This window comes from Hyphococcus sp., assembly GCF_041986965.1.
In the GTDB taxonomy this organism is placed as follows: domain Bacteria; phylum Pseudomonadota; class Alphaproteobacteria; order Caulobacterales; family Parvularculaceae; genus Hyphococcus.
The window spans coordinates 1454340-1508325 of sequence record NZ_JBHIXB010000001.1 but is presented as its reverse complement, the minus strand read 5'-3'; the positions used below and the strand labels follow the sequence as shown (position 1 = coordinate 1508325).

The following is a 53986-nucleotide window of genomic DNA, read 5'->3' as shown; positions in this document are numbered from 1 at the left end:
CGCGTTTCTGTTATTTGCGCCGCCGCCGACACGACGCAAGCTGGCGGAAGGCGCAGCCTGATGCCGCCCATTACGCTTTTTCGTTATATCCTCCGGCGCACGATCATGGCGGTTGGCGGCCTTTTCGCTGTGCTCTCGGCGCTCGTCATCCTCGTCGATCTTATCGAAAACATGCGCTTCAGCGGCAAGGTCGCCGGCGGCGATTTTGGCGTGGCGCTCAGCATGACTCTCCTGCGCGCGCCGTCAAACGTGCAGACGCTCATCCCGTTCGTATTCCTGTTTGGATCGATCTGGATGTTTCATCAGTTGAACAAACGATCAGAGATTTCCGTCATGCGGTCCGCCGGCCTTTCCGTCTGGCGCCTGCTCGGCCCCTCAGCGCTCATTGCCGCAATTTCCGGTTTCTTCATAATCACCGCCGTCGATCCCCTGTCTGCGCATTTTCTGTCGCAAGCCGATAATCTCAAATCCCGGATGGAGGGCAATGACCGCAATCTTGTCCGGATTTTTGGCGATGGAATTTGGCTGCGCCAGCGCGATGAAAGCGGCCAGCTCATCATCAACGCCGCCAATTATGATGACGCGCGGGCGGCGCTTGAGAAAGTCACAATCTGGCGTTTCGATCCCGAAAACACATTTCTGGAGCGGCTTGATGCGTCGGAAGCGTTCCTTTCAGGCCGAACCCTGGAGCTTCACGATGCACGCCTTCGTGCGCCCGGCGTCGAAAACGAACAGTTCACGCCAATCTACGCCGTACGCACATCCCTTACCTCCGGCAATTTACGCGAACGTGTCGCGCCGCCGGAGACGCTTTCCCTGTGGCGTCTGCCGCGCTTTATCCTGCTCGCCGAAGCGGCCGGCGTCCCCACGGTGCGCTACAACATCCGCTTTCACGATCTGTGCTCAACACCCTTGAAACTGCTCGCCATGGTGCTGATCGCCGCCGCATTCTCCATGAGGCCAAGCCGGGCGGGCGGCGCCCTCAAGCTGGCGGTGGGCTCGATCGTCGCCGGATTTGCGCTGTTCATTGTCTCCGAAATTTCCACAGCCCTCGGTGAATCGGGCCTCGCACCCGCCGCGCTGGCCGCATGGATCCCGGCGGTGGTGGCAAGCCTTGCGGCTTTGACTGTCCTGTTGCATCTGGAGGACGGATAGGAACGGCCGAAGCCCCCGGAAAAGGGCTATCGGCTGGACCTCGCCAACCGCCTCATATAACTCTAACCCAACGATAATTTCAGTGATTCGCGCGGCGAAGGGCCTTCATTCCGTGTCAACCAGTAACCGCCTTACAGCGCGCCTGTTGATGACGACAGTGCTTGCGGGCGCCGCAGCCGGTCTGTTCGCGACGCCGGCCGCCATGGCCCAGGGCGCCGCTGCCAGCGTCGCGGAGACGAACGAAGACGATCAGGTCCTGTTTGAAGCCGACAGCGTCATGCGCGAATATGACGACGGGCCGATCGTGGCCGAGGGCGATGTTCGGGCCTATTTCGGCGAACGATATCTTCGCGCCGATCGCCTGATCTACAACCCCCTCACCGACATCGTCGTTGCTGAAGGCAATGTCTCCATCACCGACGCCAAGATGGAGACAGCCTTCGCAGGACGCGTTGAGCTCTCCGGCGACCTGCGCGACGGCATCGCCGAGAATTTCAGCGCGCTTCTGGAAGACAATGCGCGCCTCGCCGCCGACAGCGCGGTGCGCGAGCAAGGCGCACGCACACGCCTTAATCGCGCCGTCTATACATCGTGCAATGTCTGCAACAAGGACGGCGAGCCGCAAACGCCCACCTGGCGCATCAAGGCGCTGCGCGTCACGCGGGACGAAGAACGCAAGGTTCTCCGTTTTCATCACGCCTTTCTCGAGATCGCGGGCGTTCCCATTATCTATGCGCCCTATCTCCAAACACCGGATCCTTCCGTCGAGCGTCAATCCGGTTTTCTGCCGCCCGACATCGGGGCGTCGAGCCGCCTCGGCTTCAATATCGAGCTACCCTACTATCTGGCGATTTCGAATTCACAGGACGCGACATTCTTTCCGAAATATACGGCGAAAGACGGCGTCCTCTGGCAGGCGGAATGGCGCCGCCGCGGTGAGAACGGATATCACGTCATTTCCGGCGGCGTCATCGACGCGCCCAACGATACGACGACGCCGACGCCTTTTACAGAAACCACGCCTGGCGTTCGCTGGCACCTGTTCGGACGCGGGCACCGGGACTTCGGCGACGATTGGCGCGTGAGCTATGACTTCGAACGCGTCTCTGACAAGGAATACCTGCGGCAATACGATGTCGAACGGCGCGGCGACCTGCGTCAGGAGCTCGACCGCAGCCGCACCAACCAGCTTCGCAGCAATGTGCGCGTCGCCTGGAATCACGGCGGGTCGCATTTAACCTTCGACACCTATCTCTTCCAGGGCCTCCGGACACAGCAAAACGCCTTGGCCATGATGGAACAAGGCATCGGGCGGATTGATGATTCCAGGACGACGCCCTATGTCCTGCCGCTGATCGACTTCCGGCATGACTTCAATTCGAAAGTGGCCGGCGGCGCGGTGACGGCAAGGGCCAACATCGCCTCGCTTTACCGTACGCAAGGCATCGACTCCCAGCGCTTCACAACTTCGCTTGAATGGGATCGGGATATCATTACCCGCGGCGGCCACCGTTTTAATCTCTTCGCAAAGGCTCGCGCCGACATCTTTTCTTATCAGGACCTCAATGAGGGAACCGAGGTTTGCTTCAGTGGCGACGCTCCTTGCGCCATCGATTTCCCCGGCTTTACGGATGGCGACACAACCGACATTACAGCGCGTTTCGCACCCACTGTGGGCCTTGAATGGTCATACCCCCTGGCGCGCGATTTTCATGGCGCACAGATCATCATCGAACCGCGCGTGCAGCTGATCGCAAGCCCAACGGGCCTTAATGATGACGACATCATTAACGAAGACTCACAAAGCATCGAATTCGATTACGCTGGCCTGTTCGATTTCAATAAAGCGACAGGCTATGACGCCTTCGAAGACGGTCAGCGCATGAATGTGGGCGTAACGGCGTCCGCTGAAATGCTGAACGGGTTTCGTGTCGAAGGATCTATAGGCCAGCAAATCCGGTTGCAGGAAACCGACGCTTTCAACGATTCCTCGGGACTTGGCGAAAAGAGCTCCGACATCGTTGGCTCCTTTGACATCGCGTATAAAAGTCGGGTTGGCCTCGAGAACCGGTTTCGTATCGATAACAATTCCGGCGACGTTCAGCGCGCCGAATCCCGGGCCTATTATCGGGGCAAGCGCGTAAGAGCCGGCGTCAGCTATGTGCGGCTGAACGAAGAAAACATCGCCAACAATCTTGTTAAGCGCGAAGAGCTGACGGCGAACGCCCGATTCAAACTCACACGCCACTGGTCGGTTGGCGCTGGGTGGCGTCTTGACCTCGACAGCGACCAAACCATCCAGCAGAATTTCTCTGTCGGCTATGAAGATGAATGCTCCATGTTCGGCCTCACCTACCGCCGCGACCGCACCCGCACCCGCAATGTTGAGCCCGATAACGCCATTTTGCTTACCTTCACCCTGAAATCATTGGTCAATTGAGCGCTTGCACGCGCGGCAATTACCACTATTTTCCCCATTGGGCGGGCATGACCAGGAATCACAGGACAACCTACAGAATGCGATTTTCCGTAATTAGTTCAGTTGCTTATATGATCGCGGCGAGTCTGGCCCCGACTCTCTTCACGCCGGCGGCCGCGCAAAATCAGACCAATTCCGAGGGTTTGACCAGCGATCAGGTGATTGAACGTTCCGGCGTGCCGCCGAGCCGGGTCGCAGCAGTAGTCAATGACGCGGTCGTCACCACCTTCGATGTGCGCCAGCGCATGAAGCTGATGCTGATCTCCGCGGGCGGCCGCATTCCGCCCGAGGCTATGCCGCAAATTCAGGCCCAGGCCCTGCGCGACCTCATCGAGGAAAGGCTGAAAATACAGGAAACCCAGAAATGGGAGCTTGAAGTCTCTGAAGACGAGATTCAAGGCGACCTTTCCCTGATGGCCGCTCAGTCGAACATTACCGTCGAGCAGATGACCGACGAGCTCAATACCGCCGGTATTTCGATCAACACCCTGAAAGAACAGATCCGCAGCCAGATTGCATGGCCGCAACTCGTACAAGGCCGCTACCGCGACCGTGTACGCGTCAGCGAAGATGAGGTTGAAACGACATTGGAGCGCATGCGCGACGATGTCAGCAAGGAACAATTCCTTGTCTCGGAAATCTGTATTCCCGTCGACAATCCGTCCCAGGCCCAACAATATTATCAGGGCTCTTTGCAGCTTATTGAACAGATGCGCCGCGGCGTTCCCTTCTCTGTTGTCGCACAGCAATTCTCCGCCTGCACGACGGCCGCCGTGGGCGGCGATTTGGGCTGGGTCCGCGCGGGCGAACTCGATGAAGAACTTGATAATGCAATCCGCACCTTGCCGCCAGGATCGGTGACCAATCCCATTCCATCCGACGGGGCGTTCATCATTCTCGCCGTCCGCGACAAACGCCCGGCCGCGATTGCAGGCGAACCCACCTTCACGCTCGCTTATGCAAGCGCTGACGAATCTCTCGGCAACGCCGCCGCACATGCAGCGCTTGAAAATATAGAAACTGCAGAAGTCTGTTTCAGCCGTGGCCTCCGGATCGACATGGGCAAAGGGGTCGGCTTCAGCCTGTTAGAGAATGTGACGCTCGACAAGATTGACGAACGGTTCCGGCCTTTCATCGAAGACTTGGAGCGCGGCGAGCAGTCAACCGTCATTGAAGCAGACGGCGCCTATCACGCCGCCTATGTTTGCGACAAGGATGAAGGCCTCGGCCTCCCCTCGCGCGCCGCCATTGAAAACCGCATCTATTCGCGCCAGCTCGAACGGATTGGACAGCAATATCTGCGCGATGTTGAGCGCGAATCCATGGTCGATATTCGTTCTCAAAACCTGCCGCAGCCGAACGGCTAATCTCATGTCAAAGTCGCCAGCCTCAGCTCCCTTGGCCTTGACCATGGGCGAGCCCGGCGGGTGCGGTCCGGAAATCACCCTTGCGGCCTGGGAAACACTGCGCAAGACCGGCGTGTTTTTCGTGATCGCGGATCCATCTCTCTTTCCGGCCGATAAGATTGCAAAGATTTCCAGCCCTGGTGAAGCGTCGTCGGCTTTCGCCGAAAAGCTCCCTATTCTGCCGCTGGAAAAACCTGTCTCCGCTGCACCAGGCACAGCTTCGCCGGCAAATGCTGGCGCCGTCACGGAAAGCATTGAACGCGCCATCGCCTTTGCTCTTGCTGGGGAGGCGTCTGGAGTCGTGACCAATCCGATCCAAAAGTCAGCGCTGATCGCGGCTGGATTCAAATTTCCCGGACATACAGAGTTTCTCGCCGACCTTACAAAGAACGCCCCGATGGCGGCAGGACGTCTGCGCGGTCCGGTGATGATGCTCGCCGGCCCCGATCTCAAAACCGTTCCTGTCACCATTCATCAATCCGTCATTGATGCAGTGCGCACGCTTAGCACGGACATGATCGTCCAAACCGCCATGATTACGGCGCAAGCTCTCTCCGAAGATTTCGGCGTCGCTTCCCCCCGCCTTGCCATATCGGGCCTCAATCCGCATGCCGGCGAAGCCGGCGCGCTGGGGAGCGAAGATGAGGAAATCATCGCGCCCGCAGTCGCTGCGCTTATAGCAGCCGGCATCGACGCGCGCGGCCCCCTTCCCGCCGACACGATGTTCCACGCTGAAGCGCGCGAAACTTACGACGCCGCGCTTTGCATGCTTCACGACCAGGCGCTGATCCCTGCGAAGACACTGGCCTTTCATGATGCGGTGAATGTGACCCTCGGACTGCCCGTTACCCGCACCTCCCCCGATCATGGCACGGCCCTCGACATTGCCGGCAAAGGGGGCGCCCGCGCCGACAGCCTTGTCGCCGCCATCAGGATGGCCGCCGAAATGGCTGCTCGCCGCACCTTATGAGCGCATCGCTCCCTCCCCTGCGCGAAATTATCGATCGCTATGAGCTCGGCGCCAAGAAGTCGCTCGGCCAGCATTTCCTGCTCGACCTCAATATGACGCGAAAGATCGCGCGCGCAGCCTCGGTAACCGATAGCGATCATGTGCTCGAAATTGGACCAGGGCCGGGCGGGCTTACCCGGGCGCTGCTTGAAACTGGCGCCCAGGTCACCGCAATTGAGCGCGATCACCGCTGTATCGAAGCCCTCAGCGAAACCGCCGCCGCTTTCGATAACCGGCTTTGCGTGATTGAGGCCGACGCGCTGACGGCGAATGAACTCGATCTTCTGGCCGGGTCGGCGCCAGTCAAGATTATCGCAAACCTGCCCTACAACATATCGACGGAACTTCTGATCAAATGGCTGAAAGCGGGGCCCGCTTTATGGTCCGTGATGGCGCTCATGTTTCAAAAAGAGGTCGCTGACCGCATCCTCGCAGCGCCCGGCTCAAAAGCCTATGGTCGCCTTTCAGTGATCTCGCAGGCGACGTCTCTTCCCTCGCGCGCTTTCAACCTGCCGGCGCGCGCTTTCACGCCCCCGCCCAAAGTTGATTCCACGGTGGTCCTGTTCGAACAGCCCCGGGACATTTTTCCGGCGCTTGCCGCCCTCGAAAAGGTCACGCAGGCAGCCTTCTCCCAGCGCCGCAAGATGTTGCGGTCTTCGCTAAAGCCAATTTTTGGCGATAATCTTTCCGAAACGCTCTTGTCCGCCGGAATTGAGGAAACCAGACGCGCAGAAGAGCTTAGCGTCGATCAGTTCAAAAATCTGGCAAGCATTTTGGTGCAGTAGCCGGTTCAGCTTTCTTTCGGCGCACGAACCAATTGGGTCTGCGTCACCACGGCGGCAAGCTTTCCATCTTCACGAAAAATATCCGTCTTCCAGACCTGAAGCGTTCGCCCGAGGTTAACCGGCGTTGTCACCGCTTTCGCCATCTGCCCGACGGGAATAGCGCGCAGAAAATTGGTCTTGCTTTCAATCGTCGTCGTCATGAAGCCCTGCGGCATATTCATGAAAGCGCCGATACCGCCCATATTGTCGGCGAACGCCATGATGGCGCCGCCATGAAGGGTCGCCGGGATGGTGCAATGCTCCGGCGTCACCGATAGTTCGCCTTCAATTCGGTCCTTCGTAACCAGCGTCATCTTAACGCCCATCATCTTTGCGAAGGGCGCATTGTTCTCATTGAATGCTTCAGCAAGATTTTCTTCGGTCATCCGGCCCTCAAATCCATCGGCGCACGCGCCGCGCATAAGCGTCATATTGCGCGCCAAACCGTCCGCGCAAATAACGCTCCTCCTGACGGATGATGATAGTGAGCCCCATGAAACTGACAATCACCGCAACTGCAGTCAGCGGCCCCGGCGCTGCTAAAAATCCGCCAGCCAGAAAGGTCATGATCCCGAGATAGACCGGATTGCGGGAAAATCGGTTGAGACCGTCCGTCACCAGCGCATCGACATGATTTTCCTCCGCCGGAACACCGACCCGCCAGGATCGGCCCATGCCCGCCTGGCTGGCGAGAATAATAACTGCACCGAGAATAAGAATCCCAAGCGCGACCCAGGGCGCAGGCGCCGGCCGCGCGGCGACAAGATCATCAAGCACCGGAAAGGGCGCACGAAAAACAAGGTAAAGGTCAAGAAGGCCAGCGCCGGCAATTAAAAACCGCTGCATCCAGTTGCTGTTGCGTTCAGCGACGGCATTCGGATTGACGCCGCGCAAACGCAAGACAACGCCAAACGCAATCATCCAGCCCATAAGAATAATGACGATTAAAGCGACTCGCCACGCCAAGGCTTCCTGAGACATAGGCACTCCTCTTTGCAAGGCGCAGAAAGTAGGGGATCAGGCATGCGGAACACAAGATTTATCCGCATAAGGAGTAATGTTATCGCGCGTATATGTTATAAGAGAACAGCTCAACCCGCGTGGATTAGTACAGCGACAAGGAGCGCCGTCTCGTCCCCGCGATTGAGCCAGCCGTGATTTGTGGCGCGTTGGATCACCACATCGCCGGGCTTCAACCCCACAGCCTCGTCATCATCGAGCAACAAATCCACCGACCCCTTCACTAGCACGATGACATCCAGCGATTGAGTTTTATGCATGGAAGGATGACGCGTCGTGTCCACACGGCAATGGGCCGCGCCAACAGCGCCGAAACCGAGTGCGGCAGCGGCTTCAAGCTCCTCGGCGGTTTTTGCTTTATCTTCCGGCGCAATCGTGAACCAGCGCACTTTAACCGAGCGGGGATCTGGCTCTAACCGCAGATCAGTGTCCGCGAGCCGGTCCGTAGCATCGAGCAGCTTGTCTGCATCAAGGTCAGCCGACCAGATTTCCGCCAGCCCCGCCTCTTCCAGTGCAATCAGCTTCGCCGCTGCGCCATCGATCAATATGCGTGAACGGCTTTCTTTGTCATTATCTGTAATGACCCGGCGGAGCGACTGCCAATCCATGTTTATTCGGCGCCCGGCGGCGCGATGCGCGTAACGACATCGCCGGCGTCGTAGTAATAATCGCCATCTTCCGGCGGCTCCCCCTCGCCCATCAACACTTCAAGGCGCGTGGTGAAATAATCACGGCCGCCAATCGTGCCGAGATCGCCGCTGACGCCAACGCCGACGCCGGTGCTGCGTCCATAAGAACCGCCGCCGACACCTGCGCCGATGCCAACGCCGCCGCGCTGTTCACCTGTGGTGTTTTTTGCGATGATGCGGAACCAGTCATAGCCATTATCGAGCGCCAGTTCGCCCGCGCGCTTCAACGCATAATCTTCAACAGTTTCAGGCGGCATGCCGCCGGAGCCACGATAAGTGATCCGATAACGGTTGGCTTCGATCCGGGTTTCTTCATACCCAAAACCTTTTGTATCCGCCGGACCATAACTTGCAGGCCCCACCGCAGCGCAGCCGCCAAGTGAGATGGCGGCCAGCGAAAAAGCGGTGGCGAGATTGATAAACTTGTTCATGGAAGCCTCCCGTATCTTTCATCAGGGTAGCACCGCGCCGCCTTTGGCGCAAAAGACGTCTCTCTAAAAAACACCCAGATCCCGCCCGCAGGGCGCCGCAATCCACCCCTACGCCTTTCGCAATCGCGGGAGATCTTCATGCCTCAACCATCCAGACAATCATTACAGCCTGATTTTGATCTCGTTATCGTGGGCGCTAGCTTCGCAGGGCTGGTGGCCGCCCGAACCGCCGCGCATCGCGGCCTTTCCGTCGCGGTCATCGACGCAAAACCGGAGCCCGGCGCTCGCGTCCGCTCCACCGGCATCCTCGTTAAAGAAGCCATCGGCGAATGCGAGGTGCCGGCGACGCTGACGCGAAAAATTCCGGGTGTTCGCATGTATGCGCCAAACGGCGCACATGTCGATCTGACCGCGCCCGGCTATTTCTTTCTGGCGACCGACACTGCCGGTCTGATGCGATGGCTCGCGCGGGAGGCTGCTCGCGCCGGCGCCAATTTGATGTTTGGCGCACGCTTTACTGACGCAACGATACTCGCCGACCGCGTGCACCTTCATGGTCTTGATATTTCGGCGCGCTATCTTCTGGGTTCAGACGGCGCCCGCTCACGCGTGGCGAAAACGTTTGGGCTTGGACGCAACAGGGAATTTCTGATCGGTATGGAAACCGAGTATGAAGAAACACCAAGCGTCGATCCGGATTTCCTGCACTGTTTCATCGATTCCGCACTCGCTCCCGGCTATCTCGGCTGGGTCGTTCCCGGCGCCGGCATGACGCAAGTCGGACTTGCGGTGTCGGAAGGTCCTTTTGGCGCACCGCGCAAGCCTGACTACGAGGCGTTTTTAAAAAGCATCGACCACCGTTTCGCTTTCTGGAATTGTGAAGTGTTGCGCAAACGATCGGGGCCGATCCCCTGCGGCGGTCTTGTTTCGCCCTTGTCCACACATCGTGTGCTTCTGACGGGCGATGCTGCGGGCCTTGTATCTCCCCTCACCGCCGGCGGCATCCGCCTCGCCTTTCAATATGGGAGGCGCGCATCGTCAGCAATCGCTGACTACCTCCTTGACGGCGGCCCGGACCCGGGCGCAATCATGGCTCGTGAATATCCCCGCTTCGCTGGTAAAACCTGGATGCGGCGTCTGTGGTCCTTAGCGCCATCCAATTTTCTTCTCAACACCATGCTTTTCACACCGCCCATGCGCGCGCTGGCGCAGCGCATCTATTTCGAGCGCAAAGGAGCGAAAAGCGCAGACGGCCCCGTGTTGAGCGGCCGCCGCGATGACGCCCTTCAGACCATCGGTTTTTGAAGCGACGCGGAATTAGCAAAATGTCGCTTGCATGACTCTAACGAATCACACAGCGTATTCTGTTGGGGAGAGCGTATGTGTGAAAGGGCCAGAATGGACCTTGTGGCGGATAGCGCCAGTCTTCCTCAGTTGAGACGACTGGACGCCATTCCTGACTATGATGTGACGCGGCGAAGGCCCTTAAAACTCGCAAGCCCTGCAAATGATGACTGTGCGAGATTTGAAGGCGTCCGTTTTTCCTATTCTGCACACCGCCTGAGGGGCAACCAGCCCTCTATATTATTGGCCTTGTTCGACATATCGGCTAAGGCGGACACAACTACTACAACCGGATTAATAATAGCGCCGGGCCGGCGCTATGACTCTATTTGAGGAAGGGATAATGAAAAATCCATCAAAGGCGCAAATAGCGGAATTTAAAACTCACCCCGAAGACAAGCGTTTTGAATCGCTTGTCGAGCATTATATCAGCACCCTTTCTCGCTTAAGGGAAATCGGCCGCGAAACGCCAGGCGATGCAACGCGGCAGGCGCATCTTGATCACGAAGAAAGGGCGCTTCTCGGAAGAAATGAACAGTTAGTGACTGAGGCCTCCACCGCGCGGGCGGAAAGCCTCAGCGGCATTCGTAACAAGCTCGAACTCTGGCGGATGGATGTTCTTGGCGCGACCCCTGCAGAGAATCCCTCCGACCATCTCATTCTCTCCGTCATCGATGATCTGGAGCGATTGATTCGCCGCCAAGCCGGTTGAAGCCCTGTCCGCCGACGCTCTAGGCTCGATCGGGACCGACGCGCACTACAGCCTTGCCGAAATTCTCACCCTTAAAGAGACCGATGAACGCTTCCGGCGCCTTGTCGATCCCGTCATAGACCGACTCCTGAAACTTGATCTTGCCCTGCGCGAGCAAGGGCGCGACTTCCATGGCGAACTCCATCGCCTTGTCCATATATTCGGAAACGATGAAGCCCCGGATCATGACGCCGCGCCCGACAACATTGATGAGGTTTGGCGGGCCCGGTTCGGCTTCCTTGTTATTATATTGCGCAATCATTCCGCACCACGCCATGCGCCCGCCTAGCGCAATGCAATTGAGGGCGGCTTCAAGGTGCATGCCGCCAACATTTTCAAAATAGCAATCGACCCCTTTGGGCGCCGCTTCGGCGAGCGCTTTTGTTAATTCGGCGGCGTTCTTATAGTCCTTGTAATTCAGCGCGACATCGACGCCTGCTTCCTGTTCGAGCCAGTCGCATTTGGCTTTTGAGCCCGCAGAGGCGATCACGCGACACCCCTTGGCTTTTCCAAGCTGGCAGACAACCGATCCCACAGCCCCGGCGGCGCCGGAGACAAACATGGTCTCGCCTTCCTTGGGTTTCAGAATTTGCGTGACGCCCGACCAGGCCGTCAGCCCGGGCATGCCGAGAACGCCGAGATAAGCCGAGAGCGGCGCCAGATTTGGGTCGACTTTCTGCGTGCGCTCGCCTTTCGAGATATAAAATTCTTTCCAGCCGCCGAGGAAATCGACCAAATAATCGCCTGGCGCATAGCCGTCGATATTCGATTCGATGACTTCGGAGACAGCGCCGCCCTCGAGCGGTCCATCTAGAGAAAATGGCGGAATATAGCTTTTCACATCCGGCCGCATGCGCCCGCGCATATAGGGGTCGACAGACATCCAGACAGTGCGGCAGAGCATTTCGCCCGGCCCGGGCGCTGGCACTTCGATTTCTTTTTCCACAAAATCGCCATCGGCAGGCATACCCGCCGGATATTGCTTCAGGAAAATCGCTTTCGATTTGCGAGCGCTCATTGTCGTCTCCCTTGATTCCACCCGGAAATTCTAAGCGGGCGATTTCCCCGCACCCTATGGCATTCCGGCCGCCTCGCAAGAGCGTGATGCAGCGTTACCTTTTTGGCCCAAATCCGCCCCCTCTCCGCCTCATTCTCGCCTTGCCCGGACGGTTAATTAATTTTCGACAAGGCGGCAGGGGCCGCATGTGGTTGAGTAAAAAGAGCGAATTTCACGCATACCCCCATGCGAAGGAGCAAATTCATGAAACATCTTATTGTGGCTTCCGGCGCGCTGATGCTCGCCGCAACGGGCTGCCAATCCACCGGCGAAGGCGCGTTTACCGGCGCAGTCCTTGGCGCGGCTGGCGGCGCGATCGCCGGTGAAGTGTTCGCCGGCAGCCCCGGCAAAGGCGCAGCCTATGGCGCGCTCGTCGGCGCAGCGCTGGGCGCTTATGAAGGCTGCTCGCGCGCCGGCACATGCTGGGGCCGCGCCCGCGATCACGGCTATCGCCGTTATGACCGCTATTCCGGCCGTTACTATTACGAAGACCCGGAATATGGCGACACTTATTGGGAAGACGGCTCATTCCGCGAGTATGGCGGGCGCCCGCCGCGCCGCCGCGGATATTGATCCGCCTTTGCTGATCCCGCGAGTTAGTTGCGTAAGCGAACGGCCCGTCTCATCCGAGGCGGGCTGTTTGCTATTCACAAGATTGCATTCCGGCAATCTCTGGAACGAAGTTAACGCCGCCTGTGTTGCCGTTCATATGCGCTCTGTATATGGAGCGACGAATAGGGAGCACCCCATGAAACTTTTTCTGACCTCAGCCATTAGCGGGCTCATGCTCGTTTCTGCCTGCACCCAATCCGGCACCGCGGAAAGAAATGCAGTTTACGGCGCCGCCGCAGGCGCGGCCGCCGGCGCTGTCGCCGGTGAAGTGATTGCTGGCAAACCAGGGCGCGGCGCCGCTTATGGCGCTGCGATCGGCGCCGTTGGCGGCGCGATCGTCGGTTGCGAGCGATCTAATGAATGCTGGAACCGCGCCAAAAATGGCGACCGCCGTTATTATGATGACCGCGCCGGCCGGTATTACTACGTCGACCCACAATATGGCGACACTTGGTGGGAGAATGGCGAGTTCCGCGCCTACGGTCCCGGCAGACCGTAACAATTCGCATCGCACAGCGCCCGCAGCGTTTAATCAGCCTGCGGGCGTTTTCTTTTACCCTTGCCCATCTGGCTCAACGCAATCAGCGTCAGCGTTGGAACGAACGCATCCGCCTGCCCTGTGGGATCGGCAATCTCCCAGAAGGCAATAAGACCGGGCCAACCCCATAGAGCGACAGCAGCAACGCCAAGCACCGCATCGAATCCAAGCTCAAAGCCAGGGATGATGATTCCCAAGCGTCCGATCGTGAAGTCTGCAAGGTCGAGAACGACAGCAATAATGAGCTTGGCCATATCCGCCCTCATTTAGGCGCCTCTGCTTTCGTCCTTTCGGTGATAAACGCCGCCGCCTCGTGGACCGACTTCATCGCCTCGGGAAACCGGCCCGGAAATATCGGCCAGACATGGATGAGGCCTTTTTCCGTCACAAGCTTTGACTGCACGCCGGCGGCCACCAGCTTTTCCTGAAGCCTTGTTGAATCATCGCGCAGGACTTCACTGTTGCTGACGAAAATAAGCGTGGGCGGCAGCCCGGCAAGATCACCATAGAGCGGAGAAGCCAGCGGCGCTTTCGGGTCGGCGGCGGCGAGGTAGCGTTTTGCGCCTTCGACAATATAGACTTTCTTGAACATGGCGTCGGACTTTTCGTTTTCGTCGAGCGACGCGCCGGTGGTTGCGAGATCTGTCCAGGGAGAAAGCAGCAACGCCCCCCCAGGCATAGGAAGTCCGCGCGCCTTGATAGACAAAAGCAGCGCCAAGGTCAGTCCGCCGCCAGCAGAATCCCCGCCAATGACAAGCTTTGCGGGATCGCGCCCTTCTCCCAAAAGCCATTCGTAGGCAGCCACCGCATCATCCACCGCCGCGGGAAACGGATGTTCCGGCGCCATACGATAATCGAGAGAAAAAATTTCCGCGCACGCCTCTTTCGCCAGAGCGTATGTGAAGGCGCTATGAGATTTCGGCGAGCCGAAAACATACCCTCCCCCATGGAGGTAAAGAACGGTGCGCCCCAGCTCAGCTTTTTCGGCGCGATGCCATTCGCCTTGGACCGCGCCGTCAACGACTTCGCGAGCAACGCCCGCAGGCGGCTGTTTCGGCGCCAGCGCATCCGCACCATCGCGCAAGGCCTTGGCTTCCATTAAGTGGATCGGCTTCGACTTGAATGTCGCTTTCATGATCCAGTTGAAAAGAAACGCCTGAACGCTTGGCATGTCGCCTCCCTTTTTGTGAAGGGTAGACTTTTCCCCCAGGCGGGAAAAGCCTCAAAGACAGCCGCTAGTTTCGATAGCGCAGGCCGAAACCGAAAGTCCGCGTTTCGCCGGGAAAATAACGATCATTGCCAAAGGCGAAGTCGGCCCGTTCCGCGTAGAGTTCATTGGTGACATTCCGCACGGTAATGAATGCGGCGAGCGTATCGGTAAGTCCCGCCTCTGCGCGCAAATTGAGGAGATTGTGGCCCTCATATTCATGGTCATTTGCCGCGTCAGTGAAGTAGGCCCCCATGGAAACCCATTCCACCTCAGCCTTGAAGCGCTCAACGGGCCGCCATTGAAGCCGCGTATTCGCCATGACCCGCGGCGCCGTGTCCACATCGTCGCCGAAACTAATCGCCTCTGTCGCATTCCCCACAGGCCGGTCAAAACGATAAGTGTGTCTCGCGTAAGTGACAGCGCTTTGCAGCGTCAGCGTTTCAAAAAGCGCGACCCTGACATCGGCCTCAACACCCACATGGCGCGTCTTGCCATCAGCGACATTGAATCCGTCGGCGTCCCGAAAGAAAAAATTCGTCTTGTCCATGAAGAACCCGGCGAGTTCGAGATTAACTCTTTCACCAACAGCGCCGCGAAAACCCAGCTCCACCGCATCAATCTTTTCGGGACGCGCCTGATCACCAGTTTGGTTGATTTGAAGTCGATAAAGGTCAGTTGTCTGAGGCGGTCGCGCGCCGCGCGCATAGCTGACATAAACCGCCGCATCCTCGTTCAATTCATGGCGCAGCGAAAACTTGGGGCTTGCTGTAACGAATTTGTCCGTCTGGTCCGGCAAACGCAGGAACCGCCCGACAACGCCGCTATCCGTCATATTGTCATATTGATAGATCGTGCCGTCGACGCGAACGGCCGCACTCGCCGTTGTGCGCGCGCCCAAGGCATAATCGCCCTGGAGAAAACCGGAAGCATTCACCGCCTTGACATCATAATCATAGTGAAGCCCCGGGGTGTAAGAAAAAATCTGCGGCATGGACTGGAATTCAGACAAATACCCGTCCGTATATTCCGCATCGATCCCGGCGATGAGCGAGAGCGCACCGACGTCATGATAGACCGCGCTCTGAACGCCAATACTTTTATGGCCATTTTTTTCGAGCGCGTTTGACGGCAGGAAATGCTGCGGGAACTCCATCTCGTTCCAGCGGGCGTAAGGCGTTATCTGAATACGCGTACTCCCGCCCGCGTCGAATGCAATCGTCGACTGCAGCCGCGCCGCCTTCGCGTCGCGATAAGCCTGCGGGAAGTCGTTGGTTTTTCGCAAGTCCCGGTCTTTCAGCGTCGCTTCGCCAAAAATGAATCCCGCTGTCTCCTGCTCCAGATTGTCGAAGGAAAAAATCGTGTCGATGCTGACACCGCCGTCATCATAGATATGACGAAGAGTGAGTTTCTGCTGATCAAGCCCCGCATCGAGGCGATAACCTTCTTCCGTCGCGACCGAGGCGCCGGCAAAAAATCCATGGGCGCCATTGGCGCCAGAAATGCTGCCCTTTAATTTGTAACGCTCCTGCGTGTCGCCATAGGCTTCCGCGAAAACAGAAAAATCTTCCGTCGGCAATGGCGTCAGAACATTTACGACGCCATGGATGGCGTTGGCGCCGTAAAGCGCCCCGGAAGGTCCGCGCACGACTTCAATGCGATCTGCAATTTCGTAATGGGAATCGAACAGCCCGTTGATGTTGGCGAACCCGGCAGAGCGGATGGCGACGCTGTTTTCAAGAAACAGGAACGAACCGGCGCCCGCGCCCGATGTCAGCACAGGCGAGCGGATCGCCGTTAATTGCTCCGCGCCGGAACCGCGATGGAGAGTGACGCCCGGCGCACGCGACAAGAGTTCGGAAATATGGTCGGCGTCTACCAGCTCGATTGCTTCGGCGGAAATCGCCGTAATGCTCTGCGGCACATCGGACAGGGCTGTGGCCCGCCGCTCCGCCGTAACGACAATAGCGTCCTCAGCCAGTGTCGGCGTCAAAAAGCTGGCCGCTAACAGAAAAACAGGGAATCCGGCAAGACTTTTCACAGGAGGGAACTCGCTTCAACTCGCGGCCCTAGCCTTACTATTTCCGTTTGTATTTCGCCACCTTTTGCGAAATGGAACCAAAGATTGAGTGGCCGTCCTTGTCCTTCATCTTGATTTCGACTGTATCGCCGAATTTCATGAAAGGCGTTTTCGGCTTGCCGTCATAGATGGTTTCAATCATGCGGATTTCGGCGATGCAGGAATAGCCGTCGCCCCCTTCCGCAACGGATTTGCCGGGCCCGCCGTCGAGCTTGTTGGAAACGGTGCCAGAGCCGATGATCGTTCCCGCGCCCAGAGGCCGCGATTTCGCCGCATGGGCGATCAGTTGCGGAAAGTTGAAGGTGAGATCCTTCCCCGCATTCGCCTGTCCGAACGGTTCGCCATTATAGCGCACGAGCAAGGGCAGATGCACCGCGCCGCCGTCCCAGGCATCGCCCAGCGCATCGGGCGTCACCGCAACGGGGCTGAAGGCGGAGGAGGGTTTCGACTGAAAGAAGCCGAAGCCTTTGGCGAGCTCGCCTGGAATGAGGCCGCGCAGGGAAACGTCATTCACCAGCATGACGAGGCGAATGCAGTCCTTCGCCTCCTCCGGCGTCACACCCATAGGGACATCGCCGGTGATGACGGCGATCTCCGCTTCCATATCGATGCCCCAGCCTTCATCGGTCGGCATAACGATGTCGTCGCGGGGGCCGAGGAATGAATCCGACCCACCCTGATACATCAAGGGGTCTTCATAAAAACTCGCCGGCACTTCGGCGCCGCGTGCTTTGCGCACAAGTTCGACGTGATTGATATAGGCGGAACCATCCGCCCACTGAAAGCTGCGCGGCAAGGGCGACGAACATTCGCGTTCATGAAAGCGTTCTATGGGAACCGAACCCGTTTCGATTCCCTGCGCCAATTCGCGTAAACCGGGCTCGCATTGCTCCCAGTCATCCAGCGCCGCTTGAAGCGTTGGGGCAATGCGAGCGGCGTCCGTATAGCGCGTCAGATCGTTGGAAACGACAACCAGCCGCCCATCGCGGCCGCTTTTCAAAGATGCCAGTTTCATGATCGCTCCTGCTTAACTTTTGCAGGCAGGATGTAAGCGATGACGCATCAAAAGCAAAGCCCGCTGAGGGATTATCTCAGCGGGCTTTCAAGAAACCGCATTTAGCGAATGCGGACGACAGCACGCGTGCGCTGCACTTCATATTTGCGGCCGCGATCATCAAAGCACCAATAGGCGTCGTAACGGGCGCGATGACCATCATGCCACGTATATTGAAACGCCTTGTAGCAGTCATAACCGCCATAATTGTCATAATAGCGGCCGGCGCGGCGCGGTTCGTCGTAAGCGTACCAGCGGCCGGAATTATAACCGCGATAGGTATACGGATCGCCAACCCGGACATCGACACCGAGATCTACATCGGCGCCGACGCCAAGACTTACCTGCGCATTAGCAGGCGCGCTCGCCAACATCGCCCCCGCCAGAACGGCAAATGATATTTGTTTCAACATATCCTCGTCTCTGTCTCTGCTGATGGATAGGAAACGGGCTGGAATCGCAAATGTTCCGTGGCGAAATTATGGCGACGCCTAAAGGCGCGATATTGCCTGAAAATACTCCTCTTTAAAGCGGATTAGGACAGGGTACGGACCGGTTTACCGCCTTTATTCCTCTTCGTCGGAAACCGCGCCCAACGCAGCGCCGCACCATGGACAATAACGAATCAGAATGACGTCACGGCCGCCATCGTGAATGATCAGAGCATACTGGTTGAGACCTTCATTATAGGCGATGAGACTGTCGGGGCAGTCGAAAGGATCGTCATGCTCCGAGCAGTTCAATTCCAGCGCCGCCTGCATGGATTCACAACACAGGCTGTCAGGGTCCGGATGCTGTGTGCGAGTGGTCTCAGTCATTGCCGCACCAACTGTTCACATAGTCCAGATTCTCAACTGCGCCGGCGCTTTCGCCGATATTCAATGGATCACGCGTATCCACCATCACCGCATATTCGTCTGTAGCCGGTTTTTTCTGCTCCAGCATGTTTTTCAGCGCCTTCGGATGCGGCCCATGCGTAAAGCCGGAGGGATGAAACGTCATCATCCCCGCATCGATATTGTCGCGGCTGAAAAAATCGCCGGCATGATAGAACAGCACTTCATCGTAATCATCATTGTTGTGAAAGAACGGCACTTTCAATGCGCCGGGATCGGTCTCGAAAGGCCGCGGGGCGAAGGTGCAGACCACGAAACGGTCGGAAAGAAAGGTCGTATGAGCCGAAGGCGGCACATGATAACGGTGCGACATGATCGGGCGGATATCACGCACATTTAAGCGCACCGGTGATAACTCGCCATGCCAGCCGACAACATCCAGCGGGTTATAGGGGTATGTCGCGACTGAAATCTCACCACGTTTTTTGATTTCAACGCGTGTTTCACCATCGTCCGCCTGATGCGCCTTGAACACGTCGTTGATCTTCGGCGCATCCATAATCGCCGGGTCAAAAATCGCGTGAGGGCCGAGGAGACCCTTATCCGGCAGCGTATAGTGACTGTTGCTCGCCTCGATCATCAGGATCGACGCAGGAGATGAAGGCGCCAGACGCCACATGGTCCCGCGCGGCAACATGATATAATCGCCCGCTTCAAAATCGAGATGGCCGTAATCGCAATAGAGATCGCCCTCGCCCTCATGCACAAACAACAATTGATCGCCATCGCCATTGCGCGCCAGTGACGGCATGGCGCTGTCGAGTTTCCAGTATCTGAGCTCGGTCGCGCTGTTGTGCAGAATGCGCGGCGCCGCCCATGGCGAAGGGTTGGCGCCTTTCATAGCGGCAAGATCGAATGCGCGCGGGCGTAAAGGTCCCTCGAAATTCACCCAGCCTGTGGGCGGGCGGCGATGATGCATGAAGGCGGCGGGCCCGAAGAAGCCCTCCTTGGAGATTTCCCGCTCATAGGTGCCCGCCGGCATGTCGGCATGAGCCTGCCGCGAGGCTTCGCCTTCAACCCGGCTGGGGGTAATCCATCTGCGCGCCATAGGAATTTCCTTCCAGCGATTTAGGGACGTCATATTAGTAACATTTGTTACCATTTTGACGCCCGGCAGGCAAGCCGCCTGACATTCCGGTGAATCTAGCCGGTCCATCTGACCGTGGAAAAGCCGCCCTTTCCCTTTAAGCGCGCCTTTGGTAACGCCTCTGCGAGCCGGACTTGCAACGGCGCATTCTGGCCGCCATCTCCCGCATCTGAGAAAAGTTGAGGAAAGCCCTGTGAAAAAAACCCGCTTGCTGATTCTGGGCTCCGGGCCCGCTGGCCTCACAGCCGCCATCTATTCCGCTCGCGCCGGCCTGAACCCCGTGCTCGTCCACGGTCTCCAGCCGGGCGGTCAGATGACCATCACCACAGATGTCGAGAACTATCCCGGCTTTGCGGATGTGATTCAGGGCCCGTGGCTTATGGAGCAGATGCAAAAGCAAGCAGAACATGTGGGAACCGAATTCATCAGCGACCTCATCACTGATGTGGATCTTTCGAAACGCCCCTTCACGCTCACTGGCGACGGCGGCGAGACCTATGTCGCCGACGCGCTCGTTATTGCGACCGGCGCCCAGGCGAAATGGCTCGGCCTTCCTTCCGAAGAAAAGTTTCAGGGCTTTGGCGTATCGGCCTGCGCGACCTGTGATGGATTTTTCTATCGTAACAAAGACGTTCTGGTCGTTGGCGGCGGCAATACGGCCGTCGAAGAAGCGCTCTATCTTTCTGGGCTCGCGAAGAAAGTAACGCTGGTTCACCGCCGCGATGAGTTGCGCGCGGAAAAGATTTTACAGACGCGCCTTTTCAACAAGGAAAATGTCGAAATCATCTGGGACTGCCAGCTCGACGAAATACTCGGCGACGAAAACCCGCTCGGCGTTACGGGCGCACGCCTCAAAAACGTCAAAACTGGCGACATGCAAGAAGTCAATGTGGACGGCGTTTTCATCGCGATCGGGCATAAACCTTCGACAGAGCTGTTCGAAGGCAAGCTCGCGATGAAAGATCACGGCTACCTTGTGACCCAACCTGATTCGACAGCGACACAGATCCCCGGCGTTTACGCCGCCGGAGATGTCACCGACGACATCTACCGTCAGGCCGTCACCGCCGCCGGCATGGGGTGCATGGCTGCGCTTGAGGCGGAAAAGTTTCTCGCTGCGGAAGAAGCCATGCTTGAGGCCGCCGAATAGTCACGCCGACTGCGGCTGACCGCAATTGATCATCCACTGCACGCCGTACTTGTCCGTCACCATGCCGAAATAGGAGCCCCAAAATGTTTCCTGCATCTGCATGGCGACAGAACCATCGACGCTGAGCTTTTGAAACGCATCATCCGCTTCTGTGCGTGACGCTGGCGTGAAGGAAATCAAAAAATTATTGCCCCTCACGTAAGAGCTCGCATGGCCTTGCGCTGTGTCGGACCCCTGCAAGAGGGCGTCTCCGACACGCAACGTCACATGCATGATGCGGTTTTCTTCGCCTTTGGCGACTGCGGCCATTTCCGGCGGCCCGTCGGAGAAGCGCTGCTTGACGACAAACTCACCGCCGAAAACTGATCTGTAAAAGTCAAACGCTTCTTCGCAATCGCCGTCGAAGGTGAGGTAAACTGTAAAGCTCATACCGCCTCCCCTTTTTTGAAAGCTCACGACAGCTTCAGCATAGCACGGGTTTGTTCGGGTGTGGCGACCTCTCGGCCTGCATCGCGAGCATATGCTGCGAGCGCTTCAATCATCGGACCGTTCGATGACGCCTTCTCACCGTCTGGCAGGTAGAAGCAATCTTCTAGTCCCGTGCGTAAATTGCCGCCAAGCTCCGCCGCACGCTGATGAACAGCCCAGACGTCTTCGCGACCAATCACGGTCGCCTGCCACGGCATGCCGTCTTTTTTATATTTGATGAGGAACGGCAGAAGGTCCGGATCGGCGGGCATGCCCGAGGCGACGCCCATCACAAAATTATAGTCGGCGTGATCGGTCATCCCATTTTCAATATAAAGTCCGACGGAGCGAACAATGCCAATATCGAAACATTCAAATTCCGGGATAATGCCGACCTCCTTCATCACCTCGATGAAGTCTTTCACTTTCGACGCCGGATTATCGAAGACCATCGGCGGCCATGCCCAGGACCCGTCCCTGCGGGTTTTGAGATAGTTGAGCGTCCCGGCGTTGCATGCCGCCATCTCGGGTCTGCAGGCGCGCAAATAGTCGAGCACATATTGATATTCCGAACCGACGACCCCCGTTGTCATATTGATGACAACGCCCGGGCACGCCGCACGGATCGCTTCATTGATCTCGTTGCAGATCGCCGGGTCCCAGGTCGGAAGATGTCCCTTTCCGGCTTCCTGTTGGCGGTAATGCACATGCATAATAGTGGCGCCGGCGTCAAACGCGCGTTTTGCTTCCGCCGCCATCTGTTCCGGGGTCACGGGAACGGGATGCTGTTCCGGATTGGTGAGAACGCCGGTCAGCGCGCAAGTGATAATCGCCGTATCAGCAGGCATCTATGCCTCCGCTTTAAGTGCAACCAGTTTGGAACGGATCGCGACCTGGTCGCCTTCTTTCGCCAGCACTTCTGAGACGACGCCATCGCGCGGGCTTTTCAACTGATGTTCCATTTTCATGGCTTCCACGGTGGCGACGATCGTGCCCTTTGAGATTGGATCCCCCGGCCCGACGCGAACAGAGGTAACAAGCCCCGCCATGGGCGCCTTCACAACATCATGGCCGCCGGCGCTTTCGCTCGCCGGCGCAAGGGTGAAATCCGTATAACGCTCCCAGGCGCCATCGGTCTCAATTTCCAGATGATAATGATTGCGGACATAGCGCGCGACGCCAATGCGGCCCTCATGGCGATAACGGATTGTGGTTTCATCTTTTGACAGAATCTCAATCGATGCTTCTCCGACGCCATGTGTCGCCATGACCTTCGTGCCGTCCAGCCTGACAGCGGCTTTGAGTATCTCGCCGCCGGTCTTCACCAGATGGAGGGGAAAGCCCGCGCCGCCCCGCGAATGCCAGCCTGTCAGCAGATCCCCGAATGGCGCATCCACCAGCGCGGCGCCGGCCAACGCTATCGCCGCGCCGCCACCCGGCGGCTTGCGCAGCGCCAGATGATCAACGTTGCGTTCAATATAGCCCGTGTCCGCCTCGCCTTTCGCAAAAGCCTCATCCTCCAGCAGAGAAACGAGGAAGTCGCGGTTATGGGCGAAACCGAGAAGCACTGTCTTCTTCAACGCCGCTGCGAGTTTCAGGCGCGCTTCATCGCGGGATGCGCCATAGGCAATGACTTTTGCAATCATGGGGTCGTAAAAGGTCGTGACTGTATCGCCTTCCTCAACGCCACTGTCGATTCGAAACCCCGGCCGCTCCGGAAAATCCAGAACGGCAATCTTGCCGGAATGGGGCATAAAGCCCTGCGCCGGATCTTCGGCGTAAAGCCGCGCCTCCATCGCCCATCCCTCAATATGCACATCATCTTGTGAAACGGGCAACGGCTTGCCCTCCGCGATTTCCAGTTGCCATGCGACGAGGTCGAAGCCGGTGATCATTTCCGTCACCGGATGTTCAACCTGAAGCCGCGTGTTCATTTCCAGGAAATAAAACTCGTCACGCGCTGGATCAAAAAGAAACTCCACGGTCCCGGCGCCGACATAGCCAACCGCCTGCGCCGCCTTGACCGCGGCGGCGCCCATTTCTTCACGCTTTTCCGGCGTGATCACCGCCGACGGCGCTTCTTCTATGACTTTCTGATTGCGCCTCTGCAGAGAGCAATCTCGTTCGCCAAGATGGATGCAGCTTCCGTGGCTGTCAGCGAATACCTGGATCTCTACATGACGCGCGCCGGAAACCGCGCGCTCAAGCAAAAGCCGTCCATCGCCGAACGCATTTTCAGCCTCCTTGCGCGCAGACACAATCGCATTTGCAAGTTCAGTTTTGCCCTGAACAATGCGCATGCCGCGCCCGCCGCCGCCTGCCGACGCTTTCACCATCACCGGAAAGCCGATTTTTTCCGCTTCCTTCAACAGCGTTTCATCGGACTGGTCCTCGCCCTGATAACCCGGCACGCAATGAACGCCCGCTTCGATCATGCGCCGTTTCGCTTCAGCCTTATCGCCCATGGCGGCGATCGCATCTGAGGGCGGGCCGACAAAGATCAGCCCCGCATCAGCGCAGGCCTTTGCAAAGTCTGCGCGCTCGGACAAAAACCCGTAGCCGGGATGCACCGCCTCAGCGCCTGTATTTTTGGCGGCGGCGATGACGGCGCCGGTATTGAGATAGCTTTGCGCCGGCTCCGGCCCGCCGATATGGACCGCCTCATCCGCCATGCGGACATGGAGCGCGTTCATATCTGCGTCGGAATAGACCGCGACCGTTGCAACGCCCCTCGCCCGCGCCGTTCGGATGATGCGGCACGCGATTTCGCCGCGATTGGCGATAAGCAATTTTCGGATGATGGTCATGTTTCTTTGACCGCTGCAAACGACTCGAGCCAGGGTGGTGTTTCTTTTTGCGCGAACGCCATCGCGCCTTTCCGCCCTTCACCCCGCAGGCATTCAGCAAATTCCTCAGCCGCCTGATCAAGCTGCGCGGCATCAATCGGCGGCGCTGCGCGATTGAAGATCGCCTTTGTCACAGCGTTCGCCTTTGGCTCGCACCGCCCGATCTGTGACAGGATTTCAGCAAGGGCGCCCTCAAGCCCGGCGTCGCCGTTCACAACCCTGTCCACCAAACCGATGCGGCAAGCCTCCTGCGCGCCAAAATGCGCCCCGGTAAGCGCAAGCCGGCGCGCATTGTACAAACCCATTCTTCGCACCAGAAACGGCCCGATCTGCGCAGGCGGCACGCCTAAAGTCGTTTCAGAAAGCGAAAACCTTGCGTGGCCTTCAGCAATGCTCACATCCGATACACTGATAAAGCCATTGGCCCCGCCAAATGCTGACCCTTCAATGAGAGTGACCAGCACCTGCGGAATAGCGTCCATTTTTAGCAAGACATCCCCGAAGATGCGGTTGTTCCTGGCGACTGGATCGGCTTCTCCGGCGGCAGGCTCCTCCGCCATCACCATCTGACCGAATTCCTTGATGTCGCCGCCAGCGCAAAAGGAACTGCCGGCGCCGCGCAAAACAACCATGCGCATGTCATCGTTTTCGGCAAGCCAGTCACATAAGGTCAGCAGACTGCTGATCATGGCGCCGTTAAGCGCGTTCCTCACCTGCGGACGGTTCAGCATCACGATGAGCGCCGACTGACGCCGCGACAAAAGAATGTCTTCAAGCTCCGGCAGCTCTGTCATCATTCAGGCCTTGTTCGATTTCCCCGGCAATGTGCCCAGATTTTTGCAGATGATCGAGAGCATCACCTCGTCGGCGCCGCCGCCGATGGAGGCGAGCCGTCCGTCGCGATAGGCGCGAGAAACCGGCGTTTCCTCCATAAAGCCCATGCCGCCCCAATATTGAAGGCAGGAATCATTCACCTCCCGCGCAAGCCGCCCGGTTTTGAGCTTCGCCATGGAGGCGAGCATGGTTGCGTCTTCTCCTTGCATCATTTTATCAACCGCATCCCAGGTGAGGGATCGCAACGCCTGCACTTCCGTTTTCAGCTCCGCAAGGCGGAAATGGACGACCTGATTATCGAGAATCGATTTACCGAACGCCTTGCGTTGGCGCGCATATTCAGCGGTTTCATCAATCGTGTTGTCGAGACTGATGAGACTGGAGAGCGCGCACCAGAGCCGCTCCTCCTGAAACTGCAGCATCTGATACATGAAGCCCGCGCCTTCCTCACCGATGCGGTAACGCTGCGGCACGCGCACATCCTCGAAAAAGAATTCCGCCGTATCGGAAGAACGCATGCCAAGTTTTTTGAGCTTGCGCGCGACGGTGACGCCCTTCCTGTGTTGCCCGTTTTCCTCTTTCAGAGGCAGACAAATGAGAGTCTTGTTCTGATGGACGGGCCCATCGCCGGTATTGGCGAGCAGGCACATCCAGTCAGCTTGGGTGCCGCTGGTTGTCCACATCTTGCCGCCATTGATGATGTAATCATCGCCGTCTTTTTTCGCTGTGGTCTTGATAGAGGCGACGTCGGACCCGGACCCCACTTCGGAAACGCCGAGACATGAGACATAGTCGCCTGAGATGGAGGGACGCAGGAAATCCTCTTTCGCCGCGTCCGTGCCGAAGCGCGCCAGCGCCGGCGTCGCCATGTCGGTCTGAACGCCGATGGCCATGGGGACGCCGCCGCAATGGATATGACCCAGCGTTTCGGCGATGACCGCGCCGTAAGACCAGTCGAGCCCCATGCCGCCATATTCCTCCGGCTTGGTGACGCCAAGAAGGCCGAGGTCGCCTAACCCCTTGAACACCTGATGGGCTGGAAAGATACCCTCTTCCTCCCATTCTTCGACATAGGGATTGATTTCCGCCTCGATGAAACTCTTCAGCGTCTTGCGGATCTGTTCATGTTCGGTGGTGAGTTTCATTTTCCTCTCCTACATCCTCGCAACGCCGAAAACATTCGGCCTTAATTTGCGGCGGTCCGCTTCGGCGACCGTGTCGAGACAAAAGGCCAATACTTTTCGTGAATCACGCGGATCGATAAGTCCGTCGTCCCACAGCCGCGCCGTCGCGAAGAGCGCTGTCGACTCGGCGTCATATTGCTCGGTGATGTGCTTCGCCATGCCGTCGAGAAACTCGCTATTGGGCTCCTCGCCTTTTTTGCGCGCGCCCTCCTCCGCGACAATACGCATGGTTTTCGCCGCCTGCTCGCCGCCCATCACGGCGATGCGGTTGTTGGGCCAGGCGAAGATGAAGCGCGGATCGAAGGCGCGCCCGCACATGCCGTAATTCCCGGCCCCGAACGATGCGCCGATATGCAAGGTCAGTTTCGGCACGCGCATATTCGTCACCGCCTGAATCATCTTCGAGCCGTGCTTGACGATGCCGCGCTGTTCGGCGTCCGTCCCCACAAGATAGCCGGTGGTATTCTGGAGGAAGACGACCGGATTGCCCGCCTGCTCCATCAGCTGAATGAACTGCGCAACCTTCGCGGCGCCGTCGGCGTCAATGGGACCGTTATTGGAAATGATCCCGACCTGATGGCCGGCGATAGCGGCCTGCGTGCACACCGTCGCAGGCCCATAGCCGTCCTTGAAACCGAGCATGTCGGAGCCGTCGACAAGCCGGGCAATCACTTCGCGACTGTCATAAGGCTGACGATAATCCACCGGCACAATGCCGAGAAGGTCCTCGGCGCCGTAAAGCGGCTCGTCATAGGCGCGCGCTTCGCCCGGCTTGCGCCAACCGAGTTTCGAGACAATTTCCCGCGCGATCCGCACACCATCGCCGTCATCTTCGGCCATATATTCCGCCGTGCCGGAAACATGATAATGCATCTCTGCGCCGCCGAGGTCTTCGTCCGTCGCGATTTCGCCGGTCGCCGCTTTCAACAGCGGCGGCCCCGCCAGAAACACTTTAGACTTGCCGCGCACCGCGACGACATAATCGGAGAGCCCGGTCTGATAGGCGCCGCCTGCTGTCGACGATCCATGCACCACGGAGATTACCGGACAACCGGCGGCGGAAAGACGCGCCAGATTCGCGAAAGTCCGCCCGCCCGGTACGAACATCTCCGCCTGGCGCATCAAATTGGCGCCGGCGCTTTCAATCAGTTGCACATAAGGAAGCTTGTTCTCAAGGGCCAGGGCCTGACCGCGCAACGCCTTGTGAACGCCCATGGGCGTCGCAGCGCCGCCCTTGATGCCGCTGTCCGAGGCGGAGATGACGCACCGGACGCCGGAGATGAATCCAACACCGCAAATTCCCCCGCCGCCGGAAATATTCCGGTCGCCGTCGTCGTCATGCATTTTGTAGCCGCAGAGCGTCGACAATTCCACGAATGGCGCGCCGCGATCCAGAATGAGCGCGAGACGCTCGCGCGGCAGCAATTGCCCCCGTTTTTCAAATTTCGGCTTGGCCCGCGCGGACGTCTCGATGATCTTGGCTTCAAGCGCACGGAAGCCCTCAATCAAGTTCAAATGATCGGTGCGGTTTTTCGCGTAGCTCTCACTACGTGGGTCGATCTCGCTCTCAAAAACGGGCATCGCTTCCTGGAGTTTCCCTGAAGATATTGTTTTACCGTGATTGTCACCCGCCGCGGGGGATCAGGTCAAATCCCAAAAGCGGTGCGCAGCCCGACTTTTTGCAGTTAACGCTGCGCATGGCGATTGCATGTCTGGCCAATGGTCACAAGTTTTGGCTACCTGAAATCTAATCGAGGCCGCCATGACTGATGATTCCACCGTCTTCAATAACGCAGGCGCAGAATACCTGCCGGGCCTGTTAGGCCTTGAGTTCACCGGCTTTGGCGATGGCTGGGTCGAAGCGGAGGTTGCCGTCAGGAAGGCGCTGATGGCGCCTAACGGCTTTCTCCATGCCGCCTCAGTCGTCGGTCTCGCCGATTCGGCCTGCGGCTATGGCTGCGTCCGCGCCCTGCCCAACGGGGCGGCAGGCTTCACAACCATCGAACTCAAATCCAACTTTCTCGGCACGGCGCGTGACGGCGTCATTGAGTGCCGTGCAGAAGCCAAACATCTCGGCAAAACCACGCAGCTTTGGGACGCAACGGTGAAACACCGTGACACCGGCAAAGTCATCGCCATGTTCCGCTGCACGCAGATGGTGTTGTGGCCGAAGAAATGACGACGATCCGATATTTCGCCTATGGCTCGAATATGCTGTCGGCGCGCCTTCGCGCCCGCTGCCCAAGCGCACGCCTTATCGGCCCTGCGCAGATCACAGGCCATCAGCTCAGTTTTTCAAAGCGCAGCCAGGACGGCTCCGGCAAGGCAACGCTGGCGCCGGCTGCAGGAAGCGAAATTTCAACCCTTGGCGTCATGTTCGAAATCAATAGAGGCGACATGACCGCGCTTGATGCGGCTGAAGAACGCGGAACCGGTTACAATCGTCTGGATCAATTTGCTGTGCACTGCCTGACGCGCAAAGAAAACCTTCATCACACGACCTACATCGCCTGCAATCCCGTGGCTGGCCTTAAGCCCTATGATTGGTATCTGGCCCTTGTCATCGCAGGCGCGCAGGAAAACAAGCTTAGTGAAGCGTACATTAAAGATTTATTGGAAACGCCGCGTGCGCCCGATCCACAGCCTGACCGCCCTGGCCGCCGCGCAGCGTTGAAAGCGCTGAACGAGGCTGGATATGCGGACGAGATGGATGTGCTGACCGGCGAGAAAGCTCAGCGCTAGAAGTCTTCTTCCTCGAGACCCGGTATACGCTCACCGCGCTGGAGATAATCCGTCCAGTCATCGCTGCGCCAATGCGGCACATCAAGGAACCAGTCACGCATCTCCGCCGGCACAGACTCAAGAGTCAGCAGTTTTTGCTCTTCAGGGCTGGCGGCGAAGGCGGCAAGATCCGCGATATCCTGCGCATCGAGCTCGATAACATAACCAAGCTCGACCGCCTGCAAGGCCGTCATCGCCGGTGCGCCGCGCCACATGCGCGAGGAAAAATCGAGCGCGTTGACCGTCTCAGGCGCGGTCATTGCGGAAAGATCCGGCGCGGCCTTGCCGCCGACGCCATTGACCTGATGGCAAATGACGCAGCCGCGGGTGATGAACTGAAGGCGGCCCCGGCGCGCGTTGGCTTCCGGCGTTTCAACCGTAATAGACGCGGGCGGCCGGGCCAGCCCTTCCCGCACCTCACCGGGCGCATAAGCTTCCTGAGCCGCGTCGGCGCTCGATGCTGCATTTTCGCCGCAGGCCGCGGTCCCCGCCAGCAGGAAAAGAGGGACAATTTTGAAAAAGAGCGGCAGTTTCATGGATCGCCTCCAAAGGCTAAATGGCCACGCTTCGTTATAGGTGATTTGCCAACTGGCGCCATGATGAAAATTTTGTCATCGCATCAAAGCGCGATTGCACGCTGATAGGCTTCCCGAGCCGTCAACCGCCCCCACCACTTTTCCACATTCGGGGTCATGGCTTCAGAAATCCTGAGCGTGTTGGCGAAATAGAGCGCATAGGCGACACAAATATCAGCCATCGTGAATCGGTCCGCACAAAGATAATTGCGCCCTTCCAGCCCCGCTTCCACCGACCGCCAGCGGCCAAGGAACCAGGCGCGGTAATCCTCCACCACCTGTGGCTGGCGGCGTTCTTCGGGCTCCAGCGCCGAATACCGAAAGACCAGCGTTTGCGGAAAGGTCAGCGTCGCATCAGAGCGGTGCAGCCAGTTGAGATAGAGAGCGTAGTCTTGTTCGTCCGGTGTAACCGCGAGTGGCGTCGGTCCATATTTGACGGCGAGATATTCGCAGATCCCGGCGCTTTCGGTCATCGTCACGTCGCCATCGATCAGACACGGGACCGTGCCCAAAGGATTGATCTCCTTATAGGACTTATCGAAAACACGCGGCGGAAACTGAAGCGTCACAAGCTCGTAATCGAGCCTCATTTCCTCAAGCGCCCAGACACAGCGCAGCGATCGCGCGCCCTGACAGTGATAAAGCTTCATGACCTGCACCCTTTTCCCGTCAGCCTTGTGTAACGCCGCGTTGACGCCTGCTCAATTGAGGAAGACAGTTTCTCCATGACAGAACCGCTTTCCTTTGACGCCACACGCCTGCCCTCGCCGCATTTGAACGACACCCATGAAGCCTGGCGGCAATCGGTCCGCACCTTTGTCGCGCAGGAGATCGCCCCTCATGTGAATGACTGGGACGAGGCCGGAGCGTTTCCCCGCGAGCTTCACCAAAAGGCGGCTGCCGCCGGACTGATCGGGCTTGGCTTTCCTGAACGCTATGGCGGGGTCAGCGAAGGCGTCGATGTCTTTCATTCCCTGATCGCATCAGAAGAGCTCGCACGCGCCGGATCAGGCGGGCTTATCGCCGGGCTCATGACCCACGGCATTGGTTTGCCGCCAATCCTGGTGCTCGGTTCAGAAGAGCTGAAACAGCGCATCGCCCCAGCTGTCCTTTCCGGCGAAAAACTGATCGCGCTCTGCGTTACGGAGCCTTCCGGCGGCTCCGACGTCGCCAACATCAAAACCAAAGCCACAAAGACCAGAGACGGCTACATCCTTAATGGCGAAAAGACATTCATCACAACCGGATGCCGCGCAGACTATTTCACCGTCGCCGCGCGCACTGGCGGCGACGGCGCTGCGGGCCTCTCCTTTCTTCTCGTCAAAGCGGACCAGCCCGGTATCACGCGCACCCCGTTGAAAAAGATGGGCTGGTGGATGTCGGATACGGCGAGCATCCATTTTAACGACGTCACGGTTCCGGCAGAGAATCTCATTGGCGTAGAGAATGGAGGCTTCGCCGGCATTGTCGCCAATTTCAACATGGAGCGGCTTTCCATGGCGGCTCAGGCGATCGCCTTCGCCCGGGTCAGCATCGAAGACGCCGCCCTATGGGCGCGCGAGCGTGAAACCTTCGGCAAACCCCTGTCAAAGCATCAGGTGATCCGCCACAAATTTGCGGAAATGGTGCGCCGGACCAATGCGTCACAGGCCTATCTTGATCATTGCGCCTGGCGGGTGCGCAACGGCGACGCGCCGGTCGCCGACCTCTCGCTGCTCAAAGTTCAGGCGACGCGGACCATGGAGTTCTGCGCGCGGGAAGCCATGCAAATTCTCGGCGGCGCCGGTTTTATGCGCGGCGCACGGGTTGAACGCATTTATCGTGAAGTGCGTGTGATGGCGATCGGCGGCGGCTCGGAAGAGATTATGAACGATCTCGCCGCCCGCCAGCTGGGCTTATAAAAAACCCCGCCGTGGGGGACCAGGGCGGGGTTTTATCGGTGAAGCGAAGTGCTTTCAGTTAAACGGCGCGCTTACGCTTGCCAGCAAAACCAAAGCCCGCAACACCAGCCATGAATAACCAGGCGGCGGCAGGAAGCGGAATTTCCGGCGTGTCGCCGAAATTCATGCCGATGACTGCGCCGATATCAGGCGTACCCTGATCCCGGCCAACAAAAAGCGGATTTGATGCGCTTTCACCGGTGGCCAGTCCCAAAAGGGCGAGGTCAAAACCCCAGATCGTGAGCTCATCTTCATCGCCATCACCGTCAATATCGATATCGTCGATGAACGCCAGCAGAACGCCAAGAATTGAGCTCGGCGGGCTCGGCTGGTCTTCAAGTTGGGCGCCCTCAAGCGTGAGGGCCGTCGTCGGACTGTCGGACTGGTTGAAGACTTCGAAAATCAACAAATCACACCCGGCATAATCAGCAAGGCTTGCAGGACCGGTGTCTTCATCAGCTGATTCAATGCAGTCGCCCGCGCCGTTGACGATCGGGCTGGCGAAAAGGAGCGACAGCACGTCGTCGTCTCCGGTGCCGTTATTCCGCAATTCAAAGTTCGAACTGAGGTCGAATCCTTCGACTTCGTCCACGTCCTGGCCAACAGTAGTGCCGCGTGCGATGGAACCGCCAGCGGCAAGTTTAGCTTCGACAACACCATTGCTGTCATCGAAGTCGACCCCGCCGATAGTCATCGGCGCGGCATAGGCGCTGGCGGCAAAGGCGGTTGCCAGCCCCAACGCTGAAGCGAGAATGGATTTCATATTTTCCCCCAAAAGTTTCTCTCCCGGATCACAATATCAATTTCGGCGCCGAACCGGAAGCGCCACAGGCTCAAAATGAGACAATTCTGCACAATCTTGGCTTTTTAGGGGCGTTTCTCGCCACCAAGGGGCGAAATCGGCTGATTAAAACAGCCACAGGTAATTGTTTGCCCCTCAAGCGGCCGCAAAATAGATCCCTTGGGGCGACCTCAGTCGGCCTTCGGCGGCGTTGATTCGGTATTTCTGAGCGCCGTTTTGAGAATCTTGCCGGACGGATTGCGGGGCAACCTGTCCAAGAATGCGACATGTTTGGGAAGTTTAAAATCGGCGATTTTCCCCTTCAGGAAATCGCTGACGCCCGCTTCGTCGATTTCCGCGCCCGGCCGCCTCACCGCGACGACTTTAACCGCCTCGCCCCATTTCTCATCAGGAACACCAATCACCGCAACTTCCAAAAGCGCCGGACACTTCGCCAGCACCGTTTCAATTTCTGCAGGGTAAATATTTTCACCGCCGGAAATGATCATGTCTTTGATACGGTCAACGACATAGATAAATCCTTCATCATCCGCATAGCCCGCGTCCCCCGACCAGTACCAGCCGTCACGCACCGCTTCCGATGTGGCGTCCGGCTTCATCCAGTATCCGTCCATCACAAAACCTGACCGCGCGACAATCTCACCGGTTTCTCCTGCCTGTTTTTCCGCTCCGGTGACAGGGTCACATATCTTCACCTCGCAAGAGGGAAGCGGTTTGCCGGCGGAAACGCGTTGTTTCTTCCCTTTTGCGTGATCGCCATGAGCGAGCACAGTGACGCCGCCGGTTGTCTCGGTCATGCCGTAGAATTGCGTGAACACCGCATTGGGCATCGCCGCCATGGCGGCGTCGAGCAGCGGCTCCGGCATAGGCGCGGCGCCGTAACTGACGCCTGCAAATTTTTCCAGTGAGGCGCCGGCGCTCTTCGCCGCTTCAAGGATCATCATGATCATGGCCGGGACAAGAAACGAGTTAAGCGGCGCATCGCCTTGCGCCTCTTTGACGATCGCGGCTGGGTCGAACTGGCGATGCTGGATAATGGGCATGGTGCGCGCAACAGCCATAAAGCCGAAATTGACGCCGGCCACATGAAAGTGCGGCAAAGCGTGCAAGATGGATTCATCATCCGTTTGCGGAATAATAACGCCTGCGGCTTCCCCGGAAGCGCCGACCTCGAAATAACAGCGGTTCGGCAGCACGACGCCTTTGGGCAGCCCCGTCGTGCCGCTGGTGTAAAGCTGAACAGCGATGTCTTCCGGCGTCGGCTTATAGTCTGGCGCCGCATCATCCTGCCGGTCCACAAATGCGTCGAAACAGTCCTCGCCGCCGGTCTCAAGCATCATCGTTTTGACCGCCGCCGCGTCGCCCTCGGCGCGGAGGGCCTCGAGAAACGTCGCCTCACCAACCAAGAGCACGGGCCGGGCGTCATTGAGGATTTGCGCCACTTCCGCCGGAGCGAGGCGCCAGTTGATCGGGGTCATCACCGCACCGATTTTCGCGGCCCCGAACAGCGCATCCCAGAACGTCGAAACATTGCGGGCAAGCCACGCGATGCGGTCGCCGCGCTTGACGCCTAGCGATATAAGCGCCTGCGCCGCGCGATTAGCCCGCGCATTCATTTCCGCATAGGTAAAACTTCGGCCTTCGAAGACAAGCCCAATGCGGTCGGGTCGTTCCCGGGCCTGAATTTCGATGAGATCGGCAATAACGGGCGGGTTCAGAATTTCGCGCTGGCTCATGCATCTCCCTGTCTTTTTACCGGTATTATGCCTCTTTCCCGGCATCTGCGCAAAACATGGCTGCCTTTGCCGGTTGCTAGACTGCGCGGCTTCGCCTTAGCTATGGCGAAAACAGGAGATACTCATGCCGTCCGTTTCCGAGCTCAAAGCAAAAATGCGTTTGCCCGTCATCGGCGCGCCTATGTTCATCGTCTCGACGCCAAAGCTGGTCATCGCCCAGTGCCAGGCCGGCGTCATCGGCTCTTTTCCGGCGTTGAACGCCAGGCCGGCTGAAATGCTCGATAAATGGCTCATTGAAGTCAAGGACGCCCTCGCATGGCATGAGGAAGAGCAACCTAACCTTCCAACGGCGCCATTCGCCGTAAACCAGATCGTGCACCGCACCAATGAGCGGCTAATGCATGATGTAGAGGCCTGTGTGAAGCATCAGGTCCCAATCGTCATCACCTCGCTCGGCGCCCGTGAAGAGGTCTACGAAGCGATCCATTCCTATGGCGGCATCGTCTTGCACGATGTCATCAACAACACCTTCGCCAGGAAGGCGATCGAGAAAGGCGCCGACGGTCTTATTTGCGTCGCCGCCGGCGCCGGAGGTCATGCTGGCGTCCAATCCCCGTTTGCTTTGGTTCAGGAAATTCGGGAATGGTTCGATGGCCCCCTCGCCCTTTCCGGATCAATAGCGCGCGGCCAGTCGGTGCTGGCGGCCGAGGCCATGGGCGCCGATTTCGGTTATATCGGCTCTGCGTTTATTGCGACCGAGGAAGCCAATGCCGATGATGCTTATAAGCAAGGCATTGTCGACGCCTATGCAGACGATATTGTTTACACGAATTATTTTTCCGGCGTGCATGGCAACTATCTAAAACCGTCCATCCGCAATTCGGGAATGGACCCGGACAATCTTCCCGAAAGCGATCCCTCCAAGATGGATTTCAAGTCCGGCGGGGATAATGCAAAAAAAGTCTGGAAAGACATCTGGGGCTGCGGCCAGGGGATCGGCGCAGTCAAGGAAGTGACCTCGACAGCCGCCTTTGTCGACAAGATGGCGCGCGACTACGAAGCGGCGAAAGCCGCGCTTTGCGACCGCTAGCCGGGGGAACTATTCCAGCAGAAAGGTGTTTGGTCCAGACACAGATTCTGGAGAACCGTTATGTCCGCTTTTACCGCTTATCTTCTGGGAGCCATTGTGCTCGCCGCCGGGCTTGCCTTCGGCGCTTTTCAACTGGGAGCCCCGCCGATCTGGATCGGTATCGGCGCTTTGGTCGTCATCGGTATGGGGATCATGAGCGCTGCAGCGAAAACCAAACGCAAAGACATGCCCGAAGGTTGAACCAAAATTGAAAGCCTTCCCAAAAAGCCGCTTTTCGAAGTGGCTTTTTTGTTTCAGCAAGCGCAAAGTGAAATCATGAGAAATGCTTTTTTACTTTCCTGCATCGCCGCGTTGGCCCTCGCCGCCTGCGGTCGCAGCGACACCGAAGTCGGTGAATTCAAAAACGACTGGGTCGGCAATGAGATCAAGATCGAAGCTTTGTCAGATCCCAAAGTCGAAGGCGTCACCTGCCATTTATCCCATTTCGACCGCGGCTTCTGGGACCGGGTCTCCAAAGGAAACTGGTTCGAAGACCCTTCCAACGCATCAATCGCCTGCCGCCAGACAGGCCCTATTCGGATCGGCGATATCGACGATGGAAAAGATGGCGAAGAAGTTTTTTCCCAGCGCATCAGCCTCGTGTTCAAATCCATGGCTGTGCGGCGTATTTATGACGCGGAGAATCATACGCTGATCTATGTAGCCTATAGTCGTCGACCCGTAGAAGGTTCGGCGAAAATGGCGATATCAACGATCTCGTTATACGGTCAGAATGTGGAGACCGCAGAAAGCGATTAGGGTCCCCTCAGCCAAAATATTAGGTGTTCTCAGACCGCGCGAAACCGCGTAGCGTCGGCTTTATGCGAAAACGACTTTGCAAAATTGTTGCAACCATCGGCCCCGCCAGCGCGTCGCCTTCCATGCTGCGCCTTTTGTTCAATGCAGGCGTTGATGTGTTCCGGCTTAATATGAGCCATGGCGATCATGACAAGCTCGCCGGCGTCGCCAAATCGATCCGCGATATTGAGCGCGACACCGGCGTGCCCCTCGCCATGTTCGCCGACCTTCAGGGGCCGAAAATCCGCACCGGGTCCTTTGAGGGCGGCTCAATCAAATTGCGCTACGGGGCCGAATACAAGCTTTCGCTGTCGCCTGAGTCCAATGACGATCATGTCATCCCCATCCCCCATAAGGAATTGCTCGACGTTCTTCAGCCGGGCGACATTTTGAAACTCGATGACGGCCGTTTGCAGCTCACCATCTCTGAGCGCAATGATCGCTCCATCATCGCCAAGGCTGACACGCCGGGCGAACTGAAAAATAAAAAAGGGATTAATGTCCCGGGGCGGCGGCTGCCGATATCGGCGCTAACGGAAAAGGACCGCGCTGATCTTGATTTCGCCCTCAGTATCGACGTCGACTACATCGCCCTGTCCTTCGTCCAGCAGCCCGATGATGTGCGCGAAGCGCGTGAGCTCATCGCAGGCCGCGCAGGGATAATCTCCAAAATAGAAAAGCCCTCCGCGATCGACCATATCGAAGAGATCATCGACCTTTCCGACGCGATCATGGTGGCGCGTGGGGACCTTGGGGTCGAATGCGCGCCGGAGGACGTGCCCCTCCTCCAGCGCAAGATCGTGCGCACCTGCCGCCGCGTCGGCAAGCCGGTGATCGTAGCGACCCACATGCTCGAATCCATGGTGGAATCGATTGCGCCGACCCGGGCGGAAGCCTCGGACGTCTCCACCGCCGTCTTTCAGGGCGCAGATGCGGTCATGCTCTCCGCCGAAACCGCCGTCGGGCGCCATCCGCCCACAGCCGTCGCCATCATGGACCGGATCATTGCCGCGACCGAGGAGGACGATGAATCCGGCAGCTACAAGACGGTTGTGCGTGAGGAAGAAGAATACACGACCGCGGACGCCATCACCCTGTCGGCGCGGCGCATCGCCGAGGTGCTCGACTGCAGGTTCGCTGTCGCCTACACAAAAACAGGCTCGACGGTGCAGCGCCTTTCCCGGGACCGGCCAAAATGCCCTGTCATTGCGGCAACCCCAGATGACGCCGTTGCCCGAAAGCTCGCGCTTTACTGGGGCGTTCGCTCCGTGGTCACCGAGGACATCTCCCATTTCCACGAGATGCTGGAAAAGGCGGACACCCTCGCCAAAGCCAATGGCGGCGTTGACGGCGACCGCATCATCATCCTTGCGGGCTATCCCTTTGGCCGGCCCGGAAAGACCAATACGCTGAAGATCAGCCGCCTTGGCGCAATAGAGTAACCGGTCCATTCACCATAACTTAGGGAACTTTTTGCATAAGTCCCCTGTTCTCGACGTGACGCGGGTTCGAGACAAGTATGAGGGTGGGTTATGCGTATTGTTTCAGGCAGCGATCAAGAGCTGTTTATCATCACACCAGACAATAGTGTTTGCTCTTTCGTGGGGCAAAAACCGGCGCGGCCCAACCCGTTGCATGACGCCCCGGCCCAGCCGTCCCGCGAAACCATTGCAGACGCATTCATGTCGGCTTGCGCAGGCTTCGCTGAGAACCTGCACCGCAGCGCCTTTCGCCGCTAGCCGCCAACACACCCGAATTCAAGGCTGACAAACGCGGAACAAGCTGGCAAAACCTCCATCAACTCGCAGATGAAGGAGGACAGCATGGCGAACACCCGTTCATTCGATTACACGATCGACGGCAAAACGTTTGAAGCTTTTCTGGCCGCCCCGGATGGTTCGCCAAAACCCGGCATCCTGATTTGTCATGCCTGGGCGGGCCGGTCCCCTTTCGAAAATGAAAAAGCCGAAGCGCTGGCGAAGCTCGGCTACGCCGCCGTCGCCATCGACCTCTTCGGCAAAGGCGTTCTCGGTCAGTCGAAAGAAGAATGCCAGGCGCTCATCAAACCCTTCACCGAAGACCGCGCAATGCTTCAGGCGCGTCTAAAAGCTAATATCGAGATGGTCAAAGATCAGCCTGAAGTTGACGGCGCAAAGATCGCCGCTATCGGCTTTTGTTTTGGCGGGCTCTGCGTCCTCGACATCGCGCGATCGAATGCTGACGCCGCTGGCGTTGTCAGTTTCCACGGGCTCCTTCATGCGCCGGGCAACACCGCCGCCAAGATCAATCCGAAAGTGCTGGCGCTTCACGGCTGGGACGATCCCATGGCGACGCCGGACAATGTCAAAACCTTCGGCGAGGAAATGACCGAGGCGAAAGCCGACTGGCAACTTCACGCCTATGGCGGGACAATGCACGCCTTTACCAACCCTGCGGCGAACGACCCCGATTTCGGCACCGTCTATGACGCTGACGCCGACCGGCGGTCATGGCAGGCGATGACGAACTTCCTTGCGGAGCTTTTCGGCTAGGATTTCTTCGCGCGCTTTTAGGCTTTCGGCTTGGCCGATTTGGAAGCCGCTTTCTTGGCGGCTTTCTTTTTGACCGTCTTTTTCTTCGCGGGCTTCTTGCCGCGCGCGGAAGCGGCGAGCGCCAGTCCGGTCCAATGGCGAAGCGCATCATTGTCGTCGAAGATTTCTTCCGGCGCGTTGTAATAGGACATAGTCCCGGTCTTGCCGTTCATCTCCACTTCGAAGGGCCGCAAGTCCGCCGCCTCGAACTCGGCGCGCGTTACGTCATCGACTTTAAACCAGATGTCGTCATCGCCAATGATCGCGAAAATCGCGCCGTCGCAATAAATCCCAGCGCCGCCGAACATCTTGCGGACGGAGATTTCGCCGAAAGGCGAGAAGAGGTCTTTGACGTAATCTAGAAATGACGCGGACGGCGCCATCAGGCATCAGCCTTCGCCGGGACAATCGTTACGCTTTCACCGCAGCCGCAGGCGTCGGTCTGGTTCGGATTATTGAACACGAAACGCTGCGACAGTTTTTCGGTGACGTAATCGATCTGCGTCCCGATAAGGAACAGGATTGCTTTCGGATCGATCAAAATCTTGATCCCGTTCTCCTCGACAACTTCGTCGAGCGGGCCCGCCTCGGTGGCGTAGTCCATGGTGTATTCCATGCCGGCGCAACCGCCGTTTTTGACGCCGATCTTGACGCCGATGAAATTCTCTTCGGCGTCCGACATGATTTCACCCATACGCGCCGCAGCAGCGTCAGTGAGCGTTACGACTTTTGGTCTTGGTCGAGTCATCAAAATCTCCTAACGCAGGGCCAAGATCAGATTTACAATTATGACATATCCGCTCAGGCCGCCACAATCTGATCCACCCCCACCACGTGTATCCAACTCCAAGAACGTAGAAGAGATACTTACATTCAAAACATTTGAACTGAGCCCCTATAAACAGCATAAACCCGAAAATCGCCGCCGACAAAAAGAGGCACAATAATACTATGGCAAAACCAATATTTGTATCTAGAAACCCGCGAGGAACAAAAAACAAAAGTAAAACTGGTGCTATACTGGAATAACCAATTGAGTTGACCACATACACGAAATTGCGGCGTGCATTACGTCCTTCAAAAAACTCTTTGTCGAACTTTACAACCATCCCAGCTCTAATTTCGCCTCGTCGGACATGCGTTCCGGCGTCCAGGGCGGCTCGAACACCATGTTCACCGTCACATCCTCAACGCCTTCGACGCCGCGCACCGCGCCTTCGACCCAGCCGGGCATTTCTCCCGCCACGGGGCAGCCCGGCGCCGTCAGGGTCATATCGATGGTCAGGAGCCGGTCATCATCGAAATCAACCTTATAGATGAGGCCCAGCTCATAAATATCAACCGGGATTTCCGGATCGTAAACGGTTTTGAGCGACCGGATAACGTCGCCCGTGATCCGCTCCAGCTCCTCCGCCGGGATAGAGGCGCCGCCCGTGGTTTCAGCCTGCGGCGCCGGTTCGGCGGGCGGGTTTACATCGATAATGTCGCGTTGGTCGTCCATAATTCACTCTCAGCCAAGCATCTGGTGCGTCTTGTGGAGCCCTGCAACCAGGGCCTCCACATCGTCATGGGTGTTGTAGGCGGCGAAACTCGCGCGCGCCGTCGCCGGAACGCCAAGGCGCTTCATCAAAGGCTGCGCACAATGATGGCCTGCGCGCACGGCGACGCCGGTGCGGTCAAGAATCGCGGAAATATCGTGGGGATGGGCGCTCTCCACCGTGAAGGCGATGATCGGCGCCTTTCCTTCCGCGCGTCCGAAGACGCGCACGAAATTGAGTTTCGAAAGTTCTTCCAGCACATGATCCTTGAGGCGCGCTTCATGGGCGGCGATGGCCTCGACGCCTTTTTCCGTCATCCAGTTCAGGGATGCGCCCAATCCGATGGCTTCGAGAATCGGCGGCGTTCCCGCCTCAAAACGGTGCGGCGGATCGTTATAGGTGACGTTTTCCTGCGTCACCATATCGATCATTTCGCCGCCGCCCTTGAAGGGCGGCAAGGCTTTCAAGGCGTCCATCTTACCATACAGAACGCCGACGCCCGACGGCCCGTAAAGCTTGTGGCCGGTCATTACATAAAAGTCGCAGTCAATCTCCGACACATCCACAGCGCCGTGAACGCCCGCCTGGCAGCCGTCGAACAGGATTTTGGCGCCATGCTCGTGAGCGATCTTCGCAAGCTCTTTCGCCGGCGTGAGCGCGCCGAGTACATTCGACATATGCGACAGCGCCACAAGTTTCGTCTTCGGCGAAAAGAGCGCGCGGTAAGAGTCAAGGTCGATCTCGCCGTCATCGGAAACATCAAGCCATTTCAGGACGGCGCCCTTGCGCTCGCGCAGGAGATGCCACGGCACAATATTGGAGTGATGCTCCGCGACGGAAAGGATGATCTCATCGCCCTCCCCTATTTCCTCCACCCCCATGGCGTAGGAGACGAGGTTAAACGCGTCCGTGCCCCCGGAGGTGAAAATGATCTCGTCCGGCGATTTGGCGTTAATGAAGCGCGCAACGGTGTTTCGCGCCTCTTCATAAGCCGCCGTCGTTTCGTTGGACAAGAGATGCAGCCCCCGATGCACATTCGCATAGGAATGCTCCATGGAATGCGTCATGGCGTCGATCACAGCGTGTGGTTTCTGCGCCGAGGCTGCGCTGTCGAGATAGACGAGCCGCTTGCCATAGGCATCGCGTGAAAGGATTGGGAACTCCTTGCGCAGCGCCTCGACATCAAACGTCGTTACGGGCGATCCATCACTCATTACTGCTCCAGCCATTCAGCCACACGCGCGGCGAAAATTTCGCGCAACGCCTCATCCTCAAACTTTTCAACGACTTCACCGACAAACGCTTCGATCAACAGCGCCCGCGCAGCCGCTTCATCAAGTCCGCGCTGGCGCAGATAGAAAAGCGCGTCATCGTCGAGTGCACCGACCGTCGAGCCATGGGCGCATTCCACATCGTCGGCATAAATCTCTAATTCGGGTTTATGGTTCGCCTCAGCGCCTTCGGAAAGAAGGAGCGCATTTGCGGTCATCTTCGCATCGGTCTTCTGCGCCTCGCGGAACACATGGAACTTTCCCTGAAAGACATTGCGAGCGCGATCGCGGGCGACGCCTTTGTGCAATTGGCTGACGGCGCAGCCTTCAGCACGAAACTGCGTATCTGTTGTAAAATCCGAATGCCGCTCGCCCGAAAGTAAAGCGGCGCTGTTGATCGACGCGGACGAGCCCGGCGCCCAGAAATGCGCGTGACATTCATGGCGCGAAAGCCGCGACCCGGTGGAGATCCCCGTATTCTGGAAAACCGCCTTTTCGTCGATCTTTGCTGCGCAAATGCCATTCACAATGCGGTTTTCACCAACGTCCTGCCAAACGGCGCGGCGCAATTCGGCGCCGTCGCGCACCACCATGTGACAGAGATGCGAATAAAAGCCTGCGCCTTCGCCCTCATAAATTTCAATGAGGCGCAATCGCGCGCCGGGTGAGATACGCATCATGGTCTGCGCGAAGGAAAACCCGTTTCCATTATTGATGTGACGGATGACCACCGGACGCTCAAAAGCAACGTCATCGGAAACTTCAAACCCTAAGGCCTTGCGCGCGAGTGCGACGTTAAGCGAGGCAATCGGATGGGTTTCCAACTCCGAAATCGTCGCGACCGGATTGACGACGCCATAGCGCAGTCCTTCAGATACAGGCTCGTCAGGAAGTTCGATGCGGCCATTGATAATCCGAAATTCAAGCGCCCCCAAGTCAGCAAAAGGCGACGGCTTAACATCTATGTCCGCCGCCGCGCCCGGTTCGACACTGCGCAACGCCGCATTCATGTCCGACCATTTCCAGCCTTCGATACGGCGGTTGGGCAGGCGCATTTTTGCAAAGCGATCGAACGCCGCCGCCTGCGCCTCGCTCGTCGCGGACCGCGCGGTGAAGTCAGCCTCAAGCGCCGCTTCAAAAGGGGATGGATTGGCAAGGGCCGTCATGATTCTTAAACCGCCTCGATAAACTGTTCGTAGCCGGATTTTTCAAGCTCGAGCGCAAGCTCCGGTCCGCCTGACTTGACGATCCGCCCGTCCGCCAGCACATGCACCGCGTCCGGCTTGATGTAGTCGAGCAGCCGCTGATAGTGGGTGATCACAAGGAAGCCGCGATCCGGTCCGCGCAGCGCATTCACCACTTCGCCAACCATTTTGAGCGCGTCGATATCGAGCCCGGAGTCCGTTTCATCCATGATGGCGAAACGCGGCTCGAACATCGCCATTTGCAGCATTTCCATGCGCTTTTTCTCGCCGCCGGAAAAACCCACATTGAACTGGCGCTTCAGCTTGGCGTCATCAAGCCCAACCAGCTTCGCTTTTTCGCGGATCAGCCGAATGAAGTCCGCCGCGGAGACTTCGCCTTCCCCGCGCGCCTTGCGCTGGGCGTTCATGGCGGTGCGAATGAAATTCATGGTCTGCACGCCGGGAATTTCCATCGGATGCTGGAAGGAGAGAAACAGTCCCTTCGCCGCGCGCGCGTCAGGATCAAGCTCGAGTACGCTCTCGCCATCGATCATCACGCCGCCAGACGTCGCTTCATATCCATCGCGGCCTGCGACGGTGTAAGACAGCGTCGACTTGCCGGAACCGTTGGGGCCCATGATGGCGTGCACTTCGCCCTTCGGCACCTCGAGCGAAAGGCCTTTCAGGATTTCATTGCCGCCCACAGCGACATGGAGATCGTCAATTTTCAACATTATTCGGTTTCACTATCCGTATTTTGCGTGATGCGGGTGTTTTGGTCATGGACGAGCCGCCACTCTCCGGCTTCAAGTTTGAAGACAAGAACAAGCCAGGAGCCGCGCGGGTCGCCTTCGGGCGTATCGCGATAGTCGTATTTCAGGAGGGCGGCGGCCATGTCCTCGCCTTCCATCACTTTCACGATTTCCGGCTCCATCACCCAGTTCGGATCTGCGAACCATTCCCGGTGAAAGTCGAAAACGGCCTCTGTCGTTTCGATTACTGATCCATCCGGGAAAATAAGATGAAGATCGTCGCCGCCAGTGACGGTCGGCTTGTAGGCCTCAAAATCTTTCCCTTCGATCGCCGCAAGGTGAGCGTCAAGCGCTGCACGGAAATCAGGGCGCGGCGCCTCGTTTTCACTGCAGGCGGCCAGCAACATCACGCCAATGAAAGCAAGCGCTTGTTTCATGACTTCACTGCCAGACATTCGATTTCAACGGCGGCGCCGAGCGCCAGCCCGTCAACGCCCATGGTGGAGCGGGCCGGTTTGTCGCCCGGGAAAGCCGCCGCATAGGCTTCATTCATGGCGGCATATTCCGCCATGTCTTCCAGAAAGACCGTGCATTTGACGATGTCTTCAAGCCCGGCGTCGAGATTTTCGAGCGTCGCTTTGTAATTCTCAAAAATCTGGCGTGTCTGCGCCCCGGCGCCGCCCTCAACGACAGCGGTCGTTCCCGGCGCCCGGCCAATTTCGCCGGACAGATAGATAACCTCGCCCACGACAACGGCCGAGGAAAACGGCAAATCCGCAGACAGCGCAGGATCGCGATAAACTTCGCGCGCATTATCATCGGCTTTGCCGCAAGATGCGGCCGCCATCATCAGAACCACGAGGAACAGTTGCTTCATACTGTATTGCCTTTCAGAGGGCGCGAGCGCCTAATCCTTTTTCACTTTTTCATGCAGAAATTCGTGCAGCGCCTCTCGTGCTTTTAAAAACTCCTGATGCGTTTGTTCTTCACGCACGAATCCGTTCTGATCGAACTTGTTGCGGTCATAATGGCGCGCGAGCTCTGAAAAAGCGCCGCCGAGATGCGCAAGCGCAGACTCATAAGCCAGACGCTTTTCTTCGTATCTCCTGTAGAGCTTTTCCCACTCGTCCCAATCCTGCTTTTCCATCATCATTCTCCTTTCGATCTTACTCAGGCATGACCGTAACAGCGGCCGCACTTTTGGGTTCGAAAATGAGGTACACAGCGGTCGTGTCGCCGACATTGATCGCTTCATGCCATTCAACGCCGGGGCTCCACCAGGAGGCGCCGTCCGGCGTTTCGGCGTCGCGCGTTCCGTCCGCGTCGGTGATGCGCATGGTCCCGCCTTTCAGGATGTACCCATAATGGGGCGGATGGTAATGACGTTCATGACCAACGCCCGGCGGAAAGGTGCAGCGCCCGACGCGCGTATCGTCATTCTCAAACAAGAGTTCGCAAACTTTCTCGCCCTTCCAGCCGGCATCGAGCGCATAAGGAAGAGAGTCACCTTTAGAAGCCCCCTCTTCTGCTGACGCCTTTGGCGCGCCGAGGCGAAACATCATCACCACGACCGCCGCCACAAGAAGCGCTGCGACGAAGCGCAACAGCCACGCCATCAGACTGTTGTCCTTGATATCGAGCGGACCGCCCTCACGACGCCAGAACATCAGCTCATCCTCTCTAAATCGGTTGCGAACATTGGCTCAGTCATCCTCGCCATCGAAATAATCCACCGCCGACGATGTTCGCCCCACATAGCGGATGCGCGTTTTTTCATCGCTTCCATCCTCGCTGGAAAAGGCGGCGAACTTTCCGGAGTCCGGATATTCGACGACATCCATCTTGCCGCCGGCGGAAATCGCCAGATATTTCAGCGTATCTTTGCTCGTATTGATAATCTGGTGTGCGCGCTCGGGGCCGCCGCAAGGCGCCGACAGCAGATCGCCTTTACGAATAGGATAAACGTCCTCGCCAAAACGATATTCGCCCTCGCCTTCGATGATGAAAAACATCTCTTCCGTCGCGTGGTGAACGTGAAACGGAAAGGCGCGCTTTCCCGCCTCGACAATGGTCAGCATGGCGCCGAGTTTTTCCGCACCCAACGCAGGCCCCATGCGCCCGAGCCTGGCTTTGAATTTTTCATTCGGACTGACGAAATCCATGAGCTCGGCGTCGTCGATATTGAGGACGGGTTTGGAGGAGCCTTTTGTCACTTGCCAGCTCCCTCAGGTTCGAACAAATGCGGAAAATACTCCCGATCCCAATCATCAGGGCGATAATGGACTTTCAGATGTCCTGCAGTGGAAGACCCTTCTTTGTAGGGCTTCAGTGATAGAGGCTCATTGTCGGCGCCCCATTCAGGAGCAAACATATGAAAATGGTCATTTTCTCTTGAGAGGCTTTGCAGGCTCGTAATCAATAAGGCTCTGCCTTCTTCATTGAGAAGAAGGTTGACGACGCCTGATGCGCCACCTTCTTCTGATAGTTCAACTGTAATGCGCGGCTTAGCCATCACCCTACGCTCCCTTCCAAGCTCACGCTCACAAGCTTCTGTGCTTCGACGGCGAATTCCATGGGAAGCTCCTGCAGCACTTCCTTGCAGAAGCCATTGACGAGAAGCGCCACCGCTTCCTCTTCCGAAAGCCCGCGCTGCTGGCAGTAGAAAAGCTGGTCTTCGGAAAGACGCGAGGTTGTCGCCTCGTGCTCGAGGATCGCGCGTGGGTTTTTGCTCTCCACATAAGGCACGGTGTGGGCGCCGCACTGATCGCCGATGAGAAGTGAGTCGCATTGGGTGAAGTTCCGCGCGCCTTCGGCCTTGCGGTGAATGCTGACGAGCCCGCGATAGGTGGAGTTCGACTTGCCGGCGGAAATCCCTTTCGAAATAATCCGCGATTTCGTGTTCTTACCCAAGTGAATCATCTTGGTGCCGGTGTCGGCCTGCTGGTGATTGTTGGTGATGGCGATGGAGTAGAACTCGCCCTGAGAGTTGTCGCCTTTCAACACACAGGACGGATATTTCCACGTCACGGCGGAGCCGGTTTCGACCTGCGTCCAAGAGACTTTCGAATTGACCCCGCGGCAATCGGCGCGCTTGGTCACAAAATTATAAATGCCGCCCTTGCCGTCCTTGTCGCCGGGATACCAGTTCTGCACCGTTGAATATTTGATTTCCGCGTCGTCTTCCGCGACGAGCTCAACGACGGCCGCGTGAAGCTGGTTTTCGTCGCGCATGGGCGCGGTGCAGCCTTCGAGATAGGAAACATAACTGCCCGGCGCCGCGACGATGAGCGTCCGTTCGAACTGGCCGGTATTCGCCTCATTGATGCGAAAATAGGTCGACAGCTCCATGGGGCAACGAACCCCCTCGGGCACATAGACGAACGTGCCATCGGAAAAGACCGCCGTGTTCAAGGTCGCAAAGAAATTGTCAGAAGCCGGCACCACCGTACCGAGATATTTCCGCACCAGATCCGGATGCTCCCGCACCGCCTCGGAAATCGACATGAAGATGACGCCGGCTTTCTGAAGCTCTTTCTTGAAGGTCGTGGCGACGGAAACGGAGTCAAAGACAGCGTCCACCGCGACCTTGCTTCCATTGCCGCCATTGGGCGCGCCATCGGGGTGGGTTCTCGCCTCGCCGGGGCTCTGACCCGCACCTTCGACACCGAGCAGCACTTCGGCTTCTTTCAGCGGAATACCGAGCTTTTCGAAGTCGGCGAGAATCTCCGGCGGCACGTCGTCAATGGATTCATATTTCGCGCCGGAGGTGGGTTCGGAATAGTAATAGTGATCCTGATAGTCGATGGGCGGATAATGCACCATCGCCCATTCCGGCTCCTTCATGGTCAGCCAGCGCCGAAACGCTTCCAGCCGCCATTCGAGCAGCCATTCGGGCTCTTCCTTTTTGGCGGAGATGAAACGCACCGTGTCTTCATTAAGACCCTTCGGTGCCTTCACCGATTCAATGTCGGTGGAGAAACCGTATTTATAGGTCTCCAGCGACTTCGCCGTTTCGACGGTCTCTTTGGAAATGGTTTCTTTGATTTCGGACATGATTAGCTTCTGCTCTCGGTTTCTTTTTCGAGCTTAGCGAAATGATTTCTTTCAATAGCTGACATTACGAATCCGGCGAGGGTGCTAAAGATAAGAACTATGATGAGCGGATAGACCAAAGCGCGCCATTCATCGGAAAGAGACTGTTCGTCAAAAATAAAAAACTTAATGACCTGTGGTGCGCCAAATACGACAAACCATATAACAAACCAGCCCAAAAAACCCTTCTGCGATCTTTTTGTGAACCAATTGCTCATCACGCCGCCCCCTCTTTGTTGCGCGGGGCACTCGCACCCATGCGTTTGCGCACCATCGAGCCGATGATGAGATGCGCAGCGAGGATAAGTGCGAATGTTCCGGCGGTGACGCCCCAGACAAAGCCTGCGCCGTGGGCGCCGCCTGACGTCATGCTCATGAATTGAAGCACGGCGAAGACGCCCGCCGACCAGATCAGCGAGTGACCGGCGGAAAGGATCAGGAGCAGCGACGGTTTCTTCATCACGCCGCCCCCTTTTGTTCAGAGCGAACCTTGATGCGTTCATAGGCTTTCGGCCATGTCTCGATGAAGGCGTCGGCGTCCTCCGCCGTCGAGTTCCAACCCAAGGAGACGCGGATCGCCGATGTGGCTTCCTCGTCGCTCGCGCCCATGGCAACAAGTACATGACTTGGTTTTGTCTTGCCGGAGGAGCATGCGCTGCCTGCCGAGATGGCGAGCCCGGCGAGGTCCATGGTCATCAATTGCGTCGCGCCGGGAAAGCCGTCCGCTGACAGACATAGCGTCCCCGGCAGGCGTTCTTCGCTGGCGCCCCAGATTTTGGCGCCCGCTTCAATGGCGGCGTCTTCCATGCGGTTGCGCAACGCCGCGATATCGCCAGCATGGGCAACGGTTTCTTTCGCAAGCGCGCAAGCCAAGCCGAGCCCGGCGATTCCCGCCACATTATGCGTGCCGGCGCGGCGATTGCTCTCGTGACCGCCGCCGCGCAGTTGCGGTTCCAGCGGCAGGTTCGGTCCGGCGACAAGCGCGCCGACGCCCACGGGCCCGCCGAATTTGTGACCGGTGAAACTCATGATGTCGGCGCCGGACATGACGAAGTTGACGGGGACTTTGCCAACCGCCTGCGCCGCGTCACAGAACAGGAGGCCGCCCGCATCATGCGTAATCTCTGCAGCTTCGGCGACAGGTTGGATAACGCCGGTCTCATTATTGGCGAACATGACGCAAACCATGAAGCCGCCGTCGCGGTCGACATCATAGTCTTTCAACCGGTCTTTCAGCCAGGCGAGATCAACAACACCCGAGCGCAAGGCAGGAATGAATTCGATGTCCGCGCCGGTCGTTTCGGCGTTGGCGGCGACCGCCGTATGCTCAATCGCGCTGATGAAAAACCGTTTGATCTTGTGCGGCGCCATCACACCATGAAGCGCGTAGTGAATCGACTCCGTGCCGCCACTCGTAAAGATGACGCCGTTGACAGGCGCATTAACGAGAGACCGGACTTGCTCGCGCGCATCTTCCAGAATTTTATGCGCGCTGCGCCCCTCTTCATGCACGGACAGCGAATTGCCGTCATGGCGCATGGTCTCGGCGATCAGGTCAATCACCTCGGGCCGCACCGGCGCAGTTGCGTTATGGTCGAGATAGTGGCGCATCGTTATTCCGCCGCTCCCGCAAATCGTTCTTCACGGTTAGGCGCGTTTACAGACGCCATGCCGGCAACGCGCCGCTCAATGATATCTTCCAGCGTGACGGCGTTGAGAAAGACTTCGATCTGACGGCCAAGCTCATCCCAGAGGTCATGGGTCAGACATCTGGCCGTCGTTCCCTGACACCCGATGGAGGACCCGGCGGCGCACGCGGTCGTGCGGATCTCCTCATCCACCGCCGCCACGATATCGGCGACGCGAATTTCCGCGGCCGGCGCCGTCAAGGCATAACCGCCCGCAACGCCGCGGACGCTGTCCACCAGACCGGCGCGGCGGAGTTTTGCAAAAAGCTGTTCGAGATAAGAAAGCGAAATCCCCTGGCGCAAGGCGACGTCGGACAGGGCCACGGGCCCTTCGCTGCCCGTCGCCGCCCCGGTGGCCGCAATATCGGCAAGGGCCGAGACCGCATATCTGCCTTTGGTGGTGAGTTTCACTTGCCAAATCCTCTTATCGGCCTGTGCGCCTGATCCGCGCGATTTGGCCAGTTCGGCTGGCGCCAAAGGGAAAACGTGCTATACGCGCCCGCTCTTCGACCCCTTGCGCAGCTGAAATAAGAAATCCGACCAAAACAGTCAACATTAGCGCCGCTTGAAAAACCGGTGGAAATGACGATTTCTGCGCCTTCTGGGGATGAAAAGTAAGTGAGTGGCTGGGGTTTCGCCTCAGCCCCGTCAGGATTTGAAAAGGTAGACGATGCCAGAAGTGATTTTCGCCGGTCCGGAAGGACGCCTCGAAGGCCGCTATCAAAAAGGGAAAGGCGATAATCCGCCGGTCGCGCTGATCCTGCACCCGCATCCGATGTTCGGCGGCACCATGAACAATCGCGCGACCTACGAACTCTACCAGATGTTCGTGCGCCGCGGTTTTTCGACCATGCGCTTCAATTTTCGCGGCGTCGGCCGCAGCCAGGGCGAATATGATCAGGGCCAGGGCGAGCTCGCGGATGCTGCGACAGCCCTCGATTACATGCAGCAGATGAACCCCAACGCGCCCTTTAGCTGGGTGGCGGGTTTTTCTTTCGGCTCCTGGATCGCCATGCAGCTCTTGATGCGCCGGCCGGAAATCGTTGGCTTCATCGCCGGCTCTACCCCCGCCAATCTCTACGACTTTTCTTTCCTCGCGCCTTGCCCGTCCTCCGGCGTCGTCATTCACGCCGAACACGACAAGATCTGCGCGCCGGAAGAGACGCGCGGCATGGTCGAACGCACGCGGACGCAAAAGGGACGCAAGATCGAATTCGAAGTCGTGCCCGGGGCCGACCATTTTTTCGAGTCCCATATTGAAGCGTTTATTTCGACCGCCGAGACCTATCTTGACAATCGCCTCGCCCATGACCTGCCCGAAGGCGAATATCACGGCGAAAAATAAAGCTACGCCAACGGCTTAGCGTTTCATCGCTTTTCTCCGGATTAACTTTTGCAAGCCATGCTGGTAAGCTGGCGCAACTGTCCGGGGGGACTCCATGATCGACATGCTGACCAGAGCCTTACCGCTCGCATGGCGACCCTTTTCTGCAAAGCTTACCGGCGTGAACGGGTTCACGGGCCGGGGCGCCGTTTCCTTTCTGATCGGCGGCGACGGCGCAAAAAAACTCGTCGTCGACATGCAGGGCGTCGCCGGGCGTGAAGCGGAGGTCGTTGCGAACGATCAAACCGTCGTGACGGTGAAAATTGTAAAGGGTCGCGCCAACGCGACATTCACCTCCAAACGTGGCGCCAAATTGCCTGACCTTGGCGACGGTGTGCGCATCGACATCCGTCAGAACGGCGACATTATCCTGAGCGGCGTTTTGTCCCGCAACTGACGCGCTTTGCCGCAAGACGCCTCGTGCAATTTCACATCCCCATGGTATCGTTTGACGAAGCAATGGGAACAGGTGCGCGTGGCGGCGGAAGATCCAAATGAATTTGACGATGATTTCCCGGCGCCGGCGCCGCGGATGCCGCAAAACCTGCCAATGGCGACAATATTGCTGGCAAGCGGGATTGCAGCGCTGATCGCCCTGCTCATCCTCTCCTACTAATCAACCTTGAACAGGAGCCTATGCGAGGCCGGTGCGGCCGATGGCGAGGAATTTGTTCCTGCGCTGTTGCTTGAGTTCATCAGGAGAAAGATGTTCGAGTTCGCGGATCGCCGATTCCACGGCGTCTCCGAGACGTTCAATCGTCAGCCCTGAATCGCGATGCGCGCCGCCCACGGGCTCAGCAATAACACCGTCGATAACGCCCAGCTCTAAAAGGTCCTGCGCCGAAATGCGCATGGCTTCCGCGGCATCGGGCGCCTTGTTTTCCCCTTTGCCGGCGGCGTCTTTCCAGAGAATGGAAGCGCAGCCTTCCGGCGAAATGACGGAATAAACGGAGTGCTCAAGCATCAAGACCTTGTTTGCGGCGGCCAGCGCCACGGCGCCGCCGGAGCCGCCCTCGCCGACAATCACGGAGATAAGCGGCGCGCCGAGACCAAGGCACTTTTCCGTACACGATGCAATCGCTTCCGCCTGGCCCCGTTCTTCCGCGCCGCGCCCCGGATAGGCGCCGGGCGTATCTACAAGCGTCACCACAGGCATGTTGAACCGCTCGGCCATATCCATCAGGCGCATCGCCTTACGGTAGCCTTCAGGCCGGGCCATGCCGAAATTATGTTTGACGCGGCCCGCCGTGTCGGCGCCTTTTTCATGACCGATCAGCATGATCGACCGGCCGCGCAGGCGCGCCGGCCCGCCAAGGATCGCCGCATCTTCGCCAAAGGCGCGATCACCGGCCAGCGGCGTGAAATCGTCTACGAGCTGCGAGACATAGTCAGCGAAATGCGGTCGCGCCGCATGCCGGGCAACCTGCGTTTTCTGCCAGCGCGACAGCTTTGAATATGCGTCGGACAAAAGGCTGTCCGCCTTGCCCTGAAGCTTTTCGATTTCTTCGTCCACATTGACCCCGGTCTCCCCATCCATCTGGCGGAGATCGGCAATCTTGCCCTCAAGTTCGGCAATCGGTTTTTCAAAATCGAGATAGGTGCGCATGGGCGAAGACATAGGGACTCTTTGGTTAGAGATCAGATATCCAGATTGCTGCAATACCTAGTATCTTGGCAAATAGGCGGCAACCCTTGTCATTAGGGCCTCAGGCATTCCGCTATTTCCCGCCCCTTTTCCGGGCCAGAGGATGCTTCGTCATCACGAGATCCCGGAGACGATCCTGGGCCACATGGGTGTAGATCTGGGTGGTGGTGATGTCGGCGTGACCCAGCATCTGCTGAACACTCCTGAGGTCCGCCCCGCCATCAAGGAGATGAGTCGCAAAGGCATGGCGCAGAACATGAGGCGACACCTTTGAGGGCGCCACGCCAGCCGCCGCGGCGAGATCTTTCAACATCTGCGCGAAACGCGCCGTCGTAATATGACCGGTCTTGCCGCGTGAGGGAAAGAGCCAAGGCGAGGAGGCGCCCTCTTCGAGGAAATCGCTGCGCACATCGACATAAGCCTCGACGGCCGAGACCGCTCGCTCTGTGAGCGGGGCAAGCCGTTCCTTGTCTCCCTTGCCGCGAATGATCAGCAACCGCTCCCCCTTGCGCATAGCGGCGAGCGGGAGCCCCACAAGCTCAGACACCCGCAAGCCTCCCGCGTAAAGAATCTCCAGCATGGCGACGAGCCGCAAGCCTCTCGGCCCTTCGACCGCTTCCGCGGCTTCAAAGAGAGACGCGACTTCTTCGCGCGTCAGGATTTTCGGAAGCGCCCGCCTTGTTTTCGGACGCTCAATCGCCGCCGTCGGATTGTCGGCCCGGTAGCCTTCCGTATAGAGAAATTGATAGAATTGCCGGAGCGCGGTCGTTTTGAGCGCTGCTGTCGCCGCCGACAGCCCCTGCCGCTCCAGCGCCTCCAGCCATGCTGCGATGTCGTCCGCGCCAGCGGTTTCCAGCGTCTCGCCGCCCTTCAAAACAAAAACAGAAAATCGCTCAAGATCGCGGCCGTAATTTTTCAGCGTATTGGCGGCGGCGGCGCGTTCGACCGCCATCATTTCCAGAAACGCCTCAATAAGGCGGGCGTTTGTTTGCAAAGCTTCTGCGCGATTTGCGCTCATCGCTTTTCCATTGATGGCGTCACCGGCCTTTGGGCGGCTTGATGCGCGGTGCAAAGCCGCGATCTTCATTCGCCTCCGCAGTTTGCCCCGCCGCGGGCGCGCCGGCAAAGCTCGCCGCCATGGCGCGCTCAAAACGGTGGCGGCGTCCAAGCTCCGGCATACCGGCTGCATCGAGGCCTTCCTCAACAATCACCGATTCAACTTCGCCGCCGAACGCCGCCGCGCCTGATGACGCCGCAAGCGCCGCAAGCCCGGCCTGGCCGACTTTTTCGCCAGCGACCGCGTCAAACGCCGCTTCAAGAATGCGCGCTGTCACCGCCGGGTCTTCATGCGCCTTCGCGCCAGACGCCAGGCCGGTTTCGTTGGAAAGAAGCGACACACCGGCGCCGCGGGCGATGCGCGCCGCTGTTTGCGGATCAAGAAGCGAAAGCATGTTGACCCGGTCGATAAATTCGATCCCGAGCGCTTCGGGCAAGGCCGCGACGCTTTCATTGGCGCCGACCATGGAGGAAAGCCACCGGCCGGCGCCGACGCTGTCGCCTGTCATCATGGCCGCAAGGGCGAAGCTGGACGCTTCCTCCGGAGAAACGATCACGCCTTCAAGCGTCGCGATCTGGCCTGCATAAAGATGCGACAGCGCATAGGTGCGATGGAAACTGTCAGCGCGGGCAAGCGCAATGGAAATCCGCTGCGCCTTGTCACGGATAAATTCCGGCGCTGTCATGGCCGCGATAGACTGGTAGAGCAGAGCGTCCGTCACCGGGTCTCCTGGCCGTGACGCCGCAATGTCGACAGCGGACGCAAGATCGGCGACTTCAAACTGGATGCCGTTGAAAAGACTGTTGAGGCGCGACGGCGAGATAACGCCCATGGCGAGGGCGCGCATGGTCGCCTCAATACGCAGCGCATTGGAAACATCTGTGTCTCCCGCCACCGCAGCGACAACCCCGCCTTCAGCGCCG

Annotated in this window: 65 protein-coding genes (2 of these 65 only partly in view); 23 read left to right on the top strand and 42 right to left on the bottom strand. The window is 58.2% G+C overall.

The features are described from left to right. From ACFC5L_RS07570 to rsmA, 6 genes are all read left to right on the top strand, one after another. Positions 1-61, top strand: partial view of an LptF/LptG family permease gene (locus ACFC5L_RS07570; RefSeq protein ID WP_375200877.1) — the final stretch only. It extends 1052 nt beyond the left edge of the window; only the last 61 of its 1113 coding nucleotides appear in the window; the start codon falls outside the window, past its left edge; its stop codon occupies positions 59-61. Further along, the gene (gene lptG / locus ACFC5L_RS07565; protein WP_375200878.1) at positions 61-1155 is read left to right on the top strand and encodes an LPS export ABC transporter permease LptG; all 1095 of its coding nucleotides are present in this window, start codon (positions 61-63) and stop codon (positions 1153-1155) included. Before ACFC5L_RS07570 ends, lptG begins: the two co-directional genes overlap by 1 nt. A gap of 112 nt (positions 1156-1267) precedes the next feature. Then, on the top strand, positions 1268-3595 hold the full coding sequence (locus tag ACFC5L_RS07560; RefSeq protein ID WP_375200879.1) for an LPS-assembly protein LptD: 2328 nt from the start codon (positions 1268-1270) through the stop codon (positions 3593-3595). Between the two features lie 77 nt (positions 3596-3672). Next, entirely contained in the window at positions 3673-5001 is a 1329-nt protein-coding gene (locus tag ACFC5L_RS07555) for a peptidylprolyl isomerase (protein WP_375200880.1), read from the top strand. A gap of 4 nt (positions 5002-5005) precedes the next feature. Continuing rightward, positions 5006-6010: a 4-hydroxythreonine-4-phosphate dehydrogenase PdxA gene (gene pdxA / locus ACFC5L_RS07550; RefSeq protein WP_375200881.1), complete on the top strand. Its 1005-nt coding sequence runs from the start codon at positions 5006-5008 to the stop codon at positions 6008-6010. Then, a complete protein-coding gene (rsmA, locus tag ACFC5L_RS07545) occupies positions 6007-6834 on the top strand; it encodes a 16S rRNA (adenine(1518)-N(6)/adenine(1519)-N(6))-dimethyltransferase RsmA (RefSeq protein ID WP_375200882.1) in 828 nt (275 codons plus the stop codon). The genes pdxA and rsmA overlap by 4 nt, the downstream gene beginning before the upstream one ends. 5 nt (positions 6835-6839) lie before the next feature. On the opposite strand, the gene ACFC5L_RS07540 is transcribed toward rsmA, so the two are convergent. The 4 genes from ACFC5L_RS07540 to ACFC5L_RS07525 form a co-directional block, all read right to left on the bottom strand. After that, positions 6840-7259 (bottom strand): PaaI family thioesterase, encoded by a 420-nt coding sequence (locus ACFC5L_RS07540; protein ID WP_375210739.1) that lies wholly within the window; start codon positions 7257-7259, stop codon positions 6840-6842. Positions 7260-7266: 7 nt separating this feature from the next. Then, positions 7267-7854, bottom strand: a complete 588-nt coding sequence (locus tag ACFC5L_RS07535; protein ID WP_375200884.1) for a methyltransferase family protein — start codon at positions 7852-7854, stop codon at positions 7267-7269. 110 nt (positions 7855-7964) lie between these two features. Further along, a complete protein-coding gene (locus ACFC5L_RS07530) occupies positions 7965-8501 on the bottom strand; it encodes a cupin domain-containing protein (protein WP_375200885.1) in 537 nt (178 codons plus the stop codon). A 2-nt stretch (positions 8502-8503) separates the two neighbouring features. Continuing rightward, positions 8504-9013: a CC0125/CC1285 family lipoprotein gene (locus ACFC5L_RS07525; RefSeq protein ID WP_375200886.1), complete on the bottom strand. Its 510-nt coding sequence runs from the start codon at positions 9011-9013 to the stop codon at positions 8504-8506. Between the two features lie 138 nt (positions 9014-9151). On the opposite strand from ACFC5L_RS07525, the gene ACFC5L_RS07520 reads away from it, so the two are divergent. Further along, positions 9152-10318, top strand: a complete 1167-nt coding sequence (locus tag ACFC5L_RS07520; RefSeq protein WP_375200887.1) for an NAD(P)/FAD-dependent oxidoreductase — start codon at positions 9152-9154, stop codon at positions 10316-10318. 358 nt (positions 10319-10676) lie between these two features. Then, positions 10677-11069, top strand: coding sequence for a hypothetical protein (locus tag ACFC5L_RS07515; protein ID WP_375200888.1), 393 nt, complete (start codon positions 10677-10679; stop codon positions 11067-11069). A gap of 19 nt (positions 11070-11088) precedes the next feature. On the opposite strand, the gene ACFC5L_RS07510 is transcribed toward ACFC5L_RS07515, so the two are convergent. Next, positions 11089-12126 (bottom strand): NADP-dependent oxidoreductase, encoded by a 1038-nt coding sequence (locus tag ACFC5L_RS07510; protein ID WP_375200889.1) that lies wholly within the window; start codon positions 12124-12126, stop codon positions 11089-11091. A gap of 243 nt (positions 12127-12369) precedes the next feature. Between ACFC5L_RS07510 and ACFC5L_RS07505 the strand changes: the two genes are divergently transcribed. Next, positions 12370-12738: a hypothetical protein gene (locus ACFC5L_RS07505; protein WP_375200890.1), complete on the top strand. Its 369-nt coding sequence runs from the start codon at positions 12370-12372 to the stop codon at positions 12736-12738. Between the two features lie 175 nt (positions 12739-12913). Further along, positions 12914-13276 carry a YMGG-like glycine zipper-containing protein gene (locus tag ACFC5L_RS07500; protein ID WP_375200891.1) on the top strand — a complete coding sequence of 121 codons (363 nt, stop codon included), beginning with the start codon at positions 12914-12916 and terminating at the stop codon, positions 13274-13276. Positions 13277-13305: 29 nt separating this feature from the next. Here the strand turns inward: ACFC5L_RS07500 and ACFC5L_RS07495 are convergent, their stop codons facing one another. From ACFC5L_RS07495 to ACFC5L_RS07465, 7 genes are all read right to left on the bottom strand, one after another. Further along, positions 13306-13569, bottom strand: coding sequence for a hypothetical protein (locus ACFC5L_RS07495; protein ID WP_375200892.1), 264 nt, complete (start codon positions 13567-13569; stop codon positions 13306-13308). Positions 13570-13577: 8 nt separating this feature from the next. After that, positions 13578-14486, bottom strand: a complete 909-nt coding sequence (locus ACFC5L_RS07490) for an alpha/beta hydrolase (RefSeq protein ID WP_375200893.1) — start codon at positions 14484-14486, stop codon at positions 13578-13580. Between the two features lie 64 nt (positions 14487-14550). Further along, on the bottom strand, positions 14551-16515 hold the full coding sequence (locus ACFC5L_RS07485) for a TonB-dependent receptor (protein ID WP_375200894.1): 1965 nt from the start codon (positions 16513-16515) through the stop codon (positions 14551-14553). Positions 16516-16600: 85 nt separating this feature from the next. After that, positions 16601-17617, bottom strand: a complete 1017-nt coding sequence (locus ACFC5L_RS07480; protein WP_375200895.1) for a fumarylacetoacetate hydrolase family protein — start codon at positions 17615-17617, stop codon at positions 16601-16603. A gap of 101 nt (positions 17618-17718) precedes the next feature. Beyond that, the gene (locus ACFC5L_RS07475; RefSeq protein WP_375200896.1) at positions 17719-18069 is read right to left on the bottom strand and encodes a hypothetical protein; all 351 of its coding nucleotides are present in this window, start codon (positions 18067-18069) and stop codon (positions 17719-17721) included. Positions 18070-18222: 153 nt separating this feature from the next. Then, positions 18223-18474 (bottom strand): DUF6980 family protein, encoded by a 252-nt coding sequence (locus ACFC5L_RS07470; protein WP_375200897.1) that lies wholly within the window; start codon positions 18472-18474, stop codon positions 18223-18225. Next, entirely contained in the window at positions 18467-19600 is a 1134-nt protein-coding gene (locus ACFC5L_RS07465) for a homogentisate 1,2-dioxygenase (RefSeq protein WP_375200898.1), read from the bottom strand. Before ACFC5L_RS07465 ends, ACFC5L_RS07470 begins: the two co-directional genes overlap by 8 nt. A 232-nt stretch (positions 19601-19832) precedes the next feature. Between ACFC5L_RS07465 and trxB the strand changes: the two genes are divergently transcribed. After that, positions 19833-20789 carry a thioredoxin-disulfide reductase gene (trxB, locus tag ACFC5L_RS07460; RefSeq protein WP_375200899.1) on the top strand — a complete coding sequence of 319 codons (957 nt, stop codon included), beginning with the start codon at positions 19833-19835 and terminating at the stop codon, positions 20787-20789. On the opposite strand, the gene ACFC5L_RS07455 is transcribed toward trxB, so the two are convergent. From ACFC5L_RS07455 to ACFC5L_RS07430, 6 genes are read right to left on the bottom strand one after another with little or no spacing between them, the layout of a single operon-like run. After that, complete coding sequence (locus ACFC5L_RS07455; protein WP_375200900.1) at positions 20790-21218, bottom strand: VOC family protein; 429 nt, start codon at positions 21216-21218, stop codon at positions 20790-20792. A gap of 23 nt (positions 21219-21241) precedes the next feature. Continuing rightward, positions 21242-22105, bottom strand: a complete 864-nt coding sequence (locus ACFC5L_RS07450) for a BKACE family enzyme (protein WP_375200901.1) — start codon at positions 22103-22105, stop codon at positions 21242-21244. Then, positions 22106-24064, bottom strand: a complete 1959-nt coding sequence (locus tag ACFC5L_RS07445) for an acetyl/propionyl/methylcrotonyl-CoA carboxylase subunit alpha (protein WP_375200902.1) — start codon at positions 24062-24064, stop codon at positions 22106-22108. Then, positions 24061-24900, bottom strand: coding sequence for an enoyl-CoA hydratase/isomerase family protein (locus ACFC5L_RS07440; RefSeq protein ID WP_375200903.1), 840 nt, complete (start codon positions 24898-24900; stop codon positions 24061-24063). The genes ACFC5L_RS07445 and ACFC5L_RS07440 overlap by 4 nt, the downstream gene beginning before the upstream one ends. Beyond that, positions 24901-26082, bottom strand: coding sequence for an acyl-CoA dehydrogenase family protein (locus ACFC5L_RS07435; RefSeq protein WP_375200904.1), 1182 nt, complete (start codon positions 26080-26082; stop codon positions 24901-24903). A 9-nt stretch (positions 26083-26091) separates the two neighbouring features. Beyond that, positions 26092-27702 carry an acyl-CoA carboxylase subunit beta gene (locus ACFC5L_RS07430; protein WP_375200905.1) on the bottom strand — a complete coding sequence of 537 codons (1611 nt, stop codon included), beginning with the start codon at positions 27700-27702 and terminating at the stop codon, positions 26092-26094. A 181-nt stretch (positions 27703-27883) separates the two neighbouring features. Here ACFC5L_RS07430 and ACFC5L_RS07425 point away from each other — a divergent pair, with 181 nt between their 5' ends. Both ACFC5L_RS07425 and ACFC5L_RS07420 read left to right on the top strand, forming a co-directional pair. Next, on the top strand, positions 27884-28300 hold the full coding sequence (locus ACFC5L_RS07425; protein WP_375200906.1) for a PaaI family thioesterase: 417 nt from the start codon (positions 27884-27886) through the stop codon (positions 28298-28300). Continuing rightward, a complete protein-coding gene (locus ACFC5L_RS07420) occupies positions 28297-28863 on the top strand; it encodes a gamma-glutamylcyclotransferase family protein (RefSeq protein WP_375200907.1) in 567 nt (188 codons plus the stop codon). Before ACFC5L_RS07425 ends, ACFC5L_RS07420 begins: the two co-directional genes overlap by 4 nt. Here the strand turns inward: ACFC5L_RS07420 and ACFC5L_RS07415 are convergent. Next, complete coding sequence (locus ACFC5L_RS07415; RefSeq protein ID WP_375200908.1) at positions 28860-29438, bottom strand: c-type cytochrome; 579 nt, start codon at positions 29436-29438, stop codon at positions 28860-28862. The two genes, ACFC5L_RS07420 and ACFC5L_RS07415, sit on opposite strands and share 4 nt — an antisense overlap. A gap of 83 nt (positions 29439-29521) precedes the next feature. Continuing rightward, the gene (locus ACFC5L_RS07410) at positions 29522-30127 is read right to left on the bottom strand and encodes a glutathione S-transferase family protein (RefSeq protein WP_375200909.1); all 606 of its coding nucleotides are present in this window, start codon (positions 30125-30127) and stop codon (positions 29522-29524) included. A gap of 75 nt (positions 30128-30202) precedes the next feature. On the opposite strand from ACFC5L_RS07410, the gene ACFC5L_RS07405 reads away from it, so the two are divergent. Beyond that, on the top strand, positions 30203-31378 hold the full coding sequence (locus tag ACFC5L_RS07405; RefSeq protein WP_375200910.1) for an acyl-CoA dehydrogenase family protein: 1176 nt from the start codon (positions 30203-30205) through the stop codon (positions 31376-31378). A gap of 58 nt (positions 31379-31436) precedes the next feature. Here ACFC5L_RS07405 and ACFC5L_RS07400 read toward each other — a convergent pair whose 3' ends face one another. Both ACFC5L_RS07400 and ACFC5L_RS07395 read right to left on the bottom strand, forming a co-directional pair. Beyond that, a complete protein-coding gene (locus ACFC5L_RS07400; RefSeq protein ID WP_375200911.1) occupies positions 31437-32180 on the bottom strand; it encodes a VPLPA-CTERM sorting domain-containing protein in 744 nt (247 codons plus the stop codon). Between the two features lie 209 nt (positions 32181-32389). Continuing rightward, the gene (locus ACFC5L_RS07395; RefSeq protein ID WP_375200912.1) at positions 32390-33955 is read right to left on the bottom strand and encodes a long-chain-fatty-acid--CoA ligase; all 1566 of its coding nucleotides are present in this window, start codon (positions 33953-33955) and stop codon (positions 32390-32392) included. Positions 33956-34079: 124 nt separating this feature from the next. On the opposite strand from ACFC5L_RS07395, the gene ACFC5L_RS07390 reads away from it, so the two are divergent. The 6 genes from ACFC5L_RS07390 to ACFC5L_RS07365 all read left to right on the top strand — a co-directional run bounded on the left by ACFC5L_RS07390 (position 34080) and on the right by ACFC5L_RS07365 (position 38413). Beyond that, positions 34080-35045, top strand: a complete 966-nt coding sequence (locus ACFC5L_RS07390; RefSeq protein ID WP_375200913.1) for an NAD(P)H-dependent flavin oxidoreductase — start codon at positions 34080-34082, stop codon at positions 35043-35045. A gap of 60 nt (positions 35046-35105) precedes the next feature. After that, a complete protein-coding gene (locus ACFC5L_RS07385; RefSeq protein WP_375200914.1) occupies positions 35106-35285 on the top strand; it encodes a hypothetical protein in 180 nt (59 codons plus the stop codon). 75 nt (positions 35286-35360) lie between these two features. Then, positions 35361-35843: a CreA family protein gene (locus ACFC5L_RS07380; protein ID WP_375200915.1), complete on the top strand. Its 483-nt coding sequence runs from the start codon at positions 35361-35363 to the stop codon at positions 35841-35843. A gap of 62 nt (positions 35844-35905) precedes the next feature. After that, on the top strand, positions 35906-37324 hold the full coding sequence (gene pyk / locus ACFC5L_RS07375; protein WP_375200916.1) for a pyruvate kinase: 1419 nt from the start codon (positions 35906-35908) through the stop codon (positions 37322-37324). A gap of 90 nt (positions 37325-37414) precedes the next feature. Next, a complete protein-coding gene (locus tag ACFC5L_RS07370; RefSeq protein ID WP_375200917.1) occupies positions 37415-37621 on the top strand; it encodes a hypothetical protein in 207 nt (68 codons plus the stop codon). A gap of 84 nt (positions 37622-37705) precedes the next feature. After that, entirely contained in the window at positions 37706-38413 is a 708-nt protein-coding gene (locus ACFC5L_RS07365) for a dienelactone hydrolase family protein (RefSeq protein ID WP_375200918.1), read from the top strand. A 17-nt stretch (positions 38414-38430) separates the two neighbouring features. Here ACFC5L_RS07365 and ACFC5L_RS07360 read toward each other — a convergent pair whose 3' ends face one another. From ACFC5L_RS07360 to ACFC5L_RS07280, 17 genes are all read right to left on the bottom strand, one after another. Next, complete coding sequence (locus ACFC5L_RS07360) at positions 38431-38835, bottom strand: TfoX/Sxy family protein (RefSeq protein WP_375200919.1); 405 nt, start codon at positions 38833-38835, stop codon at positions 38431-38433. Continuing rightward, positions 38835-39200 carry a HesB/IscA family protein gene (locus ACFC5L_RS07355; protein WP_375200920.1) on the bottom strand — a complete coding sequence of 122 codons (366 nt, stop codon included), beginning with the start codon at positions 39198-39200 and terminating at the stop codon, positions 38835-38837. The genes ACFC5L_RS07360 and ACFC5L_RS07355 overlap by 1 nt, the downstream gene beginning before the upstream one ends. 351 nt (positions 39201-39551) lie before the next feature. Next, positions 39552-39953, bottom strand: a complete 402-nt coding sequence (locus ACFC5L_RS07350; RefSeq protein WP_375200921.1) for an SUF system Fe-S cluster assembly protein — start codon at positions 39951-39953, stop codon at positions 39552-39554. Positions 39954-39962: 9 nt separating this feature from the next. Continuing rightward, positions 39963-41204, bottom strand: coding sequence for an aminotransferase class V-fold PLP-dependent enzyme (locus ACFC5L_RS07345; RefSeq protein WP_375200922.1), 1242 nt, complete (start codon positions 41202-41204; stop codon positions 39963-39965). Beyond that, on the bottom strand, positions 41204-42427 hold the full coding sequence (sufD, locus tag ACFC5L_RS07340; RefSeq protein ID WP_375200923.1) for a Fe-S cluster assembly protein SufD: 1224 nt from the start codon (positions 42425-42427) through the stop codon (positions 41204-41206). The genes ACFC5L_RS07345 and sufD overlap by 1 nt, the downstream gene beginning before the upstream one ends. A 5-nt stretch (positions 42428-42432) precedes the next feature. Beyond that, positions 42433-43179: a Fe-S cluster assembly ATPase SufC gene (gene sufC, locus ACFC5L_RS07335; protein ID WP_375200924.1), complete on the bottom strand. Its 747-nt coding sequence runs from the start codon at positions 43177-43179 to the stop codon at positions 42433-42435. After that, the gene (locus ACFC5L_RS07330) at positions 43179-43634 is read right to left on the bottom strand and encodes a YybH family protein (protein WP_375200925.1); all 456 of its coding nucleotides are present in this window, start codon (positions 43632-43634) and stop codon (positions 43179-43181) included. Before ACFC5L_RS07330 ends, sufC begins: the two co-directional genes overlap by 1 nt. Continuing rightward, a complete protein-coding gene (locus tag ACFC5L_RS07325) occupies positions 43631-44074 on the bottom strand; it encodes a RidA family protein (protein ID WP_375200926.1) in 444 nt (147 codons plus the stop codon). The genes ACFC5L_RS07330 and ACFC5L_RS07325 overlap by 4 nt, the downstream gene beginning before the upstream one ends. Positions 44075-44104: 30 nt before the next feature. Beyond that, positions 44105-44350, bottom strand: coding sequence for a hypothetical protein (locus tag ACFC5L_RS07320; protein WP_375200927.1), 246 nt, complete (start codon positions 44348-44350; stop codon positions 44105-44107). A gap of 13 nt (positions 44351-44363) precedes the next feature. Further along, entirely contained in the window at positions 44364-44864 is a 501-nt protein-coding gene (locus ACFC5L_RS07315) for a cupin domain-containing protein (RefSeq protein WP_375200928.1), read from the bottom strand. A 36-nt stretch (positions 44865-44900) separates the two neighbouring features. Further along, entirely contained in the window at positions 44901-45410 is a 510-nt protein-coding gene (locus tag ACFC5L_RS07310; RefSeq protein ID WP_375200929.1) for a cupin domain-containing protein, read from the bottom strand. Further along, a complete protein-coding gene (locus ACFC5L_RS07305; protein ID WP_375200930.1) occupies positions 45407-45709 on the bottom strand; it encodes a hypothetical protein in 303 nt (100 codons plus the stop codon). The genes ACFC5L_RS07310 and ACFC5L_RS07305 overlap by 4 nt, the downstream gene beginning before the upstream one ends. Beyond that, positions 45709-47250, bottom strand: a complete 1542-nt coding sequence (gene sufB, locus ACFC5L_RS07300; protein ID WP_375200931.1) for a Fe-S cluster assembly protein SufB — start codon at positions 47248-47250, stop codon at positions 45709-45711. Before sufB ends, ACFC5L_RS07305 begins: the two co-directional genes overlap by 1 nt. A 2-nt stretch (positions 47251-47252) precedes the next feature. Next, a complete protein-coding gene (locus ACFC5L_RS07295) occupies positions 47253-47507 on the bottom strand; it encodes a hypothetical protein (RefSeq protein WP_375200932.1) in 255 nt (84 codons plus the stop codon). Further along, positions 47507-47749, bottom strand: a complete 243-nt coding sequence (locus ACFC5L_RS07290; protein WP_375200933.1) for a hypothetical protein — start codon at positions 47747-47749, stop codon at positions 47507-47509. Before ACFC5L_RS07290 ends, ACFC5L_RS07295 begins: the two co-directional genes overlap by 1 nt. After that, positions 47749-48900, bottom strand: a complete 1152-nt coding sequence (locus ACFC5L_RS07285; RefSeq protein WP_375200934.1) for a cysteine desulfurase family protein — start codon at positions 48898-48900, stop codon at positions 47749-47751. The genes ACFC5L_RS07290 and ACFC5L_RS07285 overlap by 1 nt, the downstream gene beginning before the upstream one ends. Before the next feature lie 2 nt (positions 48901-48902). Then, on the bottom strand, positions 48903-49388 hold the full coding sequence (locus ACFC5L_RS07280; RefSeq protein ID WP_375200935.1) for an Rrf2 family transcriptional regulator: 486 nt from the start codon (positions 49386-49388) through the stop codon (positions 48903-48905). A 259-nt stretch (positions 49389-49647) separates the two neighbouring features. Here ACFC5L_RS07280 and ACFC5L_RS07275 point away from each other — a divergent pair, with 259 nt between their 5' ends. From ACFC5L_RS07275 to ACFC5L_RS07265, 3 genes are all read left to right on the top strand, one after another. Further along, positions 49648-50322 carry an alpha/beta hydrolase gene (locus ACFC5L_RS07275; RefSeq protein ID WP_375200936.1) on the top strand — a complete coding sequence of 225 codons (675 nt, stop codon included), beginning with the start codon at positions 49648-49650 and terminating at the stop codon, positions 50320-50322. A gap of 94 nt (positions 50323-50416) precedes the next feature. After that, a complete protein-coding gene (locus ACFC5L_RS07270) occupies positions 50417-50758 on the top strand; it encodes a hypothetical protein (protein WP_375200937.1) in 342 nt (113 codons plus the stop codon). Positions 50759-50809: 51 nt separating this feature from the next. Next, entirely contained in the window at positions 50810-50977 is a 168-nt protein-coding gene (locus ACFC5L_RS07265) for a hypothetical protein (protein ID WP_375200938.1), read from the top strand. An 18-nt stretch (positions 50978-50995) separates the two neighbouring features. Here ACFC5L_RS07265 and ACFC5L_RS07260 read toward each other — a convergent pair whose 3' ends face one another. The 3 genes from ACFC5L_RS07260 to ACFC5L_RS07250 form a co-directional block, all read right to left on the bottom strand. Next, a complete protein-coding gene (locus ACFC5L_RS07260; protein ID WP_375202336.1) occupies positions 50996-51967 on the bottom strand; it encodes an acetyl-CoA carboxylase carboxyltransferase subunit alpha in 972 nt (323 codons plus the stop codon). Between the two features lie 112 nt (positions 51968-52079). Continuing rightward, positions 52080-53024 carry a site-specific tyrosine recombinase XerD gene (locus tag ACFC5L_RS07255; protein ID WP_375200939.1) on the bottom strand — a complete coding sequence of 315 codons (945 nt, stop codon included), beginning with the start codon at positions 53022-53024 and terminating at the stop codon, positions 52080-52082. A 19-nt stretch (positions 53025-53043) separates the two neighbouring features. Beyond that, on the bottom strand, positions 53044-53986 hold the 3' portion of the coding sequence (locus ACFC5L_RS07250) for a hypothetical protein (protein WP_375200940.1). The gene runs 749 nt beyond the window's last position; only the last 943 of its 1692 coding nucleotides appear in the window; its start codon lies off the right edge, out of view — the gene reads right to left on this strand; its stop codon occupies positions 53044-53046.

Excerpts from the sequence above, each read along its gene's own strand:
- lptG (WP_375200878.1), top strand. The coding sequence starts at position 61 with ATGCCGCCCATTACGCTTTTTCGTTATATCCTCCGGCGCACGATCATG.
- ACFC5L_RS07555 (WP_375200880.1), top strand. The coding sequence starts at position 3,673 with ATGCGATTTTCCGTAATTAGTTCAGTTGCTTATATGATCGCGGCGAGT.
- pdxA (WP_375200881.1), top strand. The coding sequence starts at position 5,006 with ATGTCAAAGTCGCCAGCCTCAGCTCCCTTGGCCTTGACCATGGGCGAG.
- rsmA (WP_375200882.1), top strand. The coding sequence starts at position 6,007 with ATGAGCGCATCGCTCCCTCCCCTGCGCGAAATTATCGATCGCTATGAG.
- ACFC5L_RS07540 (WP_375210739.1), bottom strand. The coding sequence starts at position 7,259 with ATGACCGAAGAAAATCTTGCTGAAGCATTCAATGAGAACAATGCGCCC.
- ACFC5L_RS07535 (WP_375200884.1), bottom strand. The coding sequence starts at position 7,854 with ATGTCTCAGGAAGCCTTGGCGTGGCGAGTCGCTTTAATCGTCATTATT.
- ACFC5L_RS07530 (WP_375200885.1), bottom strand. The coding sequence starts at position 8,501 with ATGGATTGGCAGTCGCTCCGCCGGGTCATTACAGATAATGACAAAGAA.
- ACFC5L_RS07525 (WP_375200886.1), bottom strand. The coding sequence starts at position 9,013 with ATGAACAAGTTTATCAATCTCGCCACCGCTTTTTCGCTGGCCGCCATC.
- ACFC5L_RS07520 (WP_375200887.1), top strand. The coding sequence starts at position 9,152 with ATGCCTCAACCATCCAGACAATCATTACAGCCTGATTTTGATCTCGTT.
- ACFC5L_RS07515 (WP_375200888.1), top strand. The coding sequence starts at position 10,677 with ATGACTCTATTTGAGGAAGGGATAATGAAAAATCCATCAAAGGCGCAA.
- ACFC5L_RS07510 (WP_375200889.1), bottom strand. The coding sequence starts at position 12,126 with ATGAGCGCTCGCAAATCGAAAGCGATTTTCCTGAAGCAATATCCGGCG.
- ACFC5L_RS07505 (WP_375200890.1), top strand. The coding sequence starts at position 12,370 with ATGAAACATCTTATTGTGGCTTCCGGCGCGCTGATGCTCGCCGCAACG.
- ACFC5L_RS07500 (WP_375200891.1), top strand. The coding sequence starts at position 12,914 with ATGAAACTTTTTCTGACCTCAGCCATTAGCGGGCTCATGCTCGTTTCT.
- ACFC5L_RS07495 (WP_375200892.1), bottom strand. The coding sequence starts at position 13,569 with ATGGCCAAGCTCATTATTGCTGTCGTTCTCGACCTTGCAGACTTCACG.
- ACFC5L_RS07490 (WP_375200893.1), bottom strand. The coding sequence starts at position 14,486 with ATGCCAAGCGTTCAGGCGTTTCTTTTCAACTGGATCATGAAAGCGACA.
- ACFC5L_RS07480 (WP_375200895.1), bottom strand. The coding sequence starts at position 17,617 with ATGAAACTGGCATCTTTGAAAAGCGGCCGCGATGGGCGGCTGGTTGTC.
- ACFC5L_RS07475 (WP_375200896.1), bottom strand. The coding sequence starts at position 18,069 with ATGTTGAAACAAATATCATTTGCCGTTCTGGCGGGGGCGATGTTGGCG.
- ACFC5L_RS07470 (WP_375200897.1), bottom strand. The coding sequence starts at position 18,474 with ATGACTGAGACCACTCGCACACAGCATCCGGACCCTGACAGCCTGTGT.
- ACFC5L_RS07465 (WP_375200898.1), bottom strand. The coding sequence starts at position 19,600 with ATGGCGCGCAGATGGATTACCCCCAGCCGGGTTGAAGGCGAAGCCTCG.
- ACFC5L_RS07455 (WP_375200900.1), bottom strand. The coding sequence starts at position 21,218 with ATGAGCTTTACAGTTTACCTCACCTTCGACGGCGATTGCGAAGAAGCG.
- ACFC5L_RS07450 (WP_375200901.1), bottom strand. The coding sequence starts at position 22,105 with ATGCCTGCTGATACGGCGATTATCACTTGCGCGCTGACCGGCGTTCTC.
- ACFC5L_RS07445 (WP_375200902.1), bottom strand. The coding sequence starts at position 24,064 with ATGACCATCATCCGAAAATTGCTTATCGCCAATCGCGGCGAAATCGCG.
- ACFC5L_RS07440 (WP_375200903.1), bottom strand. The coding sequence starts at position 24,900 with ATGATGACAGAGCTGCCGGAGCTTGAAGACATTCTTTTGTCGCGGCGT.
- ACFC5L_RS07435 (WP_375200904.1), bottom strand. The coding sequence starts at position 26,082 with ATGAAACTCACCACCGAACATGAACAGATCCGCAAGACGCTGAAGAGT.
- ACFC5L_RS07430 (WP_375200905.1), bottom strand. The coding sequence starts at position 27,702 with ATGCCCGTTTTTGAGAGCGAGATCGACCCACGTAGTGAGAGCTACGCG.
- ACFC5L_RS07425 (WP_375200906.1), top strand. The coding sequence starts at position 27,884 with ATGACTGATGATTCCACCGTCTTCAATAACGCAGGCGCAGAATACCTG.
- ACFC5L_RS07420 (WP_375200907.1), top strand. The coding sequence starts at position 28,297 with ATGACGACGATCCGATATTTCGCCTATGGCTCGAATATGCTGTCGGCG.
- ACFC5L_RS07415 (WP_375200908.1), bottom strand. The coding sequence starts at position 29,438 with ATGAAACTGCCGCTCTTTTTCAAAATTGTCCCTCTTTTCCTGCTGGCG.
- ACFC5L_RS07410 (WP_375200909.1), bottom strand. The coding sequence starts at position 30,127 with ATGAAGCTTTATCACTGTCAGGGCGCGCGATCGCTGCGCTGTGTCTGG.
- ACFC5L_RS07405 (WP_375200910.1), top strand. The coding sequence starts at position 30,203 with ATGACAGAACCGCTTTCCTTTGACGCCACACGCCTGCCCTCGCCGCAT.
- ACFC5L_RS07400 (WP_375200911.1), bottom strand. The coding sequence starts at position 32,180 with ATGAAATCCATTCTCGCTTCAGCGTTGGGGCTGGCAACCGCCTTTGCC.
- ACFC5L_RS07395 (WP_375200912.1), bottom strand. The coding sequence starts at position 33,955 with ATGAGCCAGCGCGAAATTCTGAACCCGCCCGTTATTGCCGATCTCATC.
- ACFC5L_RS07390 (WP_375200913.1), top strand. The coding sequence starts at position 34,080 with ATGCCGTCCGTTTCCGAGCTCAAAGCAAAAATGCGTTTGCCCGTCATC.
- ACFC5L_RS07385 (WP_375200914.1), top strand. The coding sequence starts at position 35,106 with ATGTCCGCTTTTACCGCTTATCTTCTGGGAGCCATTGTGCTCGCCGCC.
- ACFC5L_RS07380 (WP_375200915.1), top strand. The coding sequence starts at position 35,361 with ATGAGAAATGCTTTTTTACTTTCCTGCATCGCCGCGTTGGCCCTCGCC.
- pyk (WP_375200916.1), top strand. The coding sequence starts at position 35,906 with ATGCGAAAACGACTTTGCAAAATTGTTGCAACCATCGGCCCCGCCAGC.
- ACFC5L_RS07370 (WP_375200917.1), top strand. The coding sequence starts at position 37,415 with ATGCGTATTGTTTCAGGCAGCGATCAAGAGCTGTTTATCATCACACCA.
- ACFC5L_RS07365 (WP_375200918.1), top strand. The coding sequence starts at position 37,706 with ATGGCGAACACCCGTTCATTCGATTACACGATCGACGGCAAAACGTTT.
- ACFC5L_RS07360 (WP_375200919.1), bottom strand. The coding sequence starts at position 38,835 with ATGGCGCCGTCCGCGTCATTTCTAGATTACGTCAAAGACCTCTTCTCG.
- ACFC5L_RS07355 (WP_375200920.1), bottom strand. The coding sequence starts at position 39,200 with ATGACTCGACCAAGACCAAAAGTCGTAACGCTCACTGACGCTGCTGCG.
- ACFC5L_RS07350 (WP_375200921.1), bottom strand. The coding sequence starts at position 39,953 with ATGGACGACCAACGCGACATTATCGATGTAAACCCGCCCGCCGAACCG.
- ACFC5L_RS07345 (WP_375200922.1), bottom strand. The coding sequence starts at position 41,204 with ATGAGTGATGGATCGCCCGTAACGACGTTTGATGTCGAGGCGCTGCGC.
- sufD (WP_375200923.1), bottom strand. The coding sequence starts at position 42,427 with ATGACGGCCCTTGCCAATCCATCCCCTTTTGAAGCGGCGCTTGAGGCT.
- sufC (WP_375200924.1), bottom strand. The coding sequence starts at position 43,179 with ATGTTGAAAATTGACGATCTCCATGTCGCTGTGGGCGGCAATGAAATC.
- ACFC5L_RS07330 (WP_375200925.1), bottom strand. The coding sequence starts at position 43,634 with ATGAAACAAGCGCTTGCTTTCATTGGCGTGATGTTGCTGGCCGCCTGC.
- ACFC5L_RS07325 (WP_375200926.1), bottom strand. The coding sequence starts at position 44,074 with ATGAAGCAACTGTTCCTCGTGGTTCTGATGATGGCGGCCGCATCTTGC.
- ACFC5L_RS07320 (WP_375200927.1), bottom strand. The coding sequence starts at position 44,350 with ATGATGATGGAAAAGCAGGATTGGGACGAGTGGGAAAAGCTCTACAGG.
- ACFC5L_RS07315 (WP_375200928.1), bottom strand. The coding sequence starts at position 44,864 with ATGTTCTGGCGTCGTGAGGGCGGTCCGCTCGATATCAAGGACAACAGT.
- ACFC5L_RS07305 (WP_375200930.1), bottom strand. The coding sequence starts at position 45,709 with ATGGCTAAGCCGCGCATTACAGTTGAACTATCAGAAGAAGGTGGCGCA.
- sufB (WP_375200931.1), bottom strand. The coding sequence starts at position 47,250 with ATGTCCGAAATCAAAGAAACCATTTCCAAAGAGACCGTCGAAACGGCG.
- ACFC5L_RS07295 (WP_375200932.1), bottom strand. The coding sequence starts at position 47,507 with ATGAGCAATTGGTTCACAAAAAGATCGCAGAAGGGTTTTTTGGGCTGG.
- ACFC5L_RS07290 (WP_375200933.1), bottom strand. The coding sequence starts at position 47,749 with ATGAAGAAACCGTCGCTGCTCCTGATCCTTTCCGCCGGTCACTCGCTG.
- ACFC5L_RS07285 (WP_375200934.1), bottom strand. The coding sequence starts at position 48,900 with ATGCGCCACTATCTCGACCATAACGCAACTGCGCCGGTGCGGCCCGAG.
- ACFC5L_RS07275 (WP_375200936.1), top strand. The coding sequence starts at position 49,648 with ATGCCAGAAGTGATTTTCGCCGGTCCGGAAGGACGCCTCGAAGGCCGC.
- ACFC5L_RS07270 (WP_375200937.1), top strand. The coding sequence starts at position 50,417 with ATGATCGACATGCTGACCAGAGCCTTACCGCTCGCATGGCGACCCTTT.
- ACFC5L_RS07260 (WP_375202336.1), bottom strand. The coding sequence starts at position 51,967 with ATGCGCACCTATCTCGATTTTGAAAAACCGATTGCCGAACTTGAGGGC.
- ACFC5L_RS07255 (WP_375200939.1), bottom strand. The coding sequence starts at position 53,024 with ATGAGCGCAAATCGCGCAGAAGCTTTGCAAACAAACGCCCGCCTTATT.